General features: G+C 67.6%; 31 protein-coding genes (2 of these 31 running past the window's edge). 21 read left to right on the top strand and 10 right to left on the bottom strand.

The features are described 5' to 3' along the window. The 3 genes from rpoB to BcFMB_RS00860 all read left to right on the top strand — a co-directional run. A protein-coding gene (gene rpoB / locus BcFMB_RS00870; RefSeq protein WP_099720763.1) for a DNA-directed RNA polymerase subunit beta crosses the window boundary here: on the top strand, window positions 1–1,237 show its end. It extends 2,324 nt beyond the left edge of the window; 1,237 of the gene's 3,561 nt are visible here — the last part of the coding sequence; its start codon lies beyond the left edge, outside the window; it ends in the stop codon at window positions 1,235–1,237. Window positions 1,238–1,290: 53 nt separating this feature from the next. Beyond that, window positions 1,291–5,319 (top strand): DNA-directed RNA polymerase subunit beta', encoded by a 4,029-nt coding sequence (locus BcFMB_RS00865; RefSeq protein ID WP_099720762.1) that lies wholly within the window; start codon window positions 1,291–1,293, stop codon window positions 5,317–5,319. Window positions 5,320–5,537: 218 nt separating this feature from the next. Beyond that, a complete protein-coding gene (locus BcFMB_RS00860; protein ID WP_232513821.1) occupies window positions 5,538–6,290 on the top strand; it encodes an FHA domain-containing protein in 753 nt (250 codons plus the stop codon). Window positions 6,291–6,830: 540 nt separating this feature from the next. Here BcFMB_RS00860 and BcFMB_RS10115 read toward each other — a convergent pair. The 7 genes from BcFMB_RS10115 to BcFMB_RS00825 all read right to left on the bottom strand — a co-directional run bounded on the left by BcFMB_RS10115 (window position 6,831) and on the right by BcFMB_RS00825 (window position 22,232). After that, a complete protein-coding gene (locus BcFMB_RS10115) occupies window positions 6,831–7,679 on the bottom strand; it encodes a variant leucine-rich repeat-containing protein (protein WP_099720761.1) in 849 nt (282 codons plus the stop codon). A 297-nt stretch (window positions 7,680–7,976) separates the two neighbouring features. Continuing rightward, window positions 7,977–9,164, bottom strand: coding sequence for a PP2C family protein-serine/threonine phosphatase (locus BcFMB_RS00850; protein ID WP_024541109.1), 1,188 nt, complete (start codon window positions 9,162–9,164; stop codon window positions 7,977–7,979). A gap of 36 nt (window positions 9,165–9,200) precedes the next feature. Then, entirely contained in the window at window positions 9,201–11,729 is a 2,529-nt protein-coding gene (locus tag BcFMB_RS00845) for a transglutaminase TgpA family protein (RefSeq protein ID WP_232513820.1), read from the bottom strand. Between the two features lie 2 nt (window positions 11,730–11,731). Then, the gene (locus BcFMB_RS00840; protein WP_099720759.1) at window positions 11,732–12,958 is read right to left on the bottom strand and encodes a DUF58 domain-containing protein; all 1,227 of its coding nucleotides are present in this window, start codon (window positions 12,956–12,958) and stop codon (window positions 11,732–11,734) included. 130 nt (window positions 12,959–13,088) lie between these two features. Then, window positions 13,089–14,441, bottom strand: coding sequence for an AAA family ATPase (locus BcFMB_RS00835; protein ID WP_232513888.1), 1,353 nt, complete (start codon window positions 14,439–14,441; stop codon window positions 13,089–13,091). A 286-nt stretch (window positions 14,442–14,727) separates the two neighbouring features. Next, window positions 14,728–20,715: a fibronectin type III domain-containing protein gene (locus BcFMB_RS00830; RefSeq protein ID WP_099720757.1), complete on the bottom strand. Its 5,988-nt coding sequence runs from the start codon at window positions 20,713–20,715 to the stop codon at window positions 14,728–14,730. Window positions 20,716–20,792: 77 nt separating this feature from the next. After that, entirely contained in the window at window positions 20,793–22,232 is a 1,440-nt protein-coding gene (locus BcFMB_RS00825) for a serine/threonine-protein kinase (RefSeq protein WP_198405424.1), read from the bottom strand. A 113-nt stretch (window positions 22,233–22,345) separates the two neighbouring features. Between BcFMB_RS00825 and BcFMB_RS09685 the strand changes: the two genes are divergently transcribed. The 15 genes from BcFMB_RS09685 to BcFMB_RS00755 all read left to right on the top strand — a co-directional run bounded on the left by BcFMB_RS09685 (window position 22,346) and on the right by BcFMB_RS00755 (window position 50,796). Further along, a complete protein-coding gene (locus BcFMB_RS09685; RefSeq protein ID WP_198405423.1) occupies window positions 22,346–22,627 on the top strand; it encodes a hypothetical protein in 282 nt (93 codons plus the stop codon). After that, window positions 22,611–27,515 carry a PD-(D/E)XK nuclease family protein gene (locus BcFMB_RS00820; RefSeq protein ID WP_198405422.1) on the top strand — a complete coding sequence of 1,635 codons (4,905 nt, stop codon included), beginning with the start codon at window positions 22,611–22,613 and terminating at the stop codon, window positions 27,513–27,515. The genes BcFMB_RS09685 and BcFMB_RS00820 overlap by 17 nt, the downstream gene beginning before the upstream one ends. A 2-nt stretch (window positions 27,516–27,517) precedes the next feature. Next, the gene (locus BcFMB_RS00815) at window positions 27,518–32,077 is read left to right on the top strand and encodes an ATP-dependent DNA helicase (protein WP_099720754.1); all 4,560 of its coding nucleotides are present in this window, start codon (window positions 27,518–27,520) and stop codon (window positions 32,075–32,077) included. A gap of 280 nt (window positions 32,078–32,357) precedes the next feature. Further along, entirely contained in the window at window positions 32,358–33,092 is a 735-nt protein-coding gene (locus tag BcFMB_RS00810) for a GNAT family N-acetyltransferase (RefSeq protein WP_024541101.1), read from the top strand. Continuing rightward, a complete protein-coding gene (locus tag BcFMB_RS00805; RefSeq protein WP_232513819.1) occupies window positions 33,089–34,465 on the top strand; it encodes an MFS transporter in 1,377 nt (458 codons plus the stop codon). Before BcFMB_RS00810 ends, BcFMB_RS00805 begins: the two co-directional genes overlap by 4 nt. Window positions 34,466–34,600: 135 nt before the next feature. After that, on the top strand, window positions 34,601–35,353 hold the full coding sequence (dapB, locus tag BcFMB_RS00800) for a 4-hydroxy-tetrahydrodipicolinate reductase (protein WP_099720753.1): 753 nt from the start codon (window positions 34,601–34,603) through the stop codon (window positions 35,351–35,353). A gap of 140 nt (window positions 35,354–35,493) precedes the next feature. Then, window positions 35,494–36,402: a 4-hydroxy-tetrahydrodipicolinate synthase gene (gene dapA / locus BcFMB_RS00795; protein WP_033491110.1), complete on the top strand. Its 909-nt coding sequence runs from the start codon at window positions 35,494–35,496 to the stop codon at window positions 36,400–36,402. A gap of 378 nt (window positions 36,403–36,780) precedes the next feature. Continuing rightward, window positions 36,781–38,814: a ribonuclease J gene (locus BcFMB_RS00790; protein WP_232513818.1), complete on the top strand. Its 2,034-nt coding sequence runs from the start codon at window positions 36,781–36,783 to the stop codon at window positions 38,812–38,814. 78 nt (window positions 38,815–38,892) lie between these two features. Then, on the top strand, window positions 38,893–41,517 hold the full coding sequence (pepN, locus tag BcFMB_RS00785) for an aminopeptidase N (protein WP_099720752.1): 2,625 nt from the start codon (window positions 38,893–38,895) through the stop codon (window positions 41,515–41,517). 283 nt (window positions 41,518–41,800) lie between these two features. Next, window positions 41,801–43,183 (top strand): phosphoglucosamine mutase, encoded by a 1,383-nt coding sequence (gene glmM, locus BcFMB_RS00780; RefSeq protein WP_024541095.1) that lies wholly within the window; start codon window positions 41,801–41,803, stop codon window positions 43,181–43,183. A gap of 43 nt (window positions 43,184–43,226) precedes the next feature. Beyond that, a complete protein-coding gene (locus BcFMB_RS00775) occupies window positions 43,227–43,874 on the top strand; it encodes a peptide deformylase (RefSeq protein ID WP_024541094.1) in 648 nt (215 codons plus the stop codon). Window positions 43,875–44,212: 338 nt separating this feature from the next. Then, window positions 44,213–45,571 carry a C45 family autoproteolytic acyltransferase/hydolase gene (locus tag BcFMB_RS00770; protein ID WP_024541093.1) on the top strand — a complete coding sequence of 453 codons (1,359 nt, stop codon included), beginning with the start codon at window positions 44,213–44,215 and terminating at the stop codon, window positions 45,569–45,571. 27 nt (window positions 45,572–45,598) lie between these two features. Continuing rightward, complete coding sequence (locus tag BcFMB_RS00765) at window positions 45,599–46,957, top strand: C1 family peptidase (RefSeq protein WP_099720751.1); 1,359 nt, start codon at window positions 45,599–45,601, stop codon at window positions 46,955–46,957. 93 nt (window positions 46,958–47,050) lie between these two features. Continuing rightward, a complete protein-coding gene (locus BcFMB_RS00760) occupies window positions 47,051–49,174 on the top strand; it encodes an APC family permease (protein ID WP_024541091.1) in 2,124 nt (707 codons plus the stop codon). Between the two features lie 125 nt (window positions 49,175–49,299). Beyond that, a complete protein-coding gene (locus tag BcFMB_RS00755; protein WP_099720750.1) occupies window positions 49,300–50,796 on the top strand; it encodes a S10 family peptidase in 1,497 nt (498 codons plus the stop codon). Window positions 50,797–50,916: 120 nt separating this feature from the next. On the opposite strand, the gene BcFMB_RS00750 is transcribed toward BcFMB_RS00755, so the two are convergent. Together BcFMB_RS00750 and BcFMB_RS00745 are read right to left on the bottom strand one after the other, a co-directional pair. Then, on the bottom strand, window positions 50,917–52,362 hold the full coding sequence (locus BcFMB_RS00750; RefSeq protein WP_099720749.1) for a hypothetical protein: 1,446 nt from the start codon (window positions 52,360–52,362) through the stop codon (window positions 50,917–50,919). 190 nt (window positions 52,363–52,552) lie between these two features. After that, on the bottom strand, window positions 52,553–53,605 hold the full coding sequence (locus tag BcFMB_RS00745) for a Gfo/Idh/MocA family protein (RefSeq protein ID WP_099721664.1): 1,053 nt from the start codon (window positions 53,603–53,605) through the stop codon (window positions 52,553–52,555). A gap of 509 nt (window positions 53,606–54,114) precedes the next feature. Here BcFMB_RS00745 and BcFMB_RS00740 point away from each other — a divergent pair. The 3 genes from BcFMB_RS00740 (at window position 54,115) to BcFMB_RS00730 (ending at window position 57,037) form a co-directional block, all read left to right on the top strand. Further along, window positions 54,115–54,654, top strand: a complete 540-nt coding sequence (locus tag BcFMB_RS00740; protein ID WP_099720748.1) for a very short patch repair endonuclease — start codon at window positions 54,115–54,117, stop codon at window positions 54,652–54,654. A gap of 113 nt (window positions 54,655–54,767) precedes the next feature. Further along, on the top strand, window positions 54,768–55,988 hold the full coding sequence (locus BcFMB_RS00735) for a pyridoxal phosphate-dependent aminotransferase (protein WP_099721663.1): 1,221 nt from the start codon (window positions 54,768–54,770) through the stop codon (window positions 55,986–55,988). 80 nt (window positions 55,989–56,068) lie between these two features. Next, window positions 56,069–57,037, top strand: a complete 969-nt coding sequence (locus BcFMB_RS00730) for a Ppx/GppA phosphatase family protein (protein WP_232513817.1) — start codon at window positions 56,069–56,071, stop codon at window positions 57,035–57,037. A 50-nt stretch (window positions 57,038–57,087) separates the two neighbouring features. Here BcFMB_RS00730 and BcFMB_RS00725 read toward each other — a convergent pair whose 3' ends face one another. Then, window positions 57,088–57,671: the 3' portion of a DUF4391 domain-containing protein gene (locus tag BcFMB_RS00725; RefSeq protein ID WP_099720747.1), read on the bottom strand. It continues 139 nt past the right edge of the window; 584 of the gene's 723 nt are visible here — the last part of the coding sequence; its start codon lies off the right edge, out of view; the stop codon is at window positions 57,088–57,090.

Genomic DNA, 57,671 nt, shown 5'->3' with positions numbered 1-57,671 from the left:
CGCGGTCGCGAACCTCGACGAGCGCGGCATCATCCGCATCGGCGCCGAGGTCGAGGCCGGCGACATCCTCGTCGGCAAGGTCACGCCGAAGGGCGAGACCGAGCTGACCCCGGAGGAGCGCCTGCTGCGTGCGATCTTCGGCGAGAAGAGCCGCGAGGTGCGCGACACCTCGCTGCGCGTGCCGCACGGCGAGACCGGCACCGTCATCGCCGTCAAGGAGATCACGCGCGAGGACGCCGAGGAGGACGGCGACGAGCTGCCCAACGGCGTCAACCAGATGATCCGCGTCTACATCGCGCAGCACCGCAAGATCACGCAGGGCGACAAGCTCTCGGGCCGCCACGGCAACAAGGGCGTCATCTCGCGCATCCTGCCGGAGGAGGACATGCCGTTCCTCGCGGACGGCACCCCGGTCGACATCATGCTCAACCCGCTCGGCGTGCCTTCGCGAATGAACCTCGGCCAGGTGCTCGAACTGCACCTCGGCTGGGTCGCGCACGCGGGCTGGGACATCTCGCTCGATCCGGACCTCGAGGCCGCATGGAAGCAGTACGTGCCGAAGGGCGCCGAGAAGGGCGCGCCGGGAACCCCGGTCGCGACCCCGGTCTTCGACGGCGTGCGCCAGGAGACGCTCAAGGGCCTGCTGTCGACGACATTGGCCGACCGCGACGGCAACAAGCTCGTCGGACCCGACGGCAAGGCGACGCTGTTCGACGGCCGCACCGGCGAACCGTTCCCGAAGCCGATCTCGGTGGGCTACATGTACATGCTCAAGCTGCACCACCTCGTCGACGACAAGATCCACGCGCGTTCGACCGGCCCATACTCGATGATCACGCAGCAGCCGCTCGGCGGCAAGGCACAGTTCGGCGGCCAGCGCTTCGGCGAGATGGAGGTGTGGGCCCTCGAGGCCTACGGCGCCGCGTACACGCTGCACGAGATGATGACCACGAAGTCGGACGACGTCGATGGTCGCGTGCGCGTCTACGGAGCGATCGTCAAGGGCGATAACCTGCCGCCGGCGGGCATCCCCGAGTCGTTCAAGGTCCTCCTCAAGGAAATGCAGTCCCTGTCCCTCAACGTCGAAGTGCTCAACGCCGAAGGCGTCGCGATCGACATGAAGGAAGAGGACGACGATCCGGTCTCCTCCTCCAACGACCTCGGCTTCAACATCGGCGCCCGCCCGGACACCGTCGCGAAGGCCGACCAAATCGTTGATGAACCTGAATACAAGTAATCACACGAGTCATTCAAGAGAAACAAGAACCTACACAGACAGGACAAACGTAAGTGCTGGACGTCAACGCATTTGACAAACTGAAAATCGGTCTGGCCACCGCGGACGACATCCGTGGCTGGAGCTACGGCGAGGTCAAGAAGCCGGAGACCATCAACTACCGCACGCTCAAGCCGGAGAAGGACGGCCTGTTCGGCGAGCAGATCTTCGGACCGACGCGCGACTGGGAGTGCGCGTGCGGCAAGTACAAGCGCGTGCGCTTCAAGGGCATCGTGTGCGAGCGCTGCGGCGTCGAGGTGACGCGCAGCCGCGTGCGCCGCGAGCGCATGGGCCACATCGAGCTGGCCGCGCCGGTCACGCACATCTGGTTCTTCAAGGGTGTGCCGAGCCGTCTGGGCTACCTGCTCGGCATCGCGCCGAAGGAGCTCGAGAAGGTCATCTACTTCGCGTCCTACATGGTCACGAAGGTCGATGAGGAGCAGCGTCACAAGGATCTTCCGGATCTCCAGGACGAGTTCGACAACGAGGTGAAGAACCTCGAGCGCCGTCGTGACAACGAGATCGAGGCGCGCGCGAAGAAGGTCGAGGCCGATTTGGCCGAGCTCGAGGCCGACGGCGAGGTCAAGGGCAGCGCCCGCACGAAGCTGCGCAACGGCGCCGAGCGCGACATGGCGGCGATCCGCCAGCGCTACGACGACCAGATCGCACGCATCGGCGCGGTCTTCGACAAGTTCAAGAACCTCAAGCCGGGCGACATGGAGAACGACGTCGACCTGTGGCGTGAGATGGAGGATCGCTACGGCGACTACTTCGAGGGCTGCATGGGCGCCGAGGCGATCAAGAAGCGCCTGCAGGACTTCGACCTCGAAGCCGCCGCGAAGGAACTGCGCGAGGAGATCGAGACCGGCACCGGCCAGCGCAAGGCCCGCGCCCTCAAGCGCCTCAAGGTCGTCAACGCGTTCCTGACGACCGGCAACAAGCCGGAGGCGATGGTCCTCGACGTGATCCCGGTCATCCCGCCGGACCTGCGCCCGATGGTGCAGCTCGACGGCGGCCGCTTCGCGACCTCCGACCTCAACGACCTGTACCGCCGCGTCATCAACCGCAACAACCGACTCAAGCGACTCATCGAGCTCGGCGCCCCGGAGATCATGCTCAACAACGAGAAGCGCATGCTCCAGGAGGCCGTCGACTCGCTGTTCGACAACGGCCGCCGCGGCCGCCCGGTCACCGGCGCCTCGAACCGTCCGCTCAAGTCGCTGTCTGACATGCTCAAGGGCAAGCAGGGCCGTTTCCGCCAGAACCTGCTCGGCAAGCGCGTCGACTACTCGGGCCGTTCGGTCATCGTCGTCGGCCCGTCGCTGCGCATGCACCAGTGCGGCCTGCCGAAGCCGATGGCGCTCGAGCTGTTCAAGCCATTCGTCATCAAGCGCCTCGTCGACCTCAACTACGCGCAGAACATGAAGAGCGCGAAGCGTCTCGTCGACCGCGGCGACGCCGAGGTCTGGGGCGTGCTCGAGGAGGTCATCTCCGAGCATCCGGTCCTGCTCAACCGTGCGCCTACGCTGCACCGTCTGGGCATCCAGGCCTTCGAGCCGATCCTCGTCGAAGGCAAGGCCATCCACCTGCCGCCGCTCGCCTGCGCCGCGTTCAACGCGGACTTCGACGGCGACCAGATGGCGGTCCATCTGCCGCTGAGCGCCGAGGCGCAGGCCGAGGCCCGCTCGCTGATGCTGGCCTCCGACAACATCCTCAAGCCGGCCGACGGCCACACCGTCACGATGCCGTCGCAGGACATGATCCTGGGCCTGTACTACCTGAGCACCGTCGTCGACGGCGCGAAGGGCCAGGGCCGCGTCTTCTCGTCGCTCGACGAGGCGCAGATGGCGCTCGACCGCCACGAGATCGACATGCAGGCCAAGGTGCTCATCCGCCTGCCCGAGGACTTCGTGCTGCCGAAGGAATGGGAGCCGGGCGAGGTCAAGGTCGTCGACCCGGAGCCGGGCAGCCCGGACGTCGTCAAGGAGGAGCGCTTCACCGACGGCACCGTGCTGTTCGCGACGTCGCTCGGCCGCATCCTGTTCAACGAGACGTTGCCGGTGAACTACCCGTTCATCAACGAGCAGTGCCCGAAGGGCAAGCTCTCGAAGATCGTCGACGACATCGCGACGCGCTACTCGACGCAGCAGGTCGCCGCCGTCCTCGACGCGCTCAAGGACCTCGGCTTCACGCGTGCGCCGTGGTCGGGCGTCACGATGGCCTTCTCGGACATCGTCGCCCCGCCGGAGCGCGAGGAGATCATCAAGGGCTACGAGGCGGAGGCCGCCAAGGTCAACAGCCAGTACGACCTCGGCCTGCTCACCGAAGACGAGCGCCGTCAGGAGCTCATCAACCTGTGGACCGAGTGCACCGACAAGGTCGCCGAGGCGATGCGCGAGAACTTCCATGACGACAACAACGTGAACATCATGGTGCAGTCCGGCGCACGAGGCAACTGGATGCAGATCCGTCAGATTGCCGGCATGCGAGGCCTCGTGGCGAACCCGAAGGGTGAGATCATCCCCCGACCGGTCAAGTCGAACTACCGCGACGGCCTGTCCGTGCTCGAGTACTTCATCTCGCAGCACGGCGCGCGCAAGGGTCTGGCCGATACGGCACTGCGTACGGCGGAATCGGGCTACCTGACCCGTCGACTCGTCGACGTCTCGCAGGAGGTCATCGTCCGCGAGGAGGACTGCGGCACGAAGCGCGGCCTGACGATGAAGGTCGCCGAACGCGACGAGGACGGCAACCTCGTGCTCGTCAAGGCGGCCGACGGCGGTCCGTACTCGCGTCTGCTCGCGGCCGACGTCATCGACCCAGCCGACGGCAAGACCGTGCTCTACCACGCCGGCGACGCGCTGTCGATGGACGTGCTCAACGACCTCGTCGCGCACGGCGTCGAGGAGGTCAAGGGCCGTTCGGTGCTCACCTGCGAGTCGAAGCGCGGCGTGTGCGCGAAGTGCTACGGCTGGTCGCTCGCGACGAACAAGCTCGTCGACGTCGGCGAGGCGGTCGGCATCGTCGCCGCGCAGTCGATCGGCGAACCGGGCACGCAGCTGACGCTGCGTTCGTTCCACTCCGGCGGCGTCGCGTCGGCCTCGGATATCACGCAGGGTCTGCCGCGTGTCACCGAGCTCTTCGAGGCGCGTACGCCGAAGGGCGAGGCGCCGATCGCGCAGGTCGCCGGCACCGTGAGGATCGAGGACAGCGAACGCGGTCGTCAGGTCTTCATCAAGCCCGACGACGGCAGCGAGGAGGAAGCCTATCCGGTGACGCGTCGCGCGCCGCTCCTCGTCAAGGACGGCGAGCACGTCGAAGCTGGCACGCAGCTGATCGAAGGTTCGGTCGACCCGAAGAAGATCCTGCGCATCCTCGGACCGAACGCCGCCCAGAAGAACATCGTCGAGGAGGTGCACAACGTGTACCGCTCGCAGGGCGTCGACATCCATGACAAGCACATCGAGGTCATCGTCCACCAGATGCTGCGTCGCATCACCGTCATCGATTCCGGTGACACGACGCTGCTGCCGGGCGAACTCGTCGACCGTGCGCGCTTCACCGAGGCGAACCGCGCGGCCGTCGCCAACGGCGGCAAGCCGGCGGCGGGCCGTCCGGAGCTGATGGGCATCACGAAGGCGTCGCTCGCGACCGATTCGTGGCTGTCCGCGGCGTCGTTCCAGGAGACGACGCGCGTGCTCACCGAAGCGGCGCTCAACGAGAAGGAAGACGACCTCAAGGGCCTCAAGGAGAACGTCATCATCGGCAAGCTCATCCCGGCCGGCACCGGACTGGCGCGTTACCGCAACGCCGTCGTCGAGCCGGACAAGGCGATCCGCGACACGATCTACCCGAACTTCGGTCTCGGCGAGGACGGTCTCGGCGGCGAGTTCGGCGATGGCGACATGTCCGACGTCGACTTCTCGAACATCGATTTCGGCGACCTCAAGCTCGGCGACGACTTCAACCCGGACGACTTCCTGGACGACAACGGCGGTCAGGAGGACCTCGGCGGCGATCTCGGCGACGACTTCAAGTTCTGAGCGACGATCGTCGGCGCCGGTTGCGCCGGCCATCGCTGACTGAGCGAATCTGAGCGAAGGGCGGCTCCCATGCACGGGAGCCGCCCTTCGTCGTCTTCGCACGGATGAGCGGACAAGGAGATCGGGGTCATCCATTCCGTGGCGGCACGGCGCGGTTTTCCAAGGCGGTGTGCTAAGACTGAACCATGAAGAAATTACCGTATCCTCCGGCGCCAGAAATGGGATGGTACGCCGACGATGACGTCGAAGCGGATATGCTCGTCCCCGAACACAAGGACGCCGCGGCACAGCAGAACCCGCAGCAGGACGCCTATGGGGCGCAGCCGGTCGCCGCGCAGCCGTCATCGGATGTGAACATGCAGCCGGACATGCAGGCACAGCCGGATATGAACGCGCAGCCGGTCGCCGTGGCCGAATCGGTCGAATCGGTCGCCGCCCAACCGGCCGCGCAGCCCTTCCATGAGGAGGAGCACGTCAACGCGACGACGTCGGAACAGCCGGCGCTTATCCCGGACGACTCCTACAACGCGCATCTGGGCGACGATCTCGAATACACGGCCGAGGAAGGCGCCGAAGGCAGCGAGGAATGGGACGGCACTGTGCTGTCGACGGCCTTCATGAAGAAGGAGCCGCGCCACGTCTACCGTCTCGTCAACGAGGTCACTGGGCAGAACATCCTCGTCGACATGGGCGTGCTGATGGGACGCAAGCCGTCGCAGGACATCCCGCAGGGTGCGAAGTCGGTACGGCTCGTCGACCCGACGCGCACCGTCTCGCGCAACCATGCGGCGATCAGCTTCGATCAGGACGGCTCGCTGTGGATCGAGGACTACGGTTCGCTCAACGGCACCTACGTCATCGACGACGAAGGCGAGCGTCAGGTCGTCAAGGGCACGCCGATGCGGCTCACCGCGCCGTGCAAGGTGCGCATCGGCGACCAGGTCTTCGATTTCGAGGACGCCGCCGAATAGTCGGCATATGCGGCGACACATCCGGGTTACCCCCAGGTTGCGGGGAACCCGGACTCAGGGCAGACCGATTTCGTCCGGATTGTCTGCCCGCCGTAGGAAAGTCGGACACCACAAGCAGCCCGGTCCCATCCGGGTTGCTTGACATCGGTGGGAAAATGGGACGGAACCAACCGATCGCATCCCTGCGGTCGCTTCGTTGCGACCATTCGGGGCGGGGGATGCAACCGGGACGATCACAACGGAGCGGCTTTGCGATCGCGATGGGGTGGCTTTACATCTGGAGCGATCAGAAAGCGGCGATCCGCGAACGTATTTGGTACGCAGTGCGCCCGCCATGGTCGCTGGAGGGTCGGTTTGCGAACGTGACGGGTGCATCGCCCATACAGGACGATTGCAGACCGGCGTGGGACGCATCATATATGCCGGCGGGGCGGGAATCCGCGTGAGATTCCCGCCCCGCCGGCAATATGCGCGGGCTCGGTCAGGCCACGCCCAACTAACTGTTGCAGATGGGGGCAGCCCGCAGGCATATGCATGGGCCTACTGCTGCTGACGCTGGGCGATCGACGCGTTCGTCGCCGGCTCGCCGAGCATGCCGAGCCAGCTGAGCAGCTCCGGATAGATGTACGGGTTCTGCGCGAGCGCCGGATGCAGTTCGGGCGCGTACTGCGCGATCTGCTGCATGACCGTCGTGTCCGGCGTCGTCATCGCGACCTCAGCCGTGAAGCCGTAGGGGTTCGTCGCCTGGATCTGCGCATAGGCGTCCGCCGGCTGCGCCTGATCCATCATCGGCTGCTGCGCCATGTCGGGCGCGGCGACGGAGGGGGAGGCCGCTGCGGACTGCGAGGCGTCCATGTTCGTCTGCGAGGCGTCCATGCCGATGTTGTTGAACTGTTCGCTGAGCATGTCGACGCCGGTCTGCTGCGCCGGCTCGAAGGAAACCGGCTGCGCCTCGACGCTCGCGTATTCGACGGTGCCGGTCTGGGATGCGATCGGCTGCGCCTCGTCGCCGGCGGTCGCGGCGTTCATGACGAGACCGCCGGCCACATTGTCCACAGCCGGGGACGCAGCCGCGGTCGGGCGAGAGGCGGCGTCCGCCTGCGCGGCGTCGATCGCCGCGGCAATCGCGGCGGCCTCGTCGATTGCCGCGGCATCGACCTGACGGTCCTCGACGGCGCCGAGCTGCGAATGATAGCCGAGCTGCGCGACGGTCGCACGCGCGCGTTCGTCGCCGAACTGCGCAATCCAGCGCAGCAGTCCCGGATAAGCGCGCGGATGCGCGGCCACGTTCGCGCCGAATTCCGGATTCTCGTAGGCGACCTTCGCGAGCGTGACCGGGTCGGCCTGCGGATCCTGGATGATCGCCACCGCGTCGTCGTAACTGACCATGATGTGTTCCTCTTTTCCCTCGCCGTCCCCGGCCCGCGCACAACGCGCCGGGAGGTGGCGAAACCGTGTCCTTGTTCCTACCTTATCGTCTGTCGTGCCCGCCGACGGAGCGCCGTCTCACGTCCGTCGCGCGCGTACTGCTCACGTTCGCACACCAGCGTGCGCCTGTATGCGTGAGTATAGCGCATATCGACATGCAACCGTGTGCATGCCCGCACAGTGTGCGCCGCTGTGCAGACTCACGACACCTGCGTGCAGTCGTTCTCACGGCTGCGCTGCGCCCGCCGTCGTGCAGACTCACGTCTGCACGGTTGCATCGTCGATATCCGAGAGATCTTCGTCGATCTCGAGCCGTTCGCAGTGCCATGCCTCGGTGCGCGTCGCGTCCCATGGCATGTCGACGACGATGACGGTGACGTTGTCGCCGCCGCCGGCCGCCAGCGACGCGTCGATCAATGCGCGCGCCGCAGCGTCGGCCATATCGTGCTGCGCGGCGACGTGTGCAATCGTGGCGTCGTCGATCTCGCCATGGCAGCCGTCGGAGCAGATGATGAACCGTCCGGCCGCGTCCGCCATGAAGAGGTCCGGCCGGATGCCCATCGGCGAGCCGATGCACTGCGTGATGACGTTGCGCGCGATCGAACGTTCCGCCTCCTCGGGCGTCATCTCGCCGGACTCGATCGCCTCCTGCCGACGCGAATGGTCGTGCGTGATCTGCGTGAGCGAGGCGGCGTCCCAATGCCCGTCGAAACCGAGGTTCATATGGTAGGTGCGCGAATCGCCGACGTTGACGACGTAGCACATGTGCGGTTCGGCGTCCGGCAGCAGCTGCCGGATCGCGATCGACCATGCGTCCGGCGCGATGTCGGCGCGATGCTCGCCGAAGCGCGCCATGTCGGACGTCGCGTCGGCCGCCGCGTTCGCGTCGGCCGCCTGCGCGCCGCCGGCCATGTCGTCGATGGCCGCGTCGAGCGCGTCCGCGCCGGGCTGCGTCGCGTCCCAATCGTCGCCGAATCCGGACAGCGGACGCAGCTCGTCGATCGCGCCGAGCGTCGCGATCGCGTTGTACTGCGCGCTGTGCTTCGGATGATGCGTCGCCGTCGGCTTGCGGTGCGCGTCGGCGAAATGCGTCGCCCCGTCCGCACAGCCGCATTCGAGCTCGTCGGCGGCCGCAAACCACTGCGGCAGCACGACGCCGGTGACCGTCGTGCCGGCGATGCCACCGAGCGTCAGTCCGAGCGCCCGCGTGCGCGACTGCGCGCGTTCGAGCGTCTCCTCGATCGACGCGCGCGTGCGCGTCGCCTCCCGTGCGAGCTGGGCGAGCTCCTCGACGGCGATCGCGCTCGCGCGTTCGCCGCCGGATTCGCCGCCCATGCCGTCGCAGACCATGTAGACGCCGCGCTCGGCGAGCCAGCTGTCCTGGTTCGTGCGGCGCTTGCGTCCGATGTCGGTGAGCGCAGCGACACTGATGACTGCCTGTTGCATGCGCATCCTTCCTACCCGTTGCCGATGTGCCCGCCGTCAGTGACGCGCACGGGGGAAACGGAACTTCCTGTGCTTGCTGTTCGCCGATCCGGACTCGCCGGCGCGACGTGGCGCCGTCTGCTGTTCGCCGGCCGCCTCGGCCTTATGATACCCGACCGTCACATCGACCGGTTTCATCTGCCGTACGCCGCGCAGCGACAGCCTCGTGCGCCAGCGGCGCATGCGCGGCAGCGTCGCGAGCATCGCCGCGCGCAGCTCGTCGATGCTCTTCCAGTACGACGTCGCCTGCTCGTCGCTGACGTCCTGTCCGGAGAAGGTCGCGTAGTCGGCCTGACGGCACGCGGACTGCATCGCCGTCGGATCGAGCCTGAGCTGCTCGGCGATCTGCTGCGACTGCTCGCGGCGTGTGCCGTGCGCGTCGATGCCGCTCTGCCGCGCGAGCACGGCGAGCGACTGCCAGCCCGATGCCATGCGCATCTGCGGGCGTCCGCGCTTGCGCAGCACGGCGAGCTGGATCGCCTTGCCGAGCAGGATCGCGCCGCATGCGAGCAGCACGATCCACACCGGCGACCCGTACAGCGCGACCTTGCCGATGACGCGTCCCGCCTGCGCCCACTTCGACGGCTCCGGAGCCTCGACCGCCTCGGTGCCGCCGAAGGACGACTGGCTCGTCGTGTTCGTCTCGTCGCGCAGCGGGTCGGTCAGCGGCAGCGGAGGCTGGCGCACGAGGTTCTGCGGGTTCGGCGGCGTCAGGTTCTCGTCGTCGTCCGGCGTCTTCGTCTCCTTCGGCGTCGGGTAGAACGGCACCCAGCCGTAGCCTTCGAGGTTGATCTCGACCCATGCGGTCACGTCGTTGCCGGTGAAGTCGATGACGGTGCCGTCGCCGTCGGCCTTCGTGCGCGCGTTCGAGATGTCGCCGTCCTTGTCCTTCGGCAAGAAGCCGAGCACGACGCGGCTGGGCAGACCGATCTCGCGCGCCATCAGCGCCATCGCCGACGCGTACTGCTCGCTGTCGCCGACCATCGCGCCGTCGGGCGTCAGCAGCTGCGTGATGCGGTGGTTGCCGTGGCCGGGGCTCGACGGGTAGTCGGAGGCGAGGCCGTGCGAGAACCATCCCTGCTCGCGCAGCATCGCGACGAGCTGCTGCGCCGCCTCGCCGCCGTGCGACTTGCCGCCGGCCGTCGCCGACGCGAGCTTGCCGACCTCGTTCGGCACGTCCTCGGCCTTCGGCTGGTCGATACGCGCCGCTTCGGCCTCGGCGATCTGCTTGTCGCTCGGCTCGTCGGGGATGACGCCGCGTTCCGTGTACGTCAGTCCCTTCTTCACGCCGCCGCGCAGCAGGCCGGAGTCGGTGCCGACGTTGTAGTAGAAGGATTCGGCGTTCTTCTCGTTGCCGAAACGCACCGCCGTCGCGGCGCCGGCGAGCGGCAGCCAGTCGTCGCCGAGGCCGTCGCGCACCGTGAACTTCGCCGTGAACGGCTTGCCCTGGATGTCGTTGCCGATCGCCGTGCCGACGCGCGTGTAGTTCGCCGAATCCCTCGACTCCCTCGAATCGGAGAGGTTCCAGACGTTGCCGTCGAAGCGATCCATGACGGCGAGGCGCACGCTCGAGCCCTCCGGCAGGTTCTGCGCGGTGAGCACCGTCGTGTCCTTGTACGACTTGATGTAGGCGCGCATCGTGCTCAGCGGGCTCGTGTAGTCGCTCGGGCTCAGCGGCGGCTCGTAGTGGTCGCGCAGGATCGTGCGCTGCGCCGGCAGCAGCAGGCAGCCGCCGAAGGCGACGGCCGCGGCGAGCACGACGATGACGAGCGAACTGATCCAGCGCCCCGATTCGAACATCCGCATCCGCCACGACAGCCAGACGATCAGTATCAGCGCGAACACGATGCCGCAGGGGCCGCGCATGACGCCGTGGGCGGTGCCGAGCAGCGCGCATGCGACCATCGCGGCGATCTCGAGCGCGATCACGGCGACCGACCAGCGCGCATCGTCGAGCAATGCGAAGAAGCCGGCGATCGCCGCCGTCCACAGGCACAGCGTCCAGACGGCGAGCAGCGCGCCCTGCGCGTTGCCGACCGGCGGCTCGATCGCGATCAGGTACTTGAAGGAGCCGAAGGTCTCGCGCCAGCCGAGCCGCAGCGTCTCGAACGAGGGGATGACATGGCCGATCGTCGTGTCGTTGAGGCAGACGACCGGGCCGACGATCCACTGCGCGAACACGAGGAAGAACAGCTGCCACCACAGTCTCAGGGGCGGCAGGACGCCGGCGAAGGCGATCAGCGCGCCGAGCATGGCGGCCGGCACGGCGGCGAGCGCCCATGCGCCGGCCGAACCGTAGACGTCGATCAGGTTCGCGGCGCACAACAGCGTCACGACGGCGACGACGGCGCACGAGACGAGCGCGGGGCGAGCCTCGGTGCGCTCGCGCAGGACGCGGTGCGACGGCGAGCCGGTGTTCGTCGACCAGATGACCGAATGCGTCGTCATCGCCCACGAGCCGGTCTCGGTCGACGTCTGCGTGCCGCCGGTCGTCAGCGACGCGTCGGAAAGCGAAGTCGGTGCCATGCTCATCTCAGTGCCCCCATGATCTGCGGAAGGTCGTCGAGCGTATTGACGGTCGCCAACGTGAAGTCGGGGAAGCGGCGCAATGTGCGCGGCTCGGTCGGCGACGTCTGCAGCACGAGGCAGGTCGCGCTCGGCGGCAGCGCCATCATCATGCGGCGGATGTCGGCGAGCGGTTTCGCATGGCCGACCGTGAAGCAGTAGAACGACGCGTCCGGCGTCGCGGCGAGCGCCTCCTGCGCGAGATTGCGCCGGTCGCGGAAGTCGGGCTCGATCGCGCTGCATGCGTCGAGCAGCTCCATCGGATTGCGCGGGTTGAGGTTCGTGCGCGCCACATGCGTGTAGAGCGGACGGTCTTCGAGCAGCGCCTGCACGCCGATCGACGCGTGCACGCTGACGGCGAGTTCGAACTCGTCCTTGCTCAGATAGTCGTCCGGGTTGACGTCGAGCGTCACCGACGTGTCGGTGCGCCGCGTCGCCTCGTACTGGCGCAGCATCAACGTGCGCGTGCGCGCCGAGGAGAGCCAGTGGACGTGGCGTACGTCGTCGCCGGGCTCGTATTCGCGCAGGCCGTAGAAGTCGAGGTCGTCGTCGACGATGTCGCCGCTCGGGTTGCCTTCGAGGTCGCGCGGGATGCCGGCGTGCAGCGAGTCGAGCATGACGATGTCCGGATGGATGTAGACGTTGAAATGGTCGGCGAGCTCATGCTCGTGCCGCATCAGGCCGAAGGGGTCGCCCTTGCGGATCGTCAGCGGGCCGACGGGCAGCACCGAACGCGAGATCGCGCGGAACGTGACCGTCGTGTGCTTCGACTGGCGCGGCGCGAGCAGCGGGATCGGGAAACGCTCGTGTTCGTCGCCGAGCGGAAGGTCGGCGCGCGCGCTCGCCGTCGGCGTCGTGCCCGGATTGGCGATGTCGACCTGCACCTTGACTTCGTCGCCGACGCTGACGCGGCGGTCGGAGACCTCGATCGTCGCGTCGAAGGACGTGTTGCCGATCGACAGCACGAGCGCGGCGAGCAGCATCGTCACGAGCACGAGGCACAGCGCGAGCATCTCCACGTAGCCGAGCGTGAGATAGAGCACGAGGCCGGCGACGGCGAGCGCGAGCGCCGTCCATCCGAGCGGCGAGACGTAGGCGGTGACGAGGTGACGCACGCGGCGCGTGAAACGGCTCCAGCCGCGTATGAACGCACGTTTGCGCGCCCTGGCGCGCAGTGCGGAATCGGTCATGGGATGAACCTTCCGATGGAACGACGAAATGACGGTGGATGTGACGACGGCGGACGGAACGGCGACGGCGATGTGGATTGTGTGCGGCGGGCGTCCACCGCGCAATCCACATCGGTGCACAATGCGGCGATCAGTGCACGTCGAGCTGCGGTGCGGGGATCTCGCCGAGGATGCGCGTGAGCACGTCCTCGGGCGTGTTCGACGTGAACACGGCGTCCGACGTCAGCAGGATGCGGTGGGCGAGCACCGGCACGGCGAGCGCCTTGACGTCGTCGGGGATCACGTAGCCGCGGCCGTCGGCGGCGGCCCAGACGCGGGCGCAGCGCGTGAGCGCGAGCGCGCCGCGCATCGACGAGCCGACGGCGATGGACTCGTCGTGGCGCGTGCTTTCGACGATGCGCATGACGTATTCGAGGATCGCGTCGGCGACCCTGACCTTGTTCGCGATCGTGCGCATCGCGAGGATGTCGTCGCCGCTCGCGACGGCCGCGAGCTCGCCGGCGCGGTCGGTGATGTTCACCTGACGCAGGATGTCGAGGCTGAACTCGGTGGACGGGTAGCCGATCGTCGTCTTGATCAGGAAACGGTCCATCTGCGCCTCGGGCAGCTTGTAGGTGCCGAGCTGCTCGATCGGGTTCTGCGTCGCGATGACGATGAAGGGCTGCGGCACCGGATGCGTATGGCCGTCGACGGTCACCTTCTGCTCCTCCATGACCTCGAGCATCGCCGACTGCGTCTTCGGCGACGCGCGGTTGATCTCGTCGGCGAGGACGATCGACGCGAAGATCGGGCCTTCGCGGAAGCTGAACTCGCCGGTCTTCTGGTCGTAGAACGTGACGCCGACGACGTCCGACGGCAGCAGGTCCGGCGTGAACTGGATGCGCTTGAACGAGACGCTGACCGAGTTCGCGAGCGCGCGCGCCAGCTGCGTCTTGCCGGTGCCCGGATTGTCCTCGAGCAGCACGTGGCCGCCGGCGACGAGCGCGGTGACGCACTGGCGGATCGGCGTCTCCTTGCCGACGACGGCCTGCGAGACGTTGTCGACGATCGCCGAGAAGTGGCGACGGAAGTCGGCGATCTCCTCGTTGCTCGCCGTGCCGGCGTCGGCGACGGCGCCGATCGGCGGCAGCGTGTGCACCGTCGACGCCGTGCCGCCGAGCGCGGGGGAGTGGGAGGCGGAGGACATGCTCGGCATCGACGAGACGGACGGCGTGGACGACGTGTGCACGGCCGGCGTCGACGGGGCCGCCGACACGGGCGGCGTGACGACCGGCGGCGTGACGACCGGGGCGGCGGCCGGCGTGGTCGTCGTCTCGCTTGCGGCGACGATCGTCTCGGTGACGCTCACCGGAGCGGACGACGAAGTCGAAGCGGACGTCGCGGTCGACGTCGAAGTCGACGTCGTCGAGACCGACGACGTGGCGAGGACCGTGCCTTCGTCGTCGAGGTCGCCGTCGTTCGTCGTATGCGTGTGCTCGAACATCTCGCGCGTCGGCAGATCCGGCATGACGACATGCGGCACCGACGGCTTCGGCATCGACGTGCCGGCGAGCACCGTCTCGTCGGCGCTCGCGGCGGCCGCGTCCTCGACGGCCGACTCATGGGCGCCGGCGAGGACCGTCTCCTCGTCGATGTCCTGCTCCTGCGGTGTCTCGTTGTGCTTCGTCATCTGCTGACTCCTTGTGTTGGTTCGATGGGTGGATTGAGTTGTCGTGTGGATTGGATTGCGATGTAGTTGCTCGTTGATGATGTGTTGCGTTGCGGGCGGATCAGCGGAACAGCAGGCTCCGCGATGCTGGCAGCGGCTGGTTTGTCCCGAGCCAGAACGTCGGCATCCTGCCCCAGTGTGTGCCGGGCAGCAGGAACGCGCTTGGATGCGCGTCGGGGCTCTCCGATGGATTCGGCTGATCCGAAGGCTTGTCCTCCTCCTTCTTCTCCGCCTCCTTGCGTGTGCCGGTCACATGCTTGTCCTGAGAGGTTTCCTTGCTGCCGATCTTGATGGTGATCCTGACGTTCGAATCGTCCGGCGTATGATCGTCCGCCTTGACCGTGATTCTGCCTCCGTTGGTAACGATGGGAGCGGGCTGGCCATTCAGCGTGACGAAGTAGTCCGTCTTCTCGCCATAGGAGTCCACCTGACCGTTCATGTCGATGATGATCTCGTTGCGTTCCGAGGGGTTCCACATGACGCTCACCTGATTCCAGTCCCCGACCTTCGCAGGAACCTCATAGACAACATCGCCTGCAGCGGAGCTTTCCGGACCTGGATGGTTCTTGAAGGACGAGTGGGCCGTGATGGCCGGGCAGAGCTTCCATGGCTTGGCCGGAATCGAGTCCTTGCCGCTCAGGGCAGTCGAGGTCTTGTCGGCGTAGCTCACCTGCATGGCATCCGCCTTGCCCTTGGCCGCCCACGCATATTCGCAGATAGAGCCATTCAGATGGACGCTCACATCGGGCTTCTCCTGATTCACGCCGATCTCCACCGGCTTCGACTCGGCGCTGACGGCGGAACCCTTGCTCGGATGCACCGTGGCTGTAGCCGAATACGTGTTGAAATACATCGAATCCTGTACGTCGAACGATGTGGATCCGCCCGGGCACGCCACCGGCTTGGTCTGGCCGTTGAGCGACACGTCGATGGATGTGCAGCCTGCTCCATGCCAATTGGCGACGCTCACGCTGACTTTGACCTTGTCTCCGTCATGCTTCGCATCAACGACGGGTTTGTCCACATCACCATAGACTTGGATGCTCTTGCTTCGTCCGACCTCGCCCATGCCGGCTTTGTTCTCGGCCTGCACGGTGACGACATGGGTTTCGCCGTCATTGGGGATGTCCTCGAAGCGGAAGGTCTTCTTCGTCGTGGAGGGCCCCACCTTTTCCGGGGCTCCATCATCGAGTGACACGTAGAAGGCGGTCGTCGACGATCCGGTGGATTTCGCCGGCAGGCTCCAAGTCGCGGTGATCTCGTTATGACCACCGTCGGCGTGCACCTCGGGGGCTTCCGGCGTCTTGTCCGGTGTGCCCTTTTCGGCATGTGAGCTGTCGGACCAACCGACCTCGTTCTGTGCACGCACGGTGAACATATAGTCGGTGCCGTTCTTCAGACCGGTGATCTGACACGAAGTCACGGCGCCGCACAACTTCTTGCCGCCGTCCCAGCTGACTTCGTAGTCAGTGATCGGGCTGCCGTTTGCGTCGCCCGGCGTCCACGACAATGTCACGGCGCCGTCCTGCTTCGGTCCCGTGATCGGGAACAGGATCGGCGCTCCCGGCCTGTCGACGACCGAGAACGTGTAGGTGGCCGTCACCTGACGGTCGGCGCTGCCGGTCGCGTCGCCGACCGTCACGAGGACGCGCGTCGACGATGCGCCGATGTCCTTCGCCGCCGTCACCGCGATCCGGGAGCCGTCGACCGACACGGACAGCTTGCCGCCGCCGTCGGAGGACGCGGAGACGATCTTGAGCGGCGAATCGGGGAACGGGTTGTAGGCGTCGGCGAGCACATCGACATGCTTCGTCTCGCCGGCCTTGATCCGCGTCGTCGTGCCGTTGACGCGCGCGAGCGGCCGCGTCGACGCCGTCACGCGCGCGGTGACGCCCGCCTGCACGACGCCGCCGTTGCTGCCGTAGGCGATCGAGATCGGCACCGACGCCGTCGCGCCCGGCTTCGCCGTCGTCTCGGCGCTCACGGTGAGCTTGCCGTCGGCGGTGACGCTCGCCGTGATGCCGCCGGAGTTCGTGCCTCCCGAATACTTGAACTTCGCGTCCTCATCGGATTCGGTCGTGTGCGTCAGCTCGCGCAGGTTGATCGTCGTCGGGCTTTCGCCGGCGACGACGTCGACGGTCGTCGACGAGAATGTCGGCGCCGGCATCTCATGGCCGATGACGGTGATCGGCAGTGTGATGACCGACGAATTGACGATCTTGACGTTGCCCTTGCCCTCGCGCTTGCCGTCGGTCACCGTGAACGTGATCGACGCGGGGCCGCCGTAGTCCTTCGCCGCCGTGAACTTGAGCGTCTGGTCGTTGACGTAGAGGTCGTCGTTCGCGGCCTTCGTCGCGCTGACCGAGTCCTTCTCGACGACGGCCGTCTTGCCGACGCCGACGCGCACGTAGTCGGCGATGTTGATCGTGATCGACGAGCCGGCGTTGACGTTGAGCGGCGGCGCCTTCGGGCGCAGCTGCGGCGGGAAGACGCCGTAGGCGGGCACCATGATGAAGGCCGTCGACGTGATGTCGTGCTCGGTGTTCGTGACCGTGTACGGCACGGCGCGCGCCTCGTCGGTCAGGTCGATCGAGATCGTCGTCGGCTTGCCGGACGCCATGTGCGCGTGGTCGCGCGCTGACTTGTCGACGTCGACGGCGAGCACGTCGCTCGAGCCGGAGGGGTTCGCGATGAACTTCGAGACGTCGACGTCGACCGAGCGCTTGTCGATCGTCGCGATCGCCGGCACATGGTAGTCGTATGCGGTCGGCGGCTCGATCGGCGCCTTCGGGTCGACGTTGACGGTGAGCGTCGCGCGGTCGGAGATGCCGGCCTTGTTCTCGATCGTGTAGACGATGTAGCCGGTGCCGGCCGTCGACGGCGTCGTGAACGAGACCATGTCGTTCGTCACCTTCGCGTCGGTGACGCCCTGCGTCTCGAGCTTGTCGTCGACGGTGAGCTTGCTGTCGTCGCTCGCGACGTCGTTGAGCAGCACCGGCACCGTCGTCGCCGTGTTCGGACGCAGCGTCACCGTGTCGTCGCGCGCGTAGACGCTCGAGTTCGCGCCGCTCTTGAAGATGCCGACGCGCACGTTCGCCTGGGCGCGCCGTCCGGTCCAGTCCTCGACGGCGTAGCTGAACTCGTCGGTGCCCGCCGAATCCTCGTACGCCTCGTAGACGAGGTAGTCGGCGCCGACCTCGCTGATGCGGCCGAGCTGCGGCACCGTGTTGCCCAGGCCGAGCAGCTGCACGTCGTCGCCGTCGTTGTCGATGCCGCGCAGCGTGATCGGGATGCGGATCTTCTGGCCGGCGGCAACCTGCGCCTCGACGTCCTTCGGGCTGGCCGCGGCCTTCGCGTCGGCGTCGGCGCGGTGGACGTTGAACGTGATCGTCGCGGACGCGCTGTTGCCGAGCGTGTCGGTGACGGTGTAGGTCACCGGATAGGAGCCCGGATCGGAGGGCGCCTGGTAGCGCACGATGTCGGAGGCGACGAACACGAGTCCCTTGAACGTGCCCGTGTCGTACTGCAGCTTGTTGCTCAACGTGATCGTCGTGCCGTCCGCATAGGTCACATGGGCGGGCACGTCGACGGAGACGATGCCGCCGGTGCGCACCGAGACGTCGACGTTGCTCGCCTTCGGCGCGCTGCTCGCGCCGGAGAGCGCCGGCGGCTGCAGCACGATCGTGCCGGTCGACGAGCCGGCCGCGTTCGCGACCGTGTATTCGATCTCGACGGGTGCCGTCGGTAGCTGCATCGCCGTCAGGTAGACGCGCTTGTTCGAGACGATGCCGGTCTTGATGCTCGAATCGGCCGGCGCCTTGACGTCGGTCACCGACAGGACGCCGCCGAGCGGGTCGACGTCGTTCGTCAGCGGCTCGACGATCGCCGTGTTGTCGGCGCCGAGCAATGCGACGTCGTTCGCGGCGATCGGGCGCGCCTCGTCCTTCGTCATCGCCTCGACTTCGACGCGCACGAGGCCGGTCGCCGGGATCGTGCCCTGCGTGGCCGTGTAGGACACGTAGTAGGTGCCGGTCTGCTGCGCCGTGAACGTGAAGCCCATGTCCGAGGGGTGCGGCGTGGCCGTCGTCTTGTCCGGGGCCTCGACGTCGCTGATCTTGACCGGGTCGGCGGAGGTGCCGTGCACGTAGGGCTTGAGGTCGATCTGCGTCGGTGTGTTCGGCGTCGTCTTCCTGACGACCGGGTCGATGCTCGCCGGCAGCGTATGCGCCGGGCGCACCGCGAAGTACATCGTGCCGGTGGCCGTCTCCTTGCCGTCGGAGACGGTGAGCTTGACGGTCGCGCGTCCCGAGTTCATCGAGCCGGCGTTGAACGTGAGCTGGCCGTCGGCGCGCGTCGAGACGGTGGCCTCCTCGGTGTTCTCGACATGCGCGTCGACGAGCGTGAGCGGGTCGCCGTCCGCGTCGGCGAAGCCGCCGAGCGCGTTGCCGGTGTAGCTCGCGCCCTGCTCGACGTCGATCTGCTCGGGCGTCTCGACCTGGCGGGGCGCATGGTTGCCGGAGTTCGATTCGAACTTGAGCGTGACCGTCGCCGAGCTCGTCTGGTCGCGGCCGTCGCTGATCTCGTAGGTGAAGGTCGCCGTGCCGGTCGACGCGTCGGCGGCGTTGAGCTGCAGATAGCGGCCGTCGTAGATCGGCGAGACGGTGATCGAGCTGTTCTTCGGCGCGCTCACCGACGTGATGCGCAGCACCGAGCAGTCGGTCTGCTCGTCGTTCCTGAGCACGTCGAGGATCTGGTGGGAGCCGACGCGCGCGCCGAACTCATCGTCCGCCGCCTTGATCTGGCCGGACTTCGACGAGCACTGCTTCTCGAAGTTGCGTTTGCTGTTCGTCGACTCGTCGTTGTTCTGCTCGCGGCTTTCCTGCTTCGTCTCGAGCTTCTTCCACTGGATCTTGATGACGCTCGTGTCGACGTCCGGGTTCCACAGGTTGCCGTTGAACACGTCGTTGAGCACGGCGTGGCGGTGGTTGACGCGGTAGACGAGCTGCGACGTGCCGTCGATCGCCTCGAGCGTCTTGAACTGCACGTCGGCGTCGGCCGAGCACACCTTGATCGCGTTGTGCGCCTTCTGCGCCCATGCGCCGCGCACGCAGCCGCCGAGCGAGACCGGCTGCGCCGGCTCGCCCTTGGCGCCCGAGCTCAGCAGGCGCGGATCGCCGCTCTTCGACGAGAGGTCGACGAGCGCCAGGCCGCTCTGCGCGCCGGCGGCGACCCAGTCGTCCTGCTCGGCGTCGGCGCTCGGCGCCTGCAGCACGAGCGGGCCGGCGTCCTTGAATTCGGCGCTGCCGCCCTTGTCCCAGATGAGACGGTCGCCGGAGGCGATGACCGGATGGTCGCCGACGACGGTGAACGAGTCGGCGGACTGCGCGCCGTCGGCGAGCGACGTGACCTCGCGCGGGTCCATCGACTCGGCCGGGTCGACGGCGAGCACCTTCGCGTCGCGCGGACGGTAGCCGTAGACGGCGCCGTCGTGCATGACGGCGACCTTGCCGCCGACGCCGAGCCTCATCGTCGGGTCGCTGTCGACGGGGCGGATCGATTTGACGTCGGCGGCGTCGCCGACCCAGACGTCGCCGCGCTGCGCGTCGAACATCGCGACGGTGTCGCCGCCCACATAGGTGTGGATGCCGTTCTTCGTCGGCGTCGAGTCGGACATCGAGATCGTCGCCTGGTCGATCGACGCCGTCGACGCGTCCTCGTCGAGCATCGTGACGCCGTCCGCCTGCGCGACGTCGAACCGCGCGCCGGAGGCCATGACGGCCACATCCGGCTCCTTGAGCGCCACGTTGTAGCGCGCCGCCTTGCCCTCGTTGAGCGCCGTCACCCACACGGTGCCGTCGTCGAGCTTGAGATGGCGTTCGGTGACCGAGCTGACGATGAACGCGCCGATGATGACGGCGAGCACGGCGAGCAGGCACACGAGCGGCACGAGCCACGGCCTCCTGCCGGTGCGCATGATCGCCTGCAGCCGTTCCTTGCGCCGCATGTCGCGCTCGTATCCGTCGTTCGTCCGCTTCCCGTTGAGCTTCATCGTGTTCCCTCTTCTCTGCCCTTCTGCGCCTGGGCCGTGCCTTCGCCGCCGCGCCTATGCCGCCATGCCCGCCGCGCTCACTTGGCCGCGCAGGCGGTCACCGCGTCCGACGACAGCTGCCGGTCCTGACGCAGGATGCTCACCTTGATGCAGGTCGGCCCGCCGTCCGTCGCCGGCACCGTCACCGTCGGCTCGTCGACGAGCTTCGCGTTCGCCTGGTCGCCGTCGCCGCTGTTGCTGACGAGCGACCACGCGTAGCGGTCGCCGTCCTGCGGGTCGGGATTGCTCCAGGTGAACTTGACCTCGGTGTTGTTGTTCACGTATTTGCCGGACAGTTCGATCGGCGCCGGCACCGACGTCATCGCGTCGTCATCATCGTCGCCGTCGTCGTTGCCGGGCGAGCCGTTCATGCCCGGGTTGACGACGGTGGCCGTCCTCGCGTCGCCCGAATGGTCGATGTTCGGCAGGATGAACTGCGCGAAGACGACGCCGAACACGACGAGCACGGCGACGACGATCGCCGTGATGATCAGCGGCTTGCGGTTCCTCGGCTTCGCCTCCGGCGCGGCAGGCAGCGCGCCCTGCGCGCCCGCCGTCGCCATCGCGGCGCGCGTCGGATACGGCTCGATGCCCTGCACGTTGACCGGCGTCGCATGCCCGTACAGCTGGATCTGCACCTCCTGCAGCGCGCGCGCGAACTCGAGTGCCGTGAAATAGCGGTGCGCCGGGTCCGGGTCGAGCGCCTTGAGGAGCACCCGCTGCAGCGACTGCGGCACGTCGGCGCGGTTGATCGGCGGCGCCGGCTTGTGCAGGATACAGTCGACGAGCTCGTCGATCGTATGCGGGTCGTACGCGTACTCGAACGGCGACTTGCCGGCGAGCATCGCGTACAGCGTCGCCGCGAGCGAATAGATGTCGCTGCGGTCGTCGCCGCCGCCGTGCGAGGCGATGACCTCCGGCGGCGCCCACGGCGGCGAGTAGCCGGTGCTGCGGTGGTCGTAGATGTTCGTCGCGATGCCGAAGTCGGCGATCGCCGGCAGGCCCTGCGCCGTGATCAGGATGTTGCTCGTCTTGAGGTCGCGGTGCACGGTGTTGCTGCGGTGCGCCAGATAGAGCGCGCTCGCGAGCTGCACGCCGTAGTCGAGCGTCTTCTCGACCGAGTAGACGCCCTGCTTGGCGATGATGTCCTTGACCGAGCCGTTGGGCGCGTATTCGAAGATCGTGTACGGGCGGCCGTCGTCGGTGACGCCGGCGCCGTGGACGGTGAGGATGTTCGGATGCTGCAGCTTCGCCATGAAGACCGCCTCGGTCTTGAAGCGCGCGCCGGCCTTCGAATCGAGATGCGTCGTGCCGACCTTGATCGCCACGTCGCGCTCGGTCGCCTCCTGCCGGTAGCGGAAGACGTAGGCCGTGGAGCCCTTGCCGATGACGCCCACGTAGCGGTATCCCCTCAGACGTGGCGGCACGGGCATGCCCGCCGGTTGATGTGCGGCCGTGGATGCGGTCCTCTGTGGCATGAAGCTGATTCCGTCCTTTTGTCGCAGCCCGCCGCGCCGCCGTCGATGCGGTTCCGCCCCCGGGGCCGCCATCGCGACGCGCGCGTATGCGTCGTTTCCTCTACTGCACCATCATGGCCGAAACGGTGGTCAATCGCGGCTCGTCTACTCACGATGCGGATACCACGGACCATCGATTATGGACGTCGCTGCGCCGTGCCCGCGCCAGCGCGCCGCGCGCCGGTGGCGTCCGCGGCGGACGGACGGTATGCTTGGAGGTCGGATCGGCCGCCGACGGCGGCGGCCGGATGAAGGAACGGTCGGCAGGATCGAAGGGGACGCACAATGACGGAATCACGGGAACCATCATCGGCATCACGGGAATCGGAGGAGAAGGCGATGCGGGAACGGCATGACGATGACGGTCGCGAATCGGCGCAGGAGGAATACCGGCGGGACGTCGGAGCGGCCGAGCGTGAAACGGTACGTGAAACGGTGCGTCAGGCACTGGAGAGCGAACCGGTGCGCACACTGCTCGACGCAGCCGATGCGGCGGGCGCGGCCGTGCAGGACACGGCGCCGACCGTCCTCGTCGTCGGGCCGCCGCGCTCCGGCAAGACGACCTTCGCAATCGACGCGGCGAAGGAGGCGATGACGGCCTTCGGCGCGCAGGACGCCGTGCTCGCCGTCTCGAACCGGCGCCTCGCCGACGACTACGCGCCCGAACTGATCCGCCACGTCGGCGTGAGCACGAGCACGCGCCCGGCGACGACGCTCAACGCGCTCGCGTTCCGCCTCGTCGCGGCGCGCCGCGCGCGCGACGGCGAGCCGGCGCCGAGGCTGCTCAACGGCGCCGAGCAGGACGCGCTGCTGCGCCGCGTGCTCGCCATGCACCTCGACCATGTGCGCGCCGGCGACATGTGCGCCACATGCCGGCTGCTGCGCGACTACTTCCAGAACGAACGATGGGCGTCCTTCGTCGCCGCCGGCGGCACGGCCATCGGCGACGACGACCCGTCGGCCGCCGCGACGACCGAATCGCTGCTCGAGGAGGGCGTCAGCGCCGCCTTCGTCGCCCAGCTGCGCGACATGCTCGCGCGCATGGATGAGGTCGGCGCCGGCGCCGGCAGCGAGGACGCGCTGCTCGCCGCCGTCGAAGGCTGCGGCATGCGCGGCGAGCGTCTGCGTATCCAATGGCGGCTCGCCTACGCGCTGCGCGCCGGATACATCGCGGCGATGCGTGCCGCCTATCCGGACGAATACCGGCTTGACGCCAGCTATCTGCAGGTCGCCGGCACCGACGCCGTGCGCACGCTCGACGCGGCCGACCTGCCGCGCATCGTCGTCGTCGACGACGTGCAGGACCTGACTCTCGCCGGATTCGGCTTCCTCGAGGCGCTGCACCGGCGTGGCGTGCGGCTGCTGCTCGTCGGCAACCCGGACGAGTCGGTGCAGTCGTTCCGCGGCTCGTACCCCGAATACCTGCTGCGGCAGATCGACGAACGTCTGCATCCGACGCATGTCACGCTCGGCGCCGCCGTCGCCGACGACCAGCTGCATGTGCTGCAGGCGCGCGTGAGCCTGTCGATCGAGACGACCGAGGACGGCCTCGCGCCGATGACGCAGCGTCCCGGCAAGATGCCGAAGCTGGACGGCGCGTATCCGATCGCGCCGCTGGATCCGGCGAAGGTCGCGTCCGACGATTCGGTGCGCACGGCGCTCTACCGCACGCCGGACGAGGAAAGCGACGACGTCGTGTGGCACATCAAGACCGAGCACCTGCTCCACGGCGCATCGTGGAACGACATGGCCGTCATCATGCACGACAACGGCGCGATCCGCGCCTACGGCGAGCGCCTTCGCCGCGACGGCGTGCCGGTGCGCTTCTCGTCGGTGACGCGTCCGCTCGCCGAGGAACCCTTCGTCGAAGGCCTGTTCTCGCTGATCGAACTCGCGCAGCTGCGCAACGACGGCGTCGCGCGGCGCACGTTGCCGCTCAAGGCGCTCGCCTCCTTCGTACGTTCGCGCGTGCGCGCGATCGTCGCGAGCCCGCTGCTCGACGTCGCCCCGAAACGGCATGATGGCGCCGGCGCCGCCGGTGACGACGACGCGACGCATCCGATGGACATGCATGCGATCGACGCGGCGATGCGCGCGCTGCAGTCGATCGCCGACGTGCAGGACCGCGCCGAGCTGATCCGCAAGGTGCACGACGACGAGGCCGCCGATTCGGCGCGCGCCGCACTCGACGCGCTCGTCGACGCGGCCGCCGCCGTCGACGCCGCCGCGCGGACCGGGGACGTGGAGGCGCACGACGAGGCGCGGAGCTTCGACGCGATCGCCGGCGACGCGCGCGCCGCGGCCGAGGACGGCGACGAAGACGCCGCCGACGCCGCCGACGCCGCCGACGCCGTCGCCGGCATTACCGAGGACGCCTCCGATGACTCCGACGCCGCCGCGTCGTCGCTCGGCGAGCTGCGCGGGATGTGGACGGCGCTGCACGACGAGGCCGTCGCCGCGCACGCCGTCGGTAACGTGCATGTGCTCGACGACGAGGACGGCGACGACGTCGGCTTCGGCGTCGACGCGCTGTATCTGCTGCTCGCCGACGACGGCGCGCCGAAGGTCGTCGAGACGGTCGCGTCGATCTGCGGCGCCGGCTCCGGCGAACGCCGCCACGTCGGCCGCAACGCGCCCGCACGCCGCTTCGCAAGGCTGTGGCGCTACGTCGGTCTGATCGCAGAACGGCTGCGTACATTGACGAAGCAGGACGCCGCGCAGCCGCGCTTCGCGCTCGAGGCCGCATGGACCGTCTGCGGCGTCGCCGCCCACTGGCAGCGCCTCGCATTGTTCAACACGCCGGTCGGCCGCGCCGCGAACGACCGCCTCGACGTCGCGATGCGCCTGTTCGACTACGTGGAGCGCAACGGCGGCGCGATGCCGATCGCGACCTTCATCAACCAGGTGCGCCAGCTCCAGATCGAAGCCGATTCGCTCGCGAAGACGGCGCCGCTCGACGAGGCCGTCACATTGACGACGCCGGCCGGCGCCGTCGGACGGCACTGGCGGCATGTGTGGCTGCCAGGCGTGCAGGAGGGCGTATGGCCGAACCTCGCGGCGCGCAACACGATGTTCGGCGGCGAGGACCTCGTCGACATCCGCCTGTACGGCGAACTCGACATGATGCGCGAGGCGCGCAGCGGACGGCACGACATCGCGCTGCAGGAGGTGCTCGGCACCGAGCAGAAGAGCTTCCTCGTCGCGTTGACGCGCGCCGACGAGCAGGTGCATGTCAGCGCGATGCTCAACGACGACGCCGTACCTTCCGAATTCCTCTACGGCTATCTGCCCGAGCATTTCGACCGCGAACGCGACTCGAAGCCGGAGACGCGCGTCTACACGCCGGTCGGCGACGGCGACGGGATGGCGCTCGACGCCGACGCGCGCGGCCTCATCGCGCTCGCGCGCGCACGGCTCGCGGCGTCGGCCGACGGCGTCGTGCCCAAGGACGACGTGGACGACGCCGTCACGGCGCTCGCGCTGCTCGCCGTCAACGGCTATGCCGACGCAGGCCCCGGCAACTGGCCGTTCCTCGACCTGTGGGGCGAGTACCGGCCGGCGCCGAAGGCGAAGGACGGCGCTGGCGATGCCGCGGCCGCGCAGGGCGATGAGTCCGCGCGCGGCGACGGCTCCGGCAGCAGCCTGCTGCGCGCGATAATCCCGAGCATCTCGAACGTGCCGTTCATCCCGGGCGGGCAGGGGGCGAGGGAGCGGACGGACGACCGCGCCGCGACCGCCGGCGGCGCCGTGCAGCCGTCGCCGCAGCCCGCACGATCCGCACAGCCGTCGCAGTCGCCCCAGCTCGCGCAGCCGTCGCATGCGCGGACGGCCGCCGACGGCGCGCCGATCGTCACATTGTCGCCGTCCGTCGTCGACGCGCTGTGGGGATGCCCGGTGTGCGCGCGCATGGAACGCGAGTTCTTCGGGCCGACCGTGCAGCCGTTCACGCTCGACTACGGCTCGATCGTGCACGCCGTGCTCGAGCATGCGACGCGGATGGGCTGGGACATGCCCGACTATCAGGATCACCTCGATCTGGGCGACGCGCAGCTCGAGGCGCGTTTCCGCGACACCGACTCGCCCGACTACGCGACGTGGGACGAGGTCGCGCGCCGTCGTGCCGAACGCCTCGCCGGGCAGATGATCGCCTACTACGAGACGCTGCGCATCGACCCGCAGACGCTGCGCGACGCCGACGAACGCTACGACGCGTCGCTGCGCGACGAGCGCACGCGGCAGACCTTGCTCAACGCCGCCGACTACCTCGTGCGCTCGAACCTGCCGATCTACGAGCAGGGGCCGGACTCAACCGAGGAGGTATCGGTGAGCACCGCCGACCGCAAAGACAACAAGAAGACGAAGACCGAGCACCGCCCGCGCCATTACACGCACCGGAGCCTGCCGACCGTCGGCAGGCTTGTCGGGGCCGAGGCGGAGATCTCCTTCGACGCGTCCTTCACGCTCGCCGACATCACGGCCGCGTTCAACGACGCGACGAAGCTGCAGCTCGACGCCGACCAGGTCGCCGCGATCATGGGCGCGCTCATCGGCGGCTGGCCATGCGAGTGGGACCACCGGATGCACATCCGCCTGACCGGCCGCATCGACCGCCGCGAGACGCGCCGCGACGAGGGCGGCGCATTGCGCTGGAGGCTCATCGACTACAAGACCGGCCACGCGCACGGGCGCGCCGAGAACTTCAGCGACCTGCAGCTCGTGTGCTACCAGCTGGCGATGCGCTTCCCGCACGTCGAGGACGGCGATGCCGGCACGCGGCAGGAACGGCTGCCGATTTCGCGCGCCGCATTGTTCGACGTCGCCGAGGTGACCTATCCGTCGTCGAAGAAGTCGAAGGCGGAGATGCACTACCAGGAGCCGCTGTTCGACGGCGACGCGCTCAACGGAGCCTCGGTGCACCGGCGCGCCGACCCGAACAGCACCTATACGATCGCAAGGCTCGGCGGCCTGTTCCCGCTGATCAAGGACTTCGGCGACCTCAAGGCGCCCGACGGCGTCGACGGGGAGGTCTGGGCGATGCTCGCAAAGAGCGCGCACGGCGAATCGAAGCTGCTCGTCTGGTCGCTGACGATGATCGCGCGCGTGTTCTATGCGGCCGCCGCGTCGTTGGCGTCGACGATCGACGCGCATCCGACGCCGGAGCACCTCAGGTACTGCCACGACAAGCCGATCTGCCCGGCGTGCGCCGAGAAGATGCAGACCGTGTACGAGACGAAGGGAATGTGACGATGGACACGCAGCACACGTCAACGGACGAACCGCAACAGCAGCCGCCGAGGAGGACGAAGCCGAAGAAGACGCCGAGCCCCCAGCAGCAGAAGATTATCGACGCGCCGAAGGACGACGACCTGCTCGTCGTCGCCGGCGCCGGCAGCGGCAAGACCTTCACGATGACCGAACGCATCATCAGATTCATCGACGACGGCGTGCCGCCCGAGCACATCCTCGGCCTGACCTTCACGAGGAAGGCCGCCTCCGAACTGCTCACGCGCGTCTCGGCGGCCGTGGCCGAACAGACGAAGCAGGCGAATAGGCCGGAACAGCCGGAACGGTCGAAGAAGTCGATGTTCATGAAACCGGACGTGTACACCTACGACGCGTTCTTCCAGTCGATCGTGCGCCAGTACGGGCTGCTCGTCGGCTTCGACCAGCAGACGCAGCCGCTGAGCGAGGCCGGCGCGCGCCAGCTCATCGCGACGACGGTCGGCGAGCACATGGACGTCGTCAGGGACAGCGGCGTCGAGTTCACGCGCTTCACGGCGATCGTCGACGACGTCTTCGCGCTCTCGTCGAACATCGCGAGCTCGATGATCGGCGGCGACTGCGACAGCGTCGACGACGCGATTGCGCGCATCCGCGCATGGGACCGCAGGTTCCTCGAGCTCATCGACAGGATGGGAATCGACTTCGACGCCGTGCCCGACGAGGAGCCGACGGTGCCCGACGTGAGCGCGAAGGCGAAGCGGCTGAGCAAATACCAGTACGACCGCCGCGTCAAGGCGAACGGCGAACCGTACGCGCAGGCGGCGCGCACGAACGAGAGGATCGACTACTGGCGCGACCACATCCAGCAGTTCCATATCAGGCAGATGCGTGACGCGACCGTCAAACGCGAGCTGCTGCTCACGCTCGTGCAGCTCGTCGCGGACGCGAAGCGGCGCAACCACATGGCCGAGTTCAGCGACTTCACGGTGGCCGCCTACCAGCTCGTCACGCGCTTCCCGTCGATCGGCGAACGCTACCGCGCCCGCTACACGCATGTGCTGCTCGACGAATACCAGGACACGTCCACGACGCAGGCGATGCTGCTCGCGAAGCTGTTCTGCGCCCCCGACGGCAGATCGGCCGTCAACGCCGTCGGCGACCCGTTCCAGTCGATCTACGCGTGGCGCGGCGCGAGCCCGGGTGCCTTCCGCCTGTTCCAGCGCTCCTTCGGCCTGCCCGACGACTACGAGCCGCGCGCATTGTCCGAGACGCGGCGCAACTCCGTCGTCGTGCTCGCCGCCGCGAACCATCTGACGGCCGCGCTGCGCGAACGCAGGCGCGACGGCAGCAGCGTGCAGGTGCACGAGGTGGACGTGCATACGCTGTCGAACGTGAGGGACGGCAGCGCCGAGGTGCACGAGGGCACGGTCGGCGTGCTCGGCTACGCGACGCGCGGCCAGGAGATCGACGGCGTCGTGCGTTTCGCGAAGCACGCGATCGCCAAACACGAACACGAGGACGCCGAACGCGTCGCGCGCGGCGAGGAGCCGCGGGGCACGAAGCCGCACGTCGCCGTGCTGTTCCGCGGCAAGACGCAGATTCCGTATTTCCAGGCCGCGCTCGAGGAGGCGGGGCTGACGACCTTCGCCGTCGGCACGTCGTCGCTGCTCGAACAGCCGGAGGTGCTCGACGTGCTCGCGCTGATGCACGTCGTCGCCGACCGCTCCGACGCGGCGTCGCTGATGCGGCTGCTCGCGACGCCGCGCTTCGGCCTGGGCGCCGCCGACCTGCGCGCGCTCGCGCGTCTGGCCGACGAACGCAACGTCGACTACCGCTACCGCGCGCTCGTCGAGGCGGGCGTCGTCGGCAGGGACAACGCGGACGCGGCGACGCGCCGGCGCGTCGTGCGCGAGCATGCGCGCGAGGTGCCGAACGCCGTCTTCGCCGCCGACCTGCTGATGGACGACGACGCCGACGAGACGATCGAACAAGCGCATATCTCGAAGGCCGGCAAACGCGCGCTGCACCACGCCGGCGCCGTGCTGCGCCGCGTGCGCCAGGTCGCCTACGGCCCGATCGAGGAGGTCATGCGCGCCGCCGTCGAGGCGCTCGACCTCGACATCGACATGCTCGTCGCCGCCGCCGAACGCCGACGCCGCGCGGGGGAGGGCGGCGACGCGGCGAACGCGACGGCGACGCGCGCATCGATCGACGCGCTGCTGCGCACCGTGCGCACCTATGTGCAGGAGATCGCGACGATGCAGACGCCGACGCTGCGCGGCTACCTGTCGTGGATCGACGCACAGCGCAACGTCGACGAAGGCGCCGCGCCGATGCCGGACACACCCGTCGACGTCATCCTGATGACGGTGCACCAGTCGAAGGGCCTCGAATGGGACGCCGTCGCCGTCGTCGGTCTGCAGGCCACCGCGTTCCCGTCCAACCAGGGCGAACGACTCAAGGTCGACTACGTCAGCCATCCGGGCGTCACGTCGCCGGACGACGGGGACGGCCCGTCCGGCGAGTGGACGGCTCCCGACTACCTGGCGAAGGCGCACACGTGGATCACCGACCCGGCCGCCGTGCCGGTGCCGGTGCGCTCCGACGCCGCGATCCTGCCGGCCTTCCCCGGCAACGCGCGCAAGGCCGCCGAATCGAACGACTACGACCCGATCGCCGCGCTCGGCGCCGATGACGAGGTCGGGCTGCTCGACGACGACGTGTTCGGCAGCCTGCGCGAATACACGATCGTCAACGACGACGGCTTCCCGCGCAACGCCGACGCGCTGTGGGGCGAGGCCGAACTGTGGACGATGCCGCAGACCGAGGAGTTCGGCCGACGGCTGTACGCCGACGAACGCCGCCTGATGTACGTGGCGCTGACGCGCGCCCGCGACGAGGCGCTGCTCACCTACAGCGAGGACGCGTCGACGGCGCGCACGCCGGACGACGTCGTCTCGCCGCGCACGGCCGCCGCGGCGCATGCTGTCGCCTGCGCCGCCGGCTACGCCGCATGGGACGACCCGTCGGCGCGCGACGTCGTCGTGCCCTACAAGTCGTCGATGTTCTGGAGGGAGGTCCACGAGTCGCTGCTCTTCGACGCCTCCAGACGCGATGTCCACGAGCGCGTCGTCCCCGCCGACCACGTCGTCGCCGCCGTCCGCGCGGCGCGCGAAGGCGAGACGGGGGCCGAGGCCGCCGCGCTCGACGCGCAGTGGACGCACGCGATGCACCGCCCTGCGCTCATCGCCCGCTACAACACGGCGCGCGCCGCCGAGGAGCAGGTGGCGCGGGCGAAGCGCGCGCTCGAGCGGGCGCAGGAGGAGGGCCGCCCCAAGGAGGAGCTCGGCGCGCTCAAGGAACGCCTGCACGAGCTTGAGCAGGACATGTACGACCATGCGTTCACGCTCGCGGCCGACGAGGTCGGCGACGACGCGCCGGCGACGTGGACGCTCGACGAGATCGGCGAGGCGCGCCCCGCCGGCTACTTCGCCGGCGAGCACGCGCGCGATTTCGCCGACGCCGTCGTCGGCGACGCGTGGAACACGCCGATCGAGGAGCGGGAGGAGACGACGTCGCGGCCGTGGCCGTTCGCGCTGAGCGACGGACTGGCCGAACGGCTGCGCACCGGCGCCGCGGACATCGGCACGACGATGGACGGCTGGGCGCGCGCCGGCGCCGCCGAACCCGAACCCGGCGACGTGCGCGCCGGATCGCTCGTCGCGCGCGCATTGGCGTTGATCAGCGACCCGAGCTTCGGCGCGCTGCCGGACATGCCGGACGACCGGCTGCTGGCATTGCTCAAGGACAAGGCGCGCCGCGCGCTGCGCATGCAGCGCATGAACGCGACGGCGCTGCAGCGCGGCGCCGACCTGAACCGCGCCGGCGAGGCGGACGGCGCGGAACTCGGCGACGACGCGCGCCGCCGCCGCGACGAGCGCGACTTCGACCTCGTCGCCGGCGTGCTGCGCCCGATCCCGGCGATGAGCTCGCCGCAGGCCGAGGCCGGCACGCGTTTCCACGCCTGGGCCGAACGCTTCGTGCGCGCCGGCATCGACGACGACGGCGCCGCGCGCGCCCGGATGGTCGCCGACGTCGAGCATGCGCTCGCCGACGACGCCGACCTGGACGCCGACGCGCGCCGCCTCCTGCAATGGCAGCGTCGGCTCGTCGATTCGCCGTGGGCGTCGCGCATGCCGTCCGACGCCGAGGAGTCGATCGTCGTCGCGGTCGACGGCATCGACAACCTTGTCCAGGGCAAGCTCGACGCCGTCTTCGTCGGCGGCCTCGACCCCGACGACGCGACGAAGCGCTTCACCGTCGTCGACTGGAAGACCGGACGCCGTCCGCGCAAGGCGAAGGACGTCGAGGAGAAGCTGCGTCAGCTCGACTTCTACCGGCTCATGCTCGCGAAGGCGCGCGGCGTGCCGCTCGAGGCCGTCGACGGCGCGCTGTACTACGTCTCCGAAGCCGACGAGGCCGACCGCCAGATCGACGCCGCGCCGAAGGACGAGGCGGCGATCGTCCGCGAGATCCACGAAGGCATCGCCTTCGACGGCGACGATGACGGCGCCGCCGACTGACGGCGCCTCAGGCCGCCGCACGCGCACAGCGTAGAATCCGGCCGCAATCGACGTCGCCGACTACACTGGGACGCTGCAAGCACGGGCGCCGCCGCCGGAGAAGCACTCCGGCGGCGGCGCGCGCATACGGGCCCCACGCACGGGCCCGGCGCAGGGGAACGCACTGCGCCGATGCGCGCGATCCAACGCCGTCTCAAGGCATGCGTGGGCGGGCACACATGCGCAATGCGAATGCATATGAATTGCATGACGAATCATGATGAATGAAGGAGCTATGCACATGGGTGCGAACAACAATGCGACCCGTCACGTCAGCTACCGTCCGATGCGCTGGGAGGACCTCGACACCGTCGCCGCCTGCTTCGACCGCGTCTGGCCGCAGCGCGAAGGCATCGCCGGCACGCCGCTCGCGACGCTCATCGCGCGCTATCTGACATTGCACTACGTCGAACCGATCACCTGGTCGAACGTCGCCGAGACCGACGACGGCGTCTTCGCCGGCGTCACGCTCGTGCGCGCCGTCGGAGCCCCGGCGTTGTTCGCGCAGGCGCGTGAGGAATTCGAACGCACCCGCGAGCTCATCGTCGCCGACCCGCGCGGCGCCGCCGTCGTCGACATGCTCGAACAGGGTTTCTTCCCGCGCGAACGCATCCTCGAGGAGGACGGCGACGTCGGCGCGACGACGCAGGCCGAACTCGAACTGTTCATGGTCAACCCCGACGTGCGCGGCATGGGCGTCGGCGGCGCGCTGTGGCGCCAGCTGCTCGCCGCGCTGCGCGGCCACGGCGTGCGCGCGTTCTTCCTGCACACCGATTCGAGCTGCGACTACGGCTTCTACGACCACAAGGGCCTGACGCGCGTCGCCGAACGCATCGCCGCCGACCATCCCGAGGACGCCGACATGGCCGAGGGCATGAACGCCGACGACCAGTTCATCTACCGCGCCGACCTCGCCGACACGGCGCTGCCCGACGCCGTCAACCCTTCCGAGACCGTCGAGGTGCGCGGCGCATGAGCGAAACGACGACCAAGCCGCGCTCGCCGTACGCGCGCATGTTCGCGCTGCCCGGCGCGAAGGCCTTCTGCGCCTCCGCCGCGCTCGCGCGCCTGCCGATGAGCATGATGAGCCTCGGCATCGTGCTCGCGCTCAACCATCTGTACGACAACTGGACGATCGCCGGCTCGATGAGCGGCGCCTACATCCTCGCCGTCGCCGCCGTCACGCCGTTCTACGCGCGCCTGTTCGACCGCTTCGGCCAGCGCAGGGTCGGGCGCATCGCGCTCGCCGTGCAGGTCGTCTCGATGCTCGTGTTCGCGTTCAGCGCGCTCGCGCATGTGCCGATCGCGCTGCTGTTCGTGCTCGCGCTCGTCATGGGCGCCACGCAGTTCTCCTTCGGCGCGCTCGTGCGCACCCGCTGGACGTATCTGCTCGAACGCACCGACAACATGGACCTGCTCAACACGGCCTACGCGCTCGAATCGGCGATCGACGAGATCGTCTTCATCTTCGGCCCGATCCTCGCGGCGACGCTCGCCACATCGGTGCATCCGGTCTCGCAGCTGTTCGTCCCGACGGCCGCCTGCGCGATCGGCGGCACGATCTTCTTCTCGCTCAGACGCTCCGAACCGCCGGTGCTGCACGTCGTCGAGACGACGCCGGTCGCCGCCGACGACCCCGACCTGCGTCTGGCACGCGGCGAATTCGACGGCGACGCGCAGGGCACCGCGCTGCAGGATTCGCTGCGCAAGCGCAACTCGCTCGCCGCGTCGTCGCGCAAGGCGACGCGCAACGTGCTGCTGTACGCCGGCATCCTGCCGCTCATGCTCACGTTCATCTGCTTCAACATGAGCTTCACGACCTTCGACGTCTCGATCACGGCGGCGATGGAGCACGACCATCTCGACCAGTTCCTCGGCCTGCAGCTCGCGATGATCGCCGTCGGCTCGTGCATCGGCGCGCTGTATTTCGGCTCGCGCAGGCACCGCGGCCCGCATTGGCGGCGCATGATCGCCTGCCTCGCGATCCTCGCCGTCGGCTTCGCCTGCATGCGCGCGACGATGGACAACTACTTCGTCCTCGGCGCCGTCGAACTGCTCGCCGGTCTCGTCGTCTCGCCGCTGTTCGCGACCGGCAACCTGATCGTGCGCGAGACGGTGCCCGAGCAGTCGCTGACCGAAGGCCTGTCGTGGCTGACGACGGCCGGCCAGATCGGCGCCTCGCTCGGCTCGCTGCTCGGCGGCATGATCCTCGACCATCTCGACTCACACGCCGGCGTCATGATGACGTGGGTGTACACGGCCGCCGCGATCCCCTTCGCGCTCATCGGCTGGTGGGTCTTCACGCGCAAGAACGCCGACGCCGAACGCGACAGCGGCGACACGCTCTGAGCCGACGCCCCGGGCCGTGCGCGCCGGCGGCATCCGGTGACGGCGTCGCATGCAGGCGGCGCGCACCCCGGTCGCTACACTGAGTCATGGAACAAGCCCCAACACCCACAACCACAGGCAGAAAGCTGGTGCAACATGATCAAGGTTTCCGTAGTCGGCGCACAGGGCCGCATGGGCTCGCACGTTGTCGACGCCGTCAACGCGGCCGACGACGCCGAACTCGCGCTCGCGCTCGACGCCGGCGACGACCTGACGCGGATCACGCCGGAGAACACCGACGTCGTCGTCGAATTCACGGTGCCGTCGGTGACGCTCGACAACGTGCTCGCGCTCATCGCGCAGGGCGTCGACGTCGTCGTCGGCACGACCGGCTGGACCGACGACAAGCTCGATCAGGTGCGCGCCGCGCTCGCCGATGCGCCCCGTGAAGGCCAGAGCGTCTTCATCGCGCCGAATTTCGCGATCTCCGCCGTCCTCGCCGATTATTTCGCGCGCCTCGCCGCCCCGTACTTCGAATCGGCCGAGGTCATCGAGCTGCACCATCCGGACAAGGTCGACGCGCCTTCGGGCACGGCGATCCACACCGCGCAGGGCATCGGCGAGGCCCGCGCGAAGGCCGGCCTCGGCGCCGTCCCGGACAACACGCAGACCGACGGCGGCTCACGCGGCCAGGTCGTCGACGGCGTCCATGTGCACGCGGTGCGTCTGCGCGGCCTCAACGCGCACGAGGAGGTGCTCTTCGGCAACGCCGGCGAGCAGCTCGTCATCCGCGCCGACAGCTTCGACCGCGGCTCGTTCATGCCGGGCGTGCTGCTCGCCGCGCGCAAGGTCGCCTCGGGCGAGTTCCCGGGACTGACCGTCGGCCTCGACCATTTCCTCGACCTGTGAGCGGCCGGGGCGATCCGATCGCCATGGGCCCACGGGGAGGTGGACCTGCTGCGGGGCCGCCTCCCCGTAGGCGTTTCAACGCCCCGCGCCCGGCGCCGGCGGCCCCGGGCGCGTCCTAACCGCCCAGTACCGTTACAGCTATGACTGACGGAACAATGCATCTTCTCGATCCCGCCCCCTTCGGGCGTGTACTCCCCGCGATGGTGACGCCGATGAAGGCCGACGGATCCATCGACTACGACGCCGCGCAGCGCGTCGCGAAGCAGCTCGTCGCCGACGGCGCCGACGGTCTCGTCGTCAACGGCACGACCGGCGAATCGCCGACGACGCACATGGACGAGAAGGTCGACCTCGTCCGCGCCGTCAAGGAGGTCGTCGACGTCCCCGTCATCTCCGGCGCGGGGTCGAACGACACGGCGCACACGGTGCGCATGGTCGAGCAGACGCAGGAGGCGGGCGCCGACGCCGTGCTCGTCGTCTGCCCGTACTATTCGCGTCCCTCGCAGCAGGGCATCTTCTACCACTACCGCGCCGTCGACGAGTCGGCCGACAAGCCGATCATCGTCTACGACGTGCCGGGACGCACCGGCGTGCGCATCGCGCTTGACACCTACTGCCATCTGTCCGAGCTCGAACACGTCAAGGCGGTCAAGGACGCGACCGGCGACATCGCCGGCGCCGTGCGCAAACGCCTCGAGACCGGGCTGACCTGGTATTCGGGCGACGACGCGCTCTACCTGCCGTTCCTGTCGATCGGCGCCGTCGGCATCATCTCCGTCGTCGCCCACGCGGCCGCGCATCCGATGCGCGAGCTCGCCGAGGCCTTCGACCGCGGCGACATCCACCGCGCCCAGGAGCTCGCGAACCGCATCGCGCCGGCGATCGACGCGATGAACGGCACCGGCTTCCAGGCCGTCATGGCGAAGGCGGCGCTGTATGTGCGCGGCGTGCTCGAAAGCACGCAGATGCGTCTGCCGAACGTCGGCCCTACGACCAAGCAGATCGAGGTCGTGCGCGCGGGACTGCGCGCCAGCGACCTGCTCGCCTGAACGACGAGAGGATGACGGCCGTCCGGCGTCGCAGCTGCGCCGGACGGCCCGCCGAGGGAGGCGGCATGGTGGTGCCGGGGACGTCCCCGCACCGCCATGCCGCCCTTTGCGGTGTCGGGAGGGCCGTGCCACGGGCGCCGACGGGCGCCGTCCCATATTGCGCCGATAGCTGCAAGAACGCCGCCCGGGCGGACATCGCGTCCGCGACGGCGATACACTGTGAGCATAATGATTGACAATCGTGAGCCGATGATCGACCGCCTCATCGCCGTACCGCACGGGCCGTACGCGCATCCGCGCAGGCGCCGGACACGATGATATGAAGCCTCGCCGCGCGCATAGGCGGGCGGCACCGAAGAGAAACCAACAGAAGAAACCATGACAGAGACAGCAGCAGCCACGCATGTGCGTGGATCGAAGAGGAAGGCCGCGCAGACGGCACAGGACACGCCCGCGGAGACCCGCCGACGTTCGGCGCGACGTTCGGACGACCAGATCGAGGCGGCCGAGCTCGCCGTCGAATCGATCGGCGACGGCGGCGCGAAGAAGACGCGCGCGCGCAAGACCGCATCGAAGGCCGCGTCCGCGAAGTCGGGCGAGAAGAAGACGACGCGCAGCCGCAAGGCCGCGTCGAAGGGGGACGCGAAGTCGGGTGCAAGCAGGACGCGCACGCGCGCGCTCGCCACGTCGGACACGAGCGACGAGAACCGCATCGCGCCGCCGAAGTACCGCAAGGGGTCGATGCGCATCGTGCCGCTCGGCGGTCTGGGCGAGATCGGCCGCAACATGAACGTCATCGAATACAACGGCCACATCCTGCTCATCGACTGCGGCGTGCTGTTCCCGGAGGAGGAGCAGCCGGGCGTCGACCTGATCCTGCCGGACTTCAACTACATCAAGGACAGCCTCGACAAGGTGGACGCGCTCGTGCTCACGCACGGACACGAGGACCATATCGGCGGCGTGCCGTATCTGCTCAAGATGCGCCCCGACATCCCGCTCATCGGCTCGAAGCTCACGCTCGGCTTCGTCGAGGCGAAGTGCAAGGAGCACCGCCTCGAACCGGAGATGATCGAGGTCAAGGGCCGCGACAAGCTCAAGGTCGGCCCCTTCAACCTCGAGTTCGTCTCGGTGACGCATTCGATCCCGGACGCGCTCGCCGTGTGCGTGCGCACACCCGCCGGCTCGCTCATCGACACCGGCGACATCAAGCTCGACCAGCTGCCGCTCGACCACCGCGTCACCGACCTCGTCGAGTTCGGCAAGCTCGGCGAGCAGGGCATCGACCTGCTGATGATGGATTCGACGAACGCCGAGGTGCCCGGGTTCGTCAAGCCGGAGACGTCGATCGGCCCGGCGCTCGACCAGGTCTTCGCGACGGCGACGCGCAAGATCATCGTCGCGAGCTTCTCGAGCCATGTGCACCGCGTGCAGCAGGTCGTCGACGCCGCCCACAAGTACGGGCGCAAGGTCGTCTTCGTCGGACGTTCGATGGTGCGCAACATGGCGATCGCCGCCGACCTCGGCTATCTGCACCTGCCCGAGGACACCGTCGTCGACCTGAAGAAGGCGAAGGACTATCCGGACAACAAGCTCGTCTACATGTGCACCGGTTCGCAGGGCGAGCCGATGGCCGCGCTCGGACGCATCGCCGACGGCAACCACCGCGACATCACAATCAACGAGTTCGACACCGTCATCCTCGCCAGCTCGCTGATCCCGGGCAACGAGCACGGCGTGTACAAGGTCATCAACAAGCTCGTGCAGCTTGGCGCGCGCGTCGTCAACCGCGACAACGCGGCTGTGCATGTCTCCGGCCACTGCAACGAAGGCGAGCTGCTGTACATGTACAACATCGTCAAGCCGAAGAACGCGATGCCGATCCACGGCGAGAACCGCCATATCGTCGCCAACGGCCTGATCGCCGTGAAGACCGGCATCGACCCGAACAACGTCGTACTCGCCGAGGACGGCGACGTCGTCGACCTCTACCACGGCAAGGCCGCGATCGTCGGATCGGTGCCGTGCGGCTACATCTACGTCGACGGCGACTCGGTCGGCGAACTGACCGACGAGGAGCTCGAGAAGCGTCGCATCCTCGGATCCGAGGGCTTCGTCTCGTGCTTCGCCGTCGTCGACACGGACGCCGCCGAGGTCGTCTCCGGCCCGAAGGTGTATCTCAACGCCGTCGCCGAGGACGAGAAGGAGTTCGAGAAGGTGCGCCACCAGATCGTCGAGCAGCTGCGCGACGCGATGATGACCGGCACGAAGGACGTCCACAAGCTGCAGCAGATCATGCGCCGCACGCTCGGCGGCTGGGTCGCGCGCGAACTGCACCGCAAGCCGATGATCGTCCCGGTCGTCGCCGACATCGCCGCCGACATGGAATCGATGGAGGGCGGCGCGCACTGACGTCCACGGCCGCGCACGGCCGGACGGGGCGCAACGCCGACAGGAAAGCAGAAGCACAAGCAAGCAGCAAGGAGCACCATGCCAGGAGCCAATCTCACGCGCGTCGAAGCGCAGGAACGCAAATCGATCGTGCAGTATCCGATCCACTACGCCGTCGACCTCGATCTGACGCAGGGCGACAGGACCTTCGTCTCCACGTCGACGATCGAGTTCGACGCGAAGCCGGGGGAGAGCACCTTCCTCGACCTCATCGCCGACGAGGTGACGAAGGTCGTCGTCAACGGCGCCGACGTCGACCCGAACGAGGTCTTCGACGACGACCGCATCCAGCTCAACGACCTCGCCGAGCACAACACCGTCACCGTGACGGCGTTGTGCCGCTATTCGACGACCGGCGAAGGCCTGCACCGAAGCGTCGACCCGTCCGACGGCAACGTCTACCTGTACTCGCAGTTCGAGGTGCCGGACGCGCGCCGCGTCTACGCCGTCTTCGACCAGCCCGACCTCAAGGCCGTCTTCGACTTCACGGTGACGGCGCCGCAGTCGTGGATCGTCACGTCGAACATGCCGGTCGCCGCCATCGAGGACCTCGACCGGATGACGATGGACGGCACGCTCGCCGACAAGCCGTCCGAGACGACGAAGCGCTGGACCTTCGAACCGACGCCGACGATGAGCTCCTACCTGACCGCGATCTGCGCCGGCCCGTACGCCGCATGGCACACGACCTACGAGAACGAGGACGGCCGCACAATCCCGATGGCGCAGTACTGCCGCCAGGCGCTCGCCAAGGACTTCGCGAAGGACGTCGACTACCTGTTCGACATCACGAAGAAAGGCTTCGCGTTCTACGCGAAGACCTGGGGCGTGCCGTACCCGTACGCGAAGTACGACCAGATCTACGTGCCCGAATACAACGCCGGCGCGATGGAGAACATCGGCATGGTCACGATCCGCGACTCCTACGTCTTCTCGTCGAAGGTCACCGACGCGCTCGCCGAACGCCGCGTCGTCACCGTGCTGCACGAGCTCGCGCACATGTGGTTCGGCGACTACGTGACGATGAAATGGTGGAACGACCTGTGGCTCAACGAATCCTTCGCCGAGTTCACGTCGACGCTCGCCACCGCCGAGGCGACCGACTGGAAGGACGCATGGGCGACCTTCTGCTCCGGCGAGAAGAGCTGGGCGCTCAACCAGGACCAGCTGAGCACGACCCACCCGATCGTCGCGCCGATCAACGACCTCAACGACACCTACGTCAACTTCGACGGCATCACCTACGCGAAGGGCGCCTCCGTGCTCAAGCAGCTCGTCGCCTACGTCGGCCGCGACAGGTTCTTCGAAGGCATCAACCACTATCTGAACCGCCACGCCTACTCGAACGCGACGCTCAACGACCTGCTCGCCGAACTCGAGGAGACCTCGGGCCGTGACCTCAAGACGTGGAGCGAGAAGTGGCTCGAGGAATCGGGCATCAACACGATCACGACCGACGTGACGAGCGCCGACGACGGCACGATCGCGACGCTCACGCTCACGCAGAGCGCGCCCGAAGCGCATCCGGTGCTGCGCCCGCACCGCCTCGCCGTCGGCTTCTACAACGAAGACACCGCCAGCGGCAAGGTCGTGCGCACCGGCCGCATCGAACTCGACGTCGACGGCGAGACGACGGCCGTGCCCGCGCAGGGCAAACCGAAGCCGGCGTTCATCCTCGCGAACGACGACGACCTGACCTACACGAAGCTCAGGTTCGATGACGACTCGCTCGCGTTCGCGCTCGCGAACCTGCACCGCTTCGACGATGCGCTCACCCGCGCCGTCGTCTGGCTCGCGCTGTGGGACATGACGCGCGACGCCGAACTCGCCGCGACCGACTTCATCGACACGACGCTCAAGCTGCTGTCGACCGAAACGGAATCGACGACCTTCCGCTACGCGCTCGCGACGCTGTCGACGACCGTCTGGCACTACACCGACCCGGCCAAGCGCGCCGACATCGCACGCCACGTCGCCGAACAGCTGCTCACGCTCGCCAAGAACGCGCCGGCCGGCTCCGACATGCAGTTCCAGCTCGCCTCCGCCTATCTGAGCTACGGCGTCGAAGGCGACAGCGCGTTCGCCGATACGGTGCGCAGCCTGCTCGACGGCTCGCTCGTGCTCGAAGGACTCGAACTCGACAACAACTTCCGCTGGTCGCTCGTACGTGCGCTCGCGTCCGTCAACGCAATCAAGGAAGCGGACATCGACGCCGAGCTCAAGCGCCGCGACACGACCGAGAACCGCGAATTCGCCTACGGCGCCCGCGCCGTGCGTGCGACCGCCGACGCGAAGCGCTGGGCATGGGACCAGGCGCTGCACAACGACGCGCTGACGAACAGCCAGCTCGAGGAGGTCGCCCGCGGCTTCGCCGGCACGCCGAGCCAAGCGCTCGCCGACCCGTATGTGGACGAGTATTTCGAGCAGGCCGAATGGATCTGGAAGAACAAGTCCTTCCATATGGCCGAGGCGCTGCTCGAAGGCCTCTATCCGGGCTACGCCGACCCGGCGAAGCTCGTCGAAGCCGGCAACGCGTGGCTTGACGCGCATCAGGACGCGGACAACGCGCTCAAGCGCATCGTCCGCGGCAACGTCGAAGCCTCGGAACGCACCCGCGACGTCGCCGAGTTCAACATGAAGCTGGGCGAGACCGTCGAGGACTGAGTCTGCGGCTGTCCTGACCTGCTACGACGGGGGCGGATCACGGCGATCGCCGTGATCCGCCCCCGTCGTCGTAGCAGGTCTGCGGTTCGGCTCCGCTCCGGTTCGTCTCGCATTCGATGCCGTCGCCGCCCCGTCGTCCGCGCATGGCGGTCCAGCATCCGCCGCCCTCGGCAATCGCCGCGGGCGCAGTAGACGTGCGGTGCAGTAGAATCGTGCACGGTATGGTCCGGTCGCGGATAATCGGTCGGATCGGTGGTCTGATGCATATCAAGTGAGGATGAATATGCCACGTATGTTTGGAACCGATGGTGTCCGTGGTCTTGCCAATCGTGATCTGACGGCGCAGCTCGCGCTCGATCTGGGGGACGCGGCCGTGCGCGTGCTCGGCGACGACGCCCCGAAACCCGACCAGAAGGCGGGCCGCCGCCGCGCATTGATCGGGCGCGACACGCGCGTCTCCGGCGATTTCCTGTCGAACGCGCTTGCCGCGGGCATGTCCGCCGGCGGCTTCGACGTCATCGACGCGGGCATCATCCCGACGCCGGGCGTCGCGTATCTGACGAGCGTGCTCAACGTCGAGATGGGCGCCGTCATCTCCGCCTCGCACAACCCGATGCCGGACAACGGCATCAAGTTCTTCGCGCGCGGCGGCTTCAAGCTGCCCGACGCGAAGGAGGACGAGATCGAAGCCGTCCTCGGCCAGGACTGGGAACGCCCCACCGGCGCCGGCGTCGGCCGCGTCAGCCATGATTCGAACACGGCGACGAACATGTACATCGACCATCTCGTCGCCACGATCGCGCCGATCGTCGACGGCACGCAGACGAAGCCGCTCAAGGGGCTCAAGGTCGTCGCCGACTGCGCGAACGGCGCGACGTCGGTCGTCGCCCCGGAGGCGCTGCGCCGCGCCGGCGCCGACGTCATCGTCATCAACGCGTCCCCCGACGGCTATAACATCAACAAGAACGCCGGCTCGACGCACCCCGAGCAGCTGCAGGCGATGGTCAAGGCCTCCAACGCCGATCTCGGCGTCGCGTTCGACGGCGACGCCGACCGTTGCCTCGCCGTCGACGAGGACGGCACGCTCGTCAACGGCGACCAGATCATGGGCATCCTCGCGCGCGCCAAGCAGCGCGAAGGCAAGCTCAACCACGACACGCTCGTCGTGACGGTGATGAGCAACCTCGGCCTCAAGCTCGCGCTCAAGGAGATGGGCATCCGCACCGTGCAGACGAACGTCGGCGACCGCTACGTGCTCGAGGAGATGCTGCGCGGCGACTACAGCCTCGGCGGCGAACAGTCCGGCCACGTCATCAACCGCGAGTTCGCGACGACCGGCGACGGCACGTTGACAGCGCTGACGCTGTGCAAGGAGATCGTCGATTCCGGCTGCTCCCTCAAGAGCCTCGCCGCCGACTTCCCGCAGCTGCCGCAGCAGCTGATCAACGTGCCGAACGTCGACAAGATGGCCGCGAAGACGAACAAGGCCGTGCTCGACGCCGTCGCGCGCGAGGAGGCGCTGCTCGGTGATACCGGCCGCGTGCTGCTGCGCCCGTCGGGCACCGAGCCGCTCGTGCGCGTCATGGCCGAGGCCGCGACGCAGCAGCAGGCGGACGAGGTGACCGCGCGTCTCGCGCAGGTCGTCGCCGACGAGCTCGCGCTGTGAGCCACCGTACGAACCGCAATCGAAACCCGAAAGAGAGAAGACCATGTTCGGAACGAACAAGCGCGTGGACATCGCGCTCAACAGGGATGTGGAACGACTGCTCAAGTCGGCGCAGAACGGCGTGCTGCCGATCGTCGAGGCGGGCGAACCCGTCCTGCGTGCGCAGTGCGTGCGCTACGACGGCCAGCTGAGCAAGCACACGTTGGCGAAGCTCATCGAGACGATGCGCACGACGATGCTCGACGCGCCCGGCGTCGGCCTCGCCGGACCGCAGATCGGACTCAACCTCGCGCTCGCCGTCGTCGAGGACCATGCGGACGCCGACGACGACCCGCGTGAGATCGCCGAATTCCCGTTCCACGCGATCATCAACCCGTCCTACACGCCGGTCGGCGACGAGACGCGCTCGTTCTACGAAGGCTGCCTGAGCTTCGAAGGCTACCAGGCGGTGCGCAGGCGCTGGCTCGACATCGTCGCCCGCTGGCACGACGAGGACGGCAAGCCGCACGAGGAGCGGCTGCACGGCTGGCCGGCGCGCATCTTCCAGCATGAGACCGACCATCTGAGCGGCGAACTGTACATCGACAAGGCGGAAATCCGTAGTCTGACGACGACCGAGAACCTCGAGGACTTCTGGTGCGAGGATCCGGTGCCGACCGAGGCGGCCAAGGTGCTCGGCTTCGAGCTGTGAGCACCGCCGACTGCCCAGACGGCATGCGCCGCCGATGAAAACGGTGGCGCATACCATTTGGGCAGACGTCGTCGACTGTCCGCCACGCGACCATGCGCCGGCCGCCGCCCCTGCGCGGCGCGCAAATTAGTGGCAACGCCGCCACCGTAACCGGTTTCCCATTCGGGATTGCGACGCAGAGCGAAATATATTTCCAAATAAGCCTGAAAAACTTCGATTTTCCCTGTTGCGCGCATGGCGATGAAAAAAACGTTATGCCTTGATAGAAAACACCACCGACCACCGCGACCGCGAACCTAGCGTGTGCCTTAGCAATCACGAAAGGACGGCGATCGATCATGGCGGAGCTCACCGACGCACAACGCGCGGCGCTCGCGAAGGGCGAGCGCAAGGACATCAACGGCTGGCATTACATCACGGTGCAGGGGGAGCCGTACGAGATCGGATTCGAACACGGCTACCTGCTCGTCGACGAATTCAAGGACGCGATCCGCGTCTACACCCATATGACGCTTGAGACGCTCGGCATGGATTATTCGTTCTTCGTCGAGCAGGCCGTCAAGCTGCACAAGGACAAGATCCCCCAGGAGTATCTCGACGAGATGCAGGGGATGGCGGACGGCTTCACCGCCGGCGGCTTCCCGACGACGCTCGACGACGTGATCGGCTGGAACGCATGGATGGAACTGACCGGGTACTGGTGGCCGCAGGTGGCCGCGCAGTATTCGAACAACCCGCCGATGGGCCCGAAAGGGTCGCATTGCACCGGGTTCGTCGCCACCGGCTCCGCCACTGTGGACGGCCGTCCGGTCATCGCCCACGAAAGCTTCGACGACTTCTGGAGCGGCCAGTACTTCAACGTTTGCGAAATGATCAAGCCGGCGCACGGCTATGCGATGAAGATGCAGACGATCCCCGGCTACACCAGTTCGATGACCGATTTCTACGTGACCTCCGCGGGTCTGGGGATCACCGAGACGACGCTCGCGGGCTTCGTCGGCTACGACGTGGACGGCGTACCTGAATATGTGCGCTCGCGCAAGGCCTCGCAATACGCGAAGACGATCGACGAATGGGTCGCCATCGAAAACGACGGCAACAACGGCGGCTACGCGAACATCTGGATGCTCGTGGATGCCAATACAAACGAGATCGCGCGCTACGAGCAGGGGCTCAAGCACCAGGAGCTGCTGCGCACGAAGGACGGCTGGTTCTACGGCTGCAACGCCGCGCACAATCCGCGCATCCGCAACCTCGAATGCGTCGATAACGGCTACAACGATCCGCGTCAGCAGACCGGCGGCCGCCGCACGCGCCTCGAACGGCTCATGCCCGAGGTCGCCGGCCGTATCGACGACGACATGGCCAAGAGGATTCTCGCAGACAAGTTCGACCCGTATCTGGGTTACGAGTGCGCGAGCTCGCGTGACATCTGCGCGCATTACGACGTCGATCCGCAGTACTACGCCGACGATCCGCATGGCGTGTGGAACGTGCCGTTCTTCCCGGGCGGCTCGTGCGACGGCAAATGCGCGGACGCCGAGGATATCAGGAACATGAGGATGTGGGGCATCTTCGGACGCGCGGACGGCGAGCCCTTCGACGCGGACGCGTTCATGGACCAGCATCCTCAGTGGAATTGGCAGCGCGGGTATCTCAAGAGCCGCCCGAGCCAGCCTTGGACTTTGTTCGAGTAAGGAAACGGTTAGCAGAAAGGATCCATCATGGAACTAACCAAAGAAGATCTGTCGAAGATGGCAGAATCCTACAGGAAGGACGCCGCCCAGAAAATCGCCGAGCAGGCCGTCAAGAACAACGGCATCCATGCTTCGAGCGAGCGTGAGAACGTCGTCGTCACCAAGAACAACTTCGTGTTCTCGGTGGACGTGGACGACGAGGCCGTCGCCAACCAGCGCCAGTCCGGCCGCTGCTGGATGTATTCGGCGCTCAATTTCCTGCGCTTCCACATGGAGAAGAAGCTCAAGCTGCCGAAGGGCAGCTTCCAGCTGTCGCAGGCCTACAACTTCTTCTACGACAAGCTCGAGAAGGCCAACTTCTTCATGGAGAACATGGTCAAGTACGCCGGCAGCGACCTTGACGACCGCCGCATCGACTTCCTGCTCGCCACACCGCAGCAGGACGGCGGCGACTTCGACCCGATCGTCGCGCTCGTCGAAAAGTACGGCGTCGTGCCCGAGGAGGCGATGCCGGAGACGGCGGTCACGAAGAACTCCTCCGAACTGGACGCGCTGCTCAACCGCATGCTGCGCGAGGACGCGTACACGCTGCGCACGATGGTCGCCGAAGGCAAGTCGGACGCGGACATCGACGAGGCGCGCCGTGGCATGCTCTCCGACATCTACCGTGTGCTGTGCGTGAGCTTCGGCGAGCCGCCGAAGACAGTCGACTTCGTGTACCGTGACACCGACAAGCACTACCATGCGGACCGCGGCCTGACCCCGCTCGAGTTCTACAAGAAGTATTTGGGCGATGTCAAGTTCGCCGACTGCATCGGTGTCATCAACCTGCCGGTTGAGGGCATGGAATACAACCAGTCCTACGAGATTGACATGACCGGCGAAGTGCTCGGTTCCAAGCGCCGCTGCCGTTACGTCAACGTGCCGATCGACGTGATGAAGCAGGCGACGATCAAGCAGCTCAAGGCTGGTGAACCGGTGTGGTTCGGCTGCGACGTGCTGCAGGACTCCGATTTCCAGAAGGGCATCATGGCCCTCAACCTCTATGACGTGCAGCGGATGATGGGCCTCGAGTTCAAGCTCGACAAGGGCCAACGCTTCCAGTACAACCAGAGCCTGCCGACCCACGCGATGATGATCGCCGGCGTCGATCTGGACGCGGACGGCAATCCGCTGCGCTGGAAGGTCGAGAACTCGTGGGGCACCACCGCGCACAACAAGCCGGTCGGCCATGAGGGCTACTTCATCATGGACGACTCGTGGTTCACCGAATACAACTACGAGGTCGCCATCCGTCGCGAATACCTGCCGGAAGACGTCGTGAAGGCCTACGACAGCGAGCCGAGGATCCTGCCGTATTGGAACACCTTCAACCCGGAACCGTGATGCCGCGAGGCCTGTACGGGTCCCGTCCATAACCGATGGTGCCGTGCGGCCCCGACCGGGCGGCATGGCGCATGGACGTAAGTCAGGGAAAACATGAGTGATAACACGAAATCCAAATCAGGCGCCATAGTCAAGGGCGCCAAAGGAGGCACCGGCAATCTCACGACGCTGGCGCTGATCATGATGAACGTCACCGTGATCGCCGGTCTCGCCAACGATGTGCAGCAGTCGTTCTACGGGCTCTCCTCAGTAACCTTCTTCCTGCTCGGCGGTCTGCTATTCTTCCTGCCGACCGGTCTTGTGGCGGCCGAGCTCGCATCCGGCTGGAGCCAGCGCGGCGGCATCTTCCGCTGGGTCGGCGAAGGTGTCGGCGTGTTCCCGGCGGTCGCTTGCCTGCTGATCCTGTGGTTCCAGACCACCTTCACCTTCGGCTCCGGCATCCCGTCGATGTCCGCGACGATCGGCTTCTTCACGACGAAGTACGATTGGGCCGTCGACTTTGCGAAGAACTCGCACAGCTGGAAGGTGACGCTGCCGATCATGATCGGCTGGCTCGCCTACTACTGGTTCTGCTGCTTCCTCGCAACGAAGGGCGTCAAGACCTTCAGCAAGATCGCGCAGTACGGCGTCATCCTCGGCACCTTCCTGCCGCTTGGTGTCATGACGATCCTCGCCGTCGTCTGGCTGTGCCAGGGACACGCGCCGGCCATCGACATGGCCCCGAGCGCGCTCGTGCCCAAGTGGGAGGGCATGTCGACGCTCGCTTTGGCCGCCGGCGTGTTCTTCTCCTTCGCCGGCATCGACATGAACGCCGCGCACATCAAGGACCTGAAAAAGCCGAACAAGCAGTTCCCGCTCGCGATCTTCGTCTCGATGATCCTCGCGCTGCTCATCTTCATCGTCGGCACGCTGATCATCGCGATGGTGATCCCGAACAAGCAGATCAACCTGCTGTACACGCTGTTCGCCACCTATCGTGCACTCGGCGCGACAATCGGATTCCCGGACCTCTACCTCGTCTTCTGCTGGCTCGGCATGCTCAACAGCTTCGCCGCGCTCATCACGAACCTCGCCGGCCCGTCCTACATGCTCGGCCAGGCGGGACGCTCCGGCTTCCTGCCGAAGTTCCTGCAGAACAACAACAAGCACGGCATGCCGAGCCGTCTGATGTACACGCAGATGGCGCTGATGACGATCATCGCGTTCATCGTGTTCCTGCTGCCGAACGTCGAGGGCTTCGTCGCCCTGATCACACAGGCGATCACGATCCTGTACCTGAGCTACTACGTGCTCATGTTCGTCGCGTTCCTGCGGCTGCGCTACCAGCAGCCGAACCGACCGCGCGGCTTCCGCGTGCCCGGCGGCATGGCCGGCGCGTGGATCGTGGCCGGCATCGGCATCCTCGTCTCGGTCTTCGGCATCGTGCTCGCGTTCTACCCGCCGGCGCAGCTGAGCGCCGAGGTCGGTTCCGGCGCCACTTACGATCTGATCATCATCGGCCTGCTCGCGTTCGTGTTCATCGCATGCGTGCTCATCTACCGTGCGTCGCGCAAGCATGACTGGGCCGATCCGACGAACCAGTTCGCCCCCTTCACCTGGCAGATCGAAGGACTGACGAAGCCGGGCAAGGCGCTGTCCAACATACCGACCGCGTTGCTGTCCGAAGGCCAGAACCCGATGGGCCTGCCGATCAAGAAGCATTACGACAAGGACGAGATGATGGCGGACCTGCCCACCGGCAAGGATCCCAAGCAGGGCGAGGCGGCCGCCGCGCTGCTCAAGCAGCAGGGTATCACCGAACCGTCCGAGCCGGCCAAGGTCGCATTGGTCGGCGACCCGACCGTCGGCGTCAAGACGGTGTCCTACGAACCGCAGCCCGTGCATACGAACGCCGCCGGCGACATGATCCCGAAGCCCGCGGCGGCCGACGTCGCCGCGGCGCCGGTGCCCGTCGACGCGGCCGCCGACGCGCGCCGCGCCCAGGCCGAGGCGCAGGTGGCCAGCCGAAACGCCCGGGAGTACCACGACGAAGCCGTGGCGCTCGCCAACGAGGCGAAGGACGATGCGACGCTGTTGCACGACGCCCACGCCGTCCAGGTGGACGAGGCCGAAGCGCATGAGGCGCAGGACGCGGTCAAGCCCATCGATTCCGTCGACGCCGCTCAGGCGACCGATCCGACCAAGCCGGCCTCCGGCACCTCGCAGCCCAAGCACTGAGAGGCGCCGCGTCGCAAGGCGTATGCGTCCAGCCGGCGTCACGGCCGGACGCATACGCCGCCAATATCCGTCGGCGCATGCGCGGATCCCGCCGCGCAGGCGCCGCATCCCAAAGGAGCATTGTCATGGCAGAAGCCAATGAAACCAAGAGCGAAACAACGCAGAACGACCAGAAGAAGCCGCTTGAGCCGCTTCCGGCCACGGCCAGCAAGGACTACGTCTGGAAGGGCCCGGACGGCGCGTCGATCAACTACACGGCCACCGCGGAGATGATCCCGGTGCGCGCCGACGACGGCACGATGATCGGCCACATGTTCATGTTCTCGCAGATCTCCGACGCCGACGACAAGTCCGACCGTCCGGTCACGTTCCTGTGGAACGGCGGCCCCGGCGGCGCATCCTACATGGTCAACATCGGCGGCATGGGCGCCAAGCGCGTCAAGACGGACGGCATGGCGCACCTCACCGGCGTCGGTGAAGTCGAGGACAATCCGTATTCGCTGCTGCCGAGCTCGGATCTCGTGTTCATCGACGCGTTCGGCACCGGCTACTCGCATGTCGACCCGAACTACGACGCGAAGAAGGTGTGGGGGGTCGACGGCGACGCCGACGCTTTCACGCGCGGCATCATCGCATGGCTCACCAAGTACGGCCGCATGAACAGCCCGCACTACCTGTACGGCGAATCCTACGGCACGATGCGCAACGCCGTCGTCTACCGCATGCTCGGCGAGCACGGCGTAGGCGTCGCCGGCGTGACCGAACAGTCGACGATCCTCGACTACGAGCCGACGCTCTCCGGCGAGGACGACTACTATATGGGCATGTTCCCGGTGTACGCGGCCACCGCCAACTACTTCAAGAAGGCCGGCGTGGGCGTCGACCAGTACGAGTGGTACGACAAGGCCTTCGACTACGCGAACAACACGCTTGCACGCGCGCTGACGCTCGCCGACGCGTTGCCGGCGGACGAGATGAAGAAGATCGCCGGCGAGATGAGCGAATTCATCGGCCTGCCCGCCGACTTCATCCTCGCCAAGGGCCTGCGCATCGAACTCGACACCTTCCGCAAGAACCTGCTCAAGGACGAAGGCGAGACGACCGGCCGCTACGACACGCGCTTCACCACCTACGGCTACCAGGACGTGCAGGGCGACAACGAGTTCTTCGCCGGCGAGGATCCGTCCTACGACGCGATCAACGCCGCCTACCTCGACGTCTACATGAAGATGCTCGGGGACATGGGCTTCAAGGGCTACGAGAACTACGAGGGCCTGTCGCTCAAGGTCAACTCGAGCTGGAACTGGACGCATCAGGCGCCGGGCACGATGGGCTCGCCCCAGGTGCCGAACGTGGCCTACGACCTGGCGACCGCGCTGCGCCGCAACCCGACGAGCCGCATCTGCGTGCTCGGCGGCATCCATGACGCCGCGACGCCGTACTGGAACGTGCGTCACGACATCAACAAGCTGTTCCTGCCGCAGGCGCTCAAGGACCGCATCGAATACCATCTGCATTCGAACGGCCACATGCTGTACTGCGACGAGGTGGCGCTCGCCGCGGCCGGCCCCGAGCTCAAGGCCTTCTACGACAAGCGTCATGAGGATCAGGCCGCGCAGTGAAACCTAGGCCGTTGATGTGACACATCGATGATGTGACACATCAACAATGAGGATATCGTGATGAGGCGCCGTCCCGCAGTTGCGGGGACGGCGCCTCATCACACATCGGGACGGCAAGCATCACAGGATCTCGGCGAGATCGGGCCACGCGTCAGGGAAATCATCAAGGTAGCGCATCGCCTCGTCGCGCAGCCCCTGCATGACGAGCATCCGCTCGTAGACGCGGTTGCGCACCGCATGCGTCTGCTCATGGTTGTAGATTTCGACGATGCGCGCCACCTGCTCGCGCCATTCACGGTTCGTGCTGACGCGGCGCAGATTCGTCAGCGCCGGCATCTCGTCCTCGTCGAAGGAGGACAGTACGCGCTCGCGGTACAGGTCGCGCAGCCGCGGGCGGTCGTCGAGCGCCTGCAGCGCGACCTCCTCGAGCGACTCCCAGTCGTAAGGGACGAGCTCGTCGGGGAACATGACGAGGAACGGCGCGCTCTGGTCGGCGACCATCGTCGACGTGAACTCGAGCAGGTCGTTCCAGCGGCGCGCGTGGATCAGTCGGGCCGCGTACGCGTCGCCGAGCGGCGATGTCGTCGCATGCTCGCGCAGCAGCGCGTCGGCGCCGTCCACGTCGCCGCTCATGCGCATCAGGTCGTGCCGCAGCAGCAGCACCGCCTGACGGAAACGGTAGTGCGCGTGCAGCTCCATGTCCTGGCGGTCGAGCTGCGGCGACTGCTTCGACGCGTACAGGTCGTTGGCGAGGCCGGACAGGTCGGCGAGTTCGAAGGCGTATTCGTCGTCGATCATCGAACGGAAGCGCGCGTCCTCGTCGGCCGTTTCGCCGTAGCGGCGCGCCATCTCGTCCATGCTGGCGAGCGCCGTGTCGAGCGTCTCGTACGCGTGCATGCAGGTGTCGTCGTATCGTGCGAAGGACAGGCAGCAGGACAGCAGTTCGATCATCGGCATCGGGTTGATGCGGAAATCCTCGTTGCAGGCGACGGCGGTGACCATGCGCAGCGCCTGCGCGCCCACGGCCGGGTCGGCGTGGCGCGCGACGGCGTCGAGGTAGATGCGCGTGACCTGCAGCAGCTCCTTGAGGTATTCGAGCCCCTCCTGGTTGCGGTCCTCGCACATGCCGAGGAAGCGCGCCGTCAGTTCGATCGCGCGGCACAGGTTGCGTGTGCCGTCGAGCCAGCGGGTGCTGCCGGTCGCGTTAGCGACGACGGCGTCGACGCCGGCGAGCGCCTGCGTCTCGAGCCGGAAGGTCGGCATGTCGGCGCTCGGCACGTCGACGCCTTCGGGGCCGTGGTGCGCGCTCGGCGTGGCGGCGGCGATGCCGTCGAGGTACCACCGCATCGGGCGGTCGATGATCTGTTCGGCCTCGTCGGCGGGCGCGACCGGGACGTCGGCGCGCAATGCGTCGTCGTGGTGCGCGCAGGTGCCGATCGCCGGGTCCCACAGGAACGTGGGTCCGTCGAATTCGTCGGCGAATCCCCATTCGTCGTCGACGAAGTCCTGCATCTGCGCGAGCTCATGGTATTTGAGCAGGCCGGAGCGTTCGGCTCGCATCGTCATGGTATTCCCTCCGCTGGAAGGTCGCGGTTTCGTGTACACGCGATAACGGCTGTGCGTGCTTGCGCGCTGGTGCGCACAGAGTCACGCTAGCAGCTTGTGGATGACCGTTTGGTGAAGTTTCTACATTGTGTACCCGGGCATCTCATTATTCGTCGCGTGCGCCGCGCGGACGGTGCGCATGGGCGCGCGTTCAGCGGTTGGCGGCCTCGAAGGGGTAGCGCAGCTGCCAGCGCGCGCGCAAGGTGTCGGTGAGCGCGAGCATGCGCAGGCTGTCGGCGTGCAGCATCTCGATGCAGTCGCGGCGCCCGGCTCGGATCGCGCGCACGGCGGCGGCGACCTCGTATTCGTATCCGGTCAGCTGCGCCGGCACGTCGATGTGGTCGACGAGCGTGTGGTCGGCGTTGTAGACGTCGATGGCGCTGATGTCGTTGATGTTCGCGCAGTCGATGTAGCCGTTCGTGCCGCGGATGTGGCCGGCGCGATCGGACGCGCACATCATCGACGACGTCGCGTTCGCCATCGTGCCGTCGTCGAAGTACAGCGTCGTCGCGTTCTGCGCGTCGACGCCGGTCGGCAGCGGCGTCATCGACGTGACGATCTTCGTGACCTCGCGTCCGCCGATGACCATGTCGATGAAGTTGAGCGGGTAGACGCCGACGTCGAGCAGCGCGCCGCCGGCCAGGTTCGGGTCGGTCAGGCGCTTCTTGTGCGTCATCGGGTAGCTCAGGTCGGCGGCGATCGACGTGACCGCGCCGATCCTGCCGGAGGAGACGATGCGGTCGATGATCAGGCGCGACGGCATGAAGCGCGTCCACATCGCCTCGCCGCAGAAGCGGTTCGTCGCCGACGAGACGTTGAGCATGTGCCTCGCCTCGTCGACGTTGACGGCGAAGGGCTTCTCGACGAGCACGTGCTTGCCGGCCCGCATGCAGGCGACCGCCTGTTCGGCGTGCAGCGAATGCGGCGTCGCGATGTAGACGAGGTCGGCGTTCGGGTCGGCGAGCATGTCGCGGTAGGAGCCGTAGGAGGTGCGCAGGCCGAACTGCTGCGCGAACGCGCGCGCCTTCGCCGCCGAACGCGACGCGACCGCGTACGGCGTGACGAGGGAGGCGTAGCGCGCGTCGGAGGCCATCATCGCCAATGTGCGCGCCATCGACTGCGCGATGCGACCGGCGCCGAGGATCGCCACGTTGAGCGGACGTTCGTCGAGCTCGGTCTCGGCCGCCGCGTCGACTGCGGGCATCGTCGCCGCCGACGTCGTCGTGGCGGTCGCCGTCGTGCTGGTCGTGGCGGCGGTTGTGCCGGAGGTCTTGGTTGTGTCGGAGGTCTTGGTCGTACTGCCGGCTGGGGCGGGATCGGTCGGGGGAAGTGTGGTCGGGTCGTCGTGGATCGTGTCGGTCATGGGTCGGGTCCTTCGTTGCGGTCGGCGCATTGCGTCGTTGCACTGCGCGTCATGCCGTGCCGTCGCACCGCAGGGTTCGCGTTGTGCCGTCGTCGCGTCGCTGCGCGTGCTACGGTCGTCGTATCGTTTCGTTCGTTTTCTACGCTAGCGTGTCCGCGGCGCCGCTGCGGTGTTGTCTGCGAGCGCAAAACCGGCGCGCACTGCGCATTTGCCGCCATATCGACCAACGGCGTCCCGTCGCGTTCGCGGATTGCGGAGGGTTCGCGCATGTCGCGGGCGCGCGGCATGCGGGTGGCCGTCACGCGCCGGGCCGCGTGCGCCGATCCCGCTAGGATGGCGGTGTGGGCGATATGGCGGCATCGAAATCGAAGACGGCATCGAAGTACGCGCGGGGGACGCGCAGCTACACGATGTCGCGAATCCGCGGCAAGGACACGTCGATCGAACGCGTCGTGCGCAGCTATCTGTTCGCCCACGGCATGCGCTTTCGCAAGAACGACAAGCGCTATCCGGGGCATCCGGACGTCGTGCTGCCGAAGTACCGCACGATCGTGTTCGTCAACGGCTGCTTCTGGCACATGCACGAAGGCTGCTCCAAGCACTCGATGCCGAAGACGAACACGGCGTTCTGGCGCGCGAAGCTGCAGCGCAACCGCGAGCGCGACCGGCGGCAGCACGACGAGCTGCGGCGCATGGGATGGCACGTCATCGACGTGTGGGAATGCGAACTCGGCAAGGCGACGCGCGAAAGCCGGCTCGACCGGCTCGTCGAGCAGATCGTCGACGGCGGCGCCGACGCGCGCTCCGACGGCGATGCGGCGCGCACGCCGGTGTGCGGGAGTGGTGGCACAATGAATGCAGCGAAGAACGCAGTGGAGAGCCGCACGTGACGTGCGGCGCACGGCAAGGAGACGACGATATGACGGACGAAGCGCGTACAACGGCGCGTGCCGACGAGGCGGAGGACGCCGCGGCCGCGCAGCAGGTGGTGGACGATCGGGTCATGCGCGCGGCGGTCGGCACGACGCAGCCGCTGCCGCAGCCGAAACTGTCGAAACGCGCGCGCGAGGTGCGCCCGTTCCGCGCGATGCAGATCGGCGCGCGCGCAAACGTCATGATCGCCGCCGGCGAGGACGTCGTCAAACTCAACGTCGGCCAGCCCGACTACGGCGCGCCCGAACCGGTGCGCCTGGCGATGCGCGAACTGTACGACGGCCGCCCGCTGCCGTACACCGAATCGCGCGGACTGCCGCAGCTGCGCGAACGGATCTCGCGGTTCTACGCGAAACAGCACAACGTGAACGTCGACCCCGAACGCATCATCATCACCGAAGGCGGCTCGTCGGCGCTGCTGCTCGCCGCCGCGCTCACCGTCGACGAAGGCGACGAGGTGATCATCGCCGACCCCTCGTATCCGACGAACCGCGAACTCGTACGCTCCTTCGGCGGCGTCGTCGTCGACGTGCCGACGAGCGCGACGACGCGCTTCCACCTGACGCCGCAGCTGCTCGACGACTACTGGTCGAAACGGACGATGGCCGTCATGGTGACGTCGCCGTCGAACCCGACCGGCACGACGATCGAGGCGGACACGCTGCGCGCCGTCTGCGACTACGCCGTCGAACACGGCGCCTGGCGCATCGTCGACGAGACCTACCTCGACCTCGCCGACGTCGAATCCGACGGCAGCCGCGTGCCCTCGGTGCTCAGCATCGACCCGAACGCGATCGTCTGCAGCAGCTTCTCGAAATACTTCGGCATGACCGGCTGGCGGCTCGGCTGGCTCGTCGTGCCCGACGACGTCGTCGACGCCGTCGACAGGCTCGCGACGAACTTCTTCCTCAGCGCGCACACGCCGACGCAGATGGCGGCGATGGCGTGCTTCGACGACGAGGCGCTCGCGGTCAGCGAACAGCGCAGGCTCGAACTGCTCGCGCGGCGCAAGATCGTCGTCGACGGCCTCGCCGACCTGGGACTGCCGGTCGACGTCGCGCCCAACGGCGCGTTCTACGCGTACTTCGACGTGAGTCCGACCGGACTGACGGCCACCGAGTTCTGCGAACGCGCGCTCACCGAGGCGCACGTCGCGTTGACGCCGGGCGCCGACTTCGGCGAGGCGACCGCGGACACGCATGTGCGACTGTCGTACGCGGCGTCGCGTGACGCGCTGCGCGAAGGACTCAAACGCCTCAAGACTTTCGTCGCCGGCCTGCGCGGACAGTGACGCCGGCCATGCCGAAGGCGTCCGCGGGACGCCTTCGGCATCGGGAGGAATCGAAACAACCACCCAGCAAAAGAGGACGCATGACGAATCCGAACACGCATTCCACCCGGCATTCCACCCGACTCGGCGTACTCGACATCGGCTCGAACACCGTGCATATGCTCATCGTCGACGCCGCCGTCGGCTCACGGCCCGAACCGGAGGCGGGCACGAAGACGACGGTGCGGCTCATGGACTTCCTCAAAGAGGACGGCTCGATCAGGAAAGCCGGCGTCGAGGCGCTGCTCAACGCCGTCGACGAATCGATGCAGCTCGCCGAACGCTACCAGATCTCGCAGCTGCTTGCGCTCGCGACGTCGGCGATCCACGACGCGGCGAACGGCAACAAAATCCTGCATCGGATCGAGGAGATCGTCGGGCAGCGCATCACCGTGCTCTCCGGCGACGACGAGGCGCGGCTCACGTTCCTCGCCGCGCGCCGCTGGTACGGATGGGACGCCGGCCGGCTGCTCGTCATCGACGTCGGCGGCGGCTCGCTCGAGGTCGCGGTCGGCTCCGAGGAGGAGCCGTCGGTCGCGACGAGCGCGCGCATCGGCGCCGGCATCGTCACGCGCGACTATCTGCCCGGCGGCATGGCGACGCCGAAGGAACTCGAGACGGCGCGCAAGCGCATCGCCAACGTCGCCGACGCAATCCCGACCGAGGACTATTCGAGCCACGCGGTGGGCACGTCGAAGGCGATCCGCTCGCTCGCGCGGCTCGCCGGATCGGTCATTCATCAGCCGGGACGCGAGGATGCGCTGTCGGTGGAACGCGAACAGCTCGAGGACTGGCTGCCTAGGCTGGCGAGCATCGACCCGGCGCAGCGTACGGCACTGCCCGGCATCACGCAGGACCGCGCGTTCTCGATCGTCGGCGCCGGCATCGTGGCCGTCGAGATCATGGACGCGCTCGGCATCAACGAGATCGAAGTGTGCCCGTGGGCGCTGCGCGAAGGCGCGATCCTGCGGTGGCTCGACCAGTACGGACGTACGCGGATCGGGTTCTGAACGAGCCTGCGCGGGCGGTGTATGGCCGCGCGGGCGGATTCGCGGAAGGATCAGTTCGTGAGCGCGGCGAGCTCGTTCTTCGCCTTGTGCAGTTTGGCGTAGATCTCGTTGCGCTGGGTGGGCGACTTCGCGCGTGCATGGTCGGCGGACAGCTTCGCGACGGCCGCCTCGAGCTGGCGGATCCGTTCGGCGCGGGCGATGCGCGCGTCGAGGTCGGCGCCGTCGACGGAACCGAGGATGATCTGCGAGCACAGCGACGCCCACAGTTCGTCCATCGTCGCGCCGTCGACATCGAGGAAGGTCTCGCCGCACGGCTCCCACGGGCCGTGGAAGATCCGGAAGGACGGCGTGTGGCCGGCGCGGCCCGGCAGCGCGCGGCGCACCGCGAACTGGCACTCCTCACGCGTCGCGCCCTCATGCTCCGCGGTGCGCACGACGGCGAAGACGATACCCGACTTGCGCTGCGAGGCGATGAGTTCGACGACGTCGTCCGGCGTCTCCTTGACGCCGTCGGCGAGCCTGAGGCCGAGGACGAGGATCTCCGGCATGCGCGCGCTTGGCTCCAGTCCTGTGTTCGACGGGCGCAGCAGCGCGAGCATTGTGATCGAGTCGACGGCATGCACCAGATGCTGCT

It is taken from the genome of Bifidobacterium choerinum, assembly GCF_002761235.1.
Classification (GTDB): domain Bacteria; phylum Actinomycetota; class Actinomycetes; order Actinomycetales; family Bifidobacteriaceae; genus Bifidobacterium; species Bifidobacterium choerinum.
This window is presented reverse-complemented; position numbering and strand designations above follow the sequence as displayed.

Excerpts from the sequence above, each read along its gene's own strand:
- BcFMB_RS00860 (WP_232513821.1), top strand. The coding sequence starts at position 5,538 with ATGGGATGGTACGCCGACGATGACGTCGAAGCGGATATGCTCGTCCCC.
- BcFMB_RS10115 (WP_099720761.1), bottom strand. The coding sequence starts at position 7,679 with ATGGTCAGTTACGACGACGCGGTGGCGATCATCCAGGATCCGCAGGCC.
- BcFMB_RS00850 (WP_024541109.1), bottom strand. The coding sequence starts at position 9,164 with ATGCAACAGGCAGTCATCAGTGTCGCTGCGCTCACCGACATCGGACGC.
- BcFMB_RS00845 (WP_232513820.1), bottom strand. The coding sequence starts at position 11,729 with ATGGCACCGACTTCGCTTTCCGACGCGTCGCTGACGACCGGCGGCACG.
- BcFMB_RS00840 (WP_099720759.1), bottom strand. The coding sequence starts at position 12,958 with ATGACCGATTCCGCACTGCGCGCCAGGGCGCGCAAACGTGCGTTCATA.
- BcFMB_RS00835 (WP_232513888.1), bottom strand. The coding sequence starts at position 14,441 with ATGTTCGAGCACACGCATACGACGAACGACGGCGACCTCGACGACGAA.
- BcFMB_RS00830 (WP_099720757.1), bottom strand. The coding sequence starts at position 20,715 with ATGAAGCTCAACGGGAAGCGGACGAACGACGGATACGAGCGCGACATG.
- BcFMB_RS00825 (WP_198405424.1), bottom strand. The coding sequence starts at position 22,232 with ATGCCACAGAGGACCGCATCCACGGCCGCACATCAACCGGCGGGCATG.
- BcFMB_RS09685 (WP_198405423.1), top strand. The coding sequence starts at position 22,346 with ATGGCCGAAACGGTGGTCAATCGCGGCTCGTCTACTCACGATGCGGAT.
- BcFMB_RS00820 (WP_198405422.1), top strand. The coding sequence starts at position 22,611 with ATGCGGGAACGGCATGACGATGACGGTCGCGAATCGGCGCAGGAGGAA.
- BcFMB_RS00815 (WP_099720754.1), top strand. The coding sequence starts at position 27,518 with ATGGACACGCAGCACACGTCAACGGACGAACCGCAACAGCAGCCGCCG.
- BcFMB_RS00810 (WP_024541101.1), top strand. The coding sequence starts at position 32,358 with ATGGGTGCGAACAACAATGCGACCCGTCACGTCAGCTACCGTCCGATG.
- BcFMB_RS00805 (WP_232513819.1), top strand. The coding sequence starts at position 33,089 with ATGAGCGAAACGACGACCAAGCCGCGCTCGCCGTACGCGCGCATGTTC.
- dapB (WP_099720753.1), top strand. The coding sequence starts at position 34,601 with ATGATCAAGGTTTCCGTAGTCGGCGCACAGGGCCGCATGGGCTCGCAC.
- dapA (WP_033491110.1), top strand. The coding sequence starts at position 35,494 with ATGACTGACGGAACAATGCATCTTCTCGATCCCGCCCCCTTCGGGCGT.
- BcFMB_RS00790 (WP_232513818.1), top strand. The coding sequence starts at position 36,781 with ATGACAGAGACAGCAGCAGCCACGCATGTGCGTGGATCGAAGAGGAAG.
- pepN (WP_099720752.1), top strand. The coding sequence starts at position 38,893 with ATGCCAGGAGCCAATCTCACGCGCGTCGAAGCGCAGGAACGCAAATCG.
- glmM (WP_024541095.1), top strand. The coding sequence starts at position 41,801 with ATGCCACGTATGTTTGGAACCGATGGTGTCCGTGGTCTTGCCAATCGT.
- BcFMB_RS00775 (WP_024541094.1), top strand. The coding sequence starts at position 43,227 with ATGTTCGGAACGAACAAGCGCGTGGACATCGCGCTCAACAGGGATGTG.
- BcFMB_RS00770 (WP_024541093.1), top strand. The coding sequence starts at position 44,213 with ATGGCGGAGCTCACCGACGCACAACGCGCGGCGCTCGCGAAGGGCGAG.
- BcFMB_RS00765 (WP_099720751.1), top strand. The coding sequence starts at position 45,599 with ATGGAACTAACCAAAGAAGATCTGTCGAAGATGGCAGAATCCTACAGG.
- BcFMB_RS00760 (WP_024541091.1), top strand. The coding sequence starts at position 47,051 with ATGAGTGATAACACGAAATCCAAATCAGGCGCCATAGTCAAGGGCGCC.
- BcFMB_RS00755 (WP_099720750.1), top strand. The coding sequence starts at position 49,300 with ATGGCAGAAGCCAATGAAACCAAGAGCGAAACAACGCAGAACGACCAG.
- BcFMB_RS00750 (WP_099720749.1), bottom strand. The coding sequence starts at position 52,362 with ATGACGATGCGAGCCGAACGCTCCGGCCTGCTCAAATACCATGAGCTC.
- BcFMB_RS00745 (WP_099721664.1), bottom strand. The coding sequence starts at position 53,605 with ATGCCCGCAGTCGACGCGGCGGCCGAGACCGAGCTCGACGAACGTCCG.
- BcFMB_RS00740 (WP_099720748.1), top strand. The coding sequence starts at position 54,115 with ATGGCGGCATCGAAATCGAAGACGGCATCGAAGTACGCGCGGGGGACG.
- BcFMB_RS00735 (WP_099721663.1), top strand. The coding sequence starts at position 54,768 with ATGCGCGCGGCGGTCGGCACGACGCAGCCGCTGCCGCAGCCGAAACTG.
- BcFMB_RS00730 (WP_232513817.1), top strand. The coding sequence starts at position 56,069 with ATGACGAATCCGAACACGCATTCCACCCGGCATTCCACCCGACTCGGC.